The following is a 57,671-nucleotide window of genomic DNA, read 5'->3' as shown; positions in this document are numbered from 1 at the left end:
AAAGGCATGACGGCTCCGCAAGCAGCCCAGTCTCACGCCGGGCTTTGCGAAGTCGCAGCCTTCCTTTTTCAGCTCATGTTGACCAGTCCCGAGAGCGGGAAGTGTCGCATCCTTCGCATACTAAATGGTTTGCTACATATGGAGTGGCATGACGATTGTTCTAGAATTCAAATTGAATCGGCCCTTTGTACATAGTCTGCCTTCCTAGAATCAGACAAGTGGGCGGGGCGCTTCATAGACGCTGTAACCGAAACGTGATTCGCTCGGCCGGCGGCGGGCGAATCGAGGGACGGCGAATGTCGGGGCCACGCGAGAAGCGCGAGACGGGAGAGCAGGACCTGTTCCGCTCCAGGCTCGACCAGATCATCAGCATGAAGCACGAGCTGGTGCGGCTGGCGGATGCGATCGACTGCCCGATGCTGGAGGAGCGTTTTGGCGCGGTCTATTCGGACGGCCCCCGCATGCCGCCGCTGCCGACCCGGCTGATGGCGGGGCTGGCGATCCTCAAGCACACCTTCAACCTGTCCGACGAGGTGCTGTGCGAGCGCTGGGTGGAGAACCCCTATTTCCAGTATCTGACCGGGAGACGTTCTTTTGCCATACGCTGCCGTTCGACCGCTCGTTGATGACGCGTTGGCGCAGCCGCATGGGCGAGGAGCGGATCGTGGCGCTGTTGCAGGCGAGACTCAGCCTTGCGGTCAAGACCGGGGCGATGAAGCCGGCCGACACGCGCCAGGTGATCCCCGGATCAGTCCGAGGACCGACACCACCGTGCAGCCGAAGAACGTCATGTTCCCGACCGACGCCAAGCTCATCCACCGGGCGCGCGAGCGGCTGGTGCGGCTGGCCAAGAGGACGGGCCTCCATTTGCGCCAGAGCTATGTGCGGGTCGGCAAGCTGGCGCTGATCAGCCACCAGCGCTATGCCCACGCCAAGCAGTTCAAGCGGGCCAACAAGGCGCTGCGCAGGCTCAAGACTATGTCGGCCGGACCATTCGCGACATTGGTCGCCAGATCGCCGGCAATGCGGGGCTGGACGCGCTCTTCAAATGGCCGCTCTACCAGGCCGCCACCGTTCTCCAGCAACGTCAGCGCCAGCGCGTCCGCAAGATCTACTGCCTGCACGCGCACGAGGTGGAATGCATTGGCAAGGGAAGGCGCATATGCCCTACGAGTTCGGGGGGAAGGTGTCGGTGGCCACCACGCTGAAGCGTCCGGGCGGCCAGTTCGCCCTGCATGCAAAAAGCGCTGCCCGGCAATCCCTATGGCGGCCACACGCTCGCAAGCCCATAGAGCATCGGCCACATCAAGGCTGAGCACCGGATGAGCCGCAACTCCTCGCCGGCCAGCAGGGCGACGCCCTCAACGCCGCCGCCGGCTACAACTTCTCCCTCCTGCTCAACTGGTTCACAGGTTTTGTGGCTTCTCATCGCAGCCCAGTCAGCCGAGAGGACTCGAAGCCTGACTAATCTCGTTGTTCACGGACGACTGACAATTCTTGGTGTTCAGTGAGGCTCCTCTGTTGCGGTAAACACGGATTGTCCGTGGATCTGAATCTTATTACAGAGCCGCGCCAAGTCTGACAGATCGTGACTCGCTGTAAGACAGATGCGTATGCCCGCATGGCCCCGAGCGACCGTCGGAAAGAACGTGACGGAAGTGTAAAAGCCATCATCGAATAGGCGTGCTGCGAAATCAATAGCCGCAAATTCATCGCCCACATTAATCATGCGAATTGGCAGAGGAGCGCCTCGCTGATCTGTGTTGATGAGATCGTCGAACAGGGCGATGCGGTCGATCAATTGATCTCGGCGAACCCTGAGCTCGCTCGTGCGGTGGATTTTCGCCGAGGCCATAGCGGCACCGACAGCTGCAACGTTGGGCGAAGCCGAGAAGGCATGCGGAATGGAGTAGCAACGAAATAGCTCTTCTTGATATGCCGTTCCCAGCATGAGCATGCCGCCCGACGCGCCGAAGCCCTTGGCGAGGGACGCCGCGACGATCGTGCGCTCACCTAGCTCGTTGGGTAATTGCGAGCGCGCAAAACCTTCGCCACTTTCGCCAAATAGTGAAATTCCGTGTGCGTCGTCGATGTAAAGAAAAAGGCCATACTTTTCCTGCAACTCAAGAAGCCCTTCGATCGGCGCGAAGCCGCCCATCGAATAGACGCCATCGCAGACGTAAGCGACGATTGGATGCTTGCGGCAAAGCTGCTCCAAAGCATCGAGGTCATTGTGAGGAATTGTCTCGACTTGGGTCTCCTCGGCCACAACTGGCTTATGAAAGGCAAGCGAGGCATGTGCCAGACGGTCGAACACCATGACAGGTCTTTGACCTCCCGTTAAATGTCCGGAGGCGATGATTGGCAGTGCGCCCATGTTGGCAATCATAACCGTCGAGTAAGTAATAATCCGCGCCCCAAAGAGTTGGGAAAGCAATCCCTCAAGTTCACCAACGAGTCCGAAATTCAGGCGCGTGCGTGCACAAGACCAGTGGAGTGATCCGTATTCCTTTATCGCGGCAACCGCGCCTGCAACGATAGCTGGATGATTGTCCAAGCCGAGGTAGCAACAACGTACGTAGTCGGCCATGGTATCGCCTCGACGCTCGCCCTCCGTGATCATGACCGCCCTCCCCTCTAAAGACCGCCCGTAAACACCCATGAGACCACGTTGGTGAGCCCGTTCGAAATGCATTCGCGTCCGATCAATGACCGAAGCGGTGTTGCGGAAATGACTGGCGTTTGCAGCGCCCGCTGTGAATTCCACCGGAGACATTTGGACGTCCTTTCAAAAGTGCATATTTGCGGTAAATTGGCTCCCCAGTCTCACGTGATCCAAATTGCGAACCGCCGAATTCCGATGCGGCTGATGGCCGTCTGATATGATCCCGAAGACACCTTCAGTCTGTCGGATGAGGAGCTGGCGCGCCCTGGGTGGAGAGACCCGAATACCCAGTTCTGGGGTGAAGAGTTCTTCTGCCCTGAGTAGCCGGCGCATCCTGGCACAACGTGCCGCAAAGCCCAGGTTGGAGTTTTCAGCACTAGGTGGAACATGACACCGGAAATGAATCGCGAGACAAGGGAACCGCCACGCGGTCGAGCCCGTCATCGGCACAATCAAAGCTGAACACCGGAGGGGCGGCACCTGTATCGCCCACAATCAGGACGACGTCGGCGGCGCCTCCCTGGCCACCGCCGACTACTTCCCGCTCCTGCTAGACGGTTCAGGAGCTTTTGTGGCTTCTGTTCGCCGCGGCGCTCCCACTCAGGCCGATATGACCCGCGGTCGGGGACATCCACTCAGGTCCACCAGAGAACAAGATCTGGCCGCGCAAATCCGAAAAAGCAATTCAGCAGCACGCGACGCTTTCCGTTGCCTGATTGACCGGTAACCCCGTGAACGAAGCCGCCATCGATTAGGGCGATATCCCCAGTTTTGAGCTCGAACTCGCGGCAAGGGACGGCCTCCAGATAGGCTGCCGAATAGGGGTATCCAGTGGTCTCCACACCTTGCGATATCCGGTCCGCAACCGTCGGCTTGTGGCTCCAGAGCTTCAGATTGCCGCCTTCCTCAGGCATGCTGGGATAGAGGTTGAGCGCTGCGACCGTATTGTGCGCCACCGCAGAAAGCTCGTAATCATCGCCAGCACGTAAGACTTGAGCGACGTCGTCGTGGGGATCCAAGGAAAACGTGCCTGTGCCCGACCAACTGAGGCCGCGACAAACATTGGCCTGGCCGTGTTCGGAACGCGCTAGCCGCAATTCGATTCCCTGGTTGTGAAGCTCTCGCTTCAACGCCCCGAATACTGCTCGAACCGGGTCAACCAAATTCTTAAAAAGGGCATCGACGTACGGCCGCGCGTTTTCGGCGTCTGCGAAATAGGTGGCTGCATCCTTTCTGTAGTGAGATGCACCGACATATTGTCCGGGCACACCATCTTTACGCTCTCTGAGACCGGAGCTTCCAATAAAGTTCGTAGTGATCTCCTCTGCTACTTCGGTGCTGAAAGCTTGCTTGATGTGCAGAGCGGTGAGCTCACCTTTCAGGACCGAGATGATCTCCGCCGTGTTGATCGACCCGGTCCGTTCTTTGATCGAAACCGGCGAGATGGCTGGCACTTGAGATATCTGACTAGGCATTGTCTTGCTCCTGTAGTGCGTGTTCAAGGATGGTGATGCCACGATCGAGTTCGGCATCGGTGATGGTTATCGGCGGGAGGACTTTGATAACGTCGCGATTTGGCCCCGAGGATTCGATAAGAAGGCCATTTTCGAATGCGACATCGTGCACGCGGCCGACAACTGCCGGTGAACGGCATTTCAGGCCGGCCATCAGACCGCGGCCGCGCTTCTGTTCGATGTATCTTGGAAATTTCGCAACCAGGCGATCGAGGTGCGTTTGCAGCCTGACGGCTGTCCGCTCGACACCTGCAGTAAATTTCCTATCCGACCACATCTTGCACATGGCTCCTGCCGTCACGAAGGCGAAATTGTTTCCTCTGAAGGTCCCGCTATGTTCTCCGGGCTTCCATATATCCAAGTCGGGTCGAATCAGAACGATGGACAACGGACTACCTGAACCGCTAAGGGACTTAGAAAGACAAACAATATCCGGTTCGATTTTTGCAGACTCGAATGAGAAGAAGTCGCCAGTTCGGCCCGCACCTGCCTGGATGTCGTCGACGATAAAAACAATGCCATGCGTGCGGCAAATGCGCTGAATTTCCGTGAGCCACGCTGCGGATGCGGCGTTCATGCCGCCCTCTGCCTGGATGGTCTCCAGAATGATTGCGGCAGGCTTTTCTATGCCGCTCCCCGGGTCGCTCAAAACGCTGTCGATGTAACTGGCGGAATCGAAAGCTTGGCTCGGATAGCCGTCATAGGGAACACGGATCACATCGTGGCGAGCGACGCCTCCCAGTTCCCTGGTTGAGGCCGAGCCCGACACCGCTAGAGAGCCGAGCGACATGCCGTGGAACGCATTCGTAAAGGCCATGACGCTCGAGCGGCCGGTGTATTTTCGCGCCAGCGCCAGAGCCGCTTCGTTGGCGTTCGTGCCGGTCGGCCCAGGAAACTGAATCTTGTATGAAAGGCCTCTGGGTTTCAGGATCCAATCGACGAACCCTTCAATGAAGTCACGCTTTGCCGCCGTATGCATATCAAGCGACAGAAGAATGTTCTCACCGACGAGATATTCAATCGCCGGCGCCATAATATCCGGATTGTTGTGCCCGTAGTTGAGTGCGCCGGAACCCACCAGGAAATCGATAAAGGGCTTACCCGTCTCGTCCCAGATCGTCGCCCCAAGGGCCTTCGTAAAGACGGTGGGGAACGCCCGGCAATAACGACGAACGCTAGATTCATGAGCCGTGAAAGCGTCGGTGTCCATATTAAGTCCTCTGCACATAGTCGTCAAAGAAGAGAGCTGTTTAATGGCTAGTGGTTTGCGGCATATGTTCGTCGTTTAACATTGAAGCAGAATGCCGGAGGCAGCTTTGTTTGGTCTGGGTTTGGTCTGGTGGTGCCGGGATCCTCATTGAATATTGTTGGTTGCGTTGCCCTCCATTCGGATGTCTTCGGGGAATGTGCTGCAACAAGATGGCTTCTAAACCTTCCGCGAAAGCACCGATACTATGGCATCAGGTAGTTGACGTACCCACCCATCGCTGCCCATAGCGCCTCCGCACAAATGAATGGGTCCAAGGAGATCAGCAGGGTCGCGTCGCCAGAGGTTGTGTCGCTCGGCGGTAGCGAAGCCGCTCGCGAGCGCGCTCCTCGATGGCGCCGTAGCGAGCGAGCGGCTTCGCGGCGGTCATCAATATTCGCCGTTCAACCTCGGGCTGCGGACACCAACCTGATTCAAGAAACTATTTGATGACCGATGACACAGCGAAAGCCACGCTCTCTTTGAGAAGAATGCGGATTCCGATCTCTTGCGCGATAACTGGCCCGAGCCGCCGGATCAAAAGGGCGGGGCCGCCGTGGACCCCCTTGACGGAAAGCCCGTTCGTAGGCCAGGCGGAAGCAACCGGGAGACGCGCTGGCGAAGGGCCGCATCGGTTTCGAGAGCGTCAACTACCGCGACGGCAACCATCCCCGGCCGCAGCTGGGGCTGCTGCCTTCAGGCGAGTCGAACAGGAGATCGTCTGGGAGGCTGAAGGCGTTGACGAGGTGGGCCGTGAGTAAGTAATCAAGCGCTGATCGGGATCGACGAACGCTGTTTCCGTCCGACCGAGGTTGACCTGTGATCGGCGTTACCTCAAGGCAGGCAGGCCGACAAGCTCGGTTGGAAGCCGAAGACCCCTTTCGATGTGGTCGAGGCCCACTGCCGCGCCTCACGCGAAAACACGATGGCGTCGCGAGCAGGTGCATTTGTCGTGGGGCCATCCGCATTGCCAGGCACGCCCTCTCGGCCGGCATCCGCCCAGGTCCGGTCGTTTGGATCGGCGAATTCACACATTCTGCAAAGCAGAAAACCATCCGCTCCATTCATGCGGTCGACGATTTCGCGAAAAACTGGCTTTTCAAACAGATCGGAGTAACCCTCATATAGAAGGTTGCCCAATACGTGACTCCGTTCAAAATCCATGGAGCACAGGGTGACGTCGCCGTTTGGAAGAAGAACATTCCGATACTGTCGTTCGTCCACGCAGGTTAGGGCTCCGAGCACTGGCTGACGTGGTGCAACGATCTTAGGGTCGACGCTTCCACCCCTACTGCTCACCGGCCGCGCTTTTATCAGTGCTTCGGTAGGAATAATGTCGGCTATATCTGGGTGGGGCTCGCCCAAGGCCACGAATCGGATCAAGGGGATGTCCGCGTCGACGAGTTGACGAACCAGATCGCGATACTTGTCTCCGACCAGGCGGCTGTTCATGTAGGTGCCGTCATCGAAAACATGGACCACGAATACGCCCAAGCGCAAGGCTTGCAATCGCTGCAGGTCCTGCCCGTTCATTCCCACCAGCGTCGTAAAAATCCTGATGCCATGGCCTTTGGCGAAGGCGTGCTCCACCATTTCGGTGCAGTCCGGATTGAGCCAAGGTTCGGAGTATCCCGCAAAACCAATGTCGACGGAAGTCGGTACGCGGGCCAGACACCGCTTGAAATCTTCAAGACCCAGATGACTCGCATGAGACACTTTTCTTTGCCGGACCGCGAACTTGTCCTGGGGACAATATGAACATCCTACGACACATCCCGTGGTCGTCGTTATCTCCAAAACCCTGCCGGCTGTGTTTGCTGAGCGAAGTTCCGGTAAAATCACTGGTGATTACTCCCATCTACCTCCTGCGAAGCGCCACGATAGTGTACGTGTGCCTTTGGCTTTCTGACACCGCCTGTTGATCCACCGCGGCAACGCGGCCATCTACCCTTTTTCGCAGCCTAAGCCGACCGGTTCGCCGATTTGCCGGGCCGACTCTTCACAAACTTCCAGCGCGTCGGACCAGAGACAGCATTGCAATTTTCGAGGCATCACTCGCTCCGGAGATGTAGCCTCAATCGTCGATCGCTGGCCCGTCGCCGAGATGCGCGCGCAGCACCCTCGAACCCGCCGGAGAGAAGCTTTCTGGATGAGGTCGATCATCCCTTACGTCGAGCGAGTTCCGTGTTCTCATGCGGCTTAACCCTCACACTATATTGCCGCACCTCGACCAGCAAAGGCCGTGCCAGTGCCCTTGGCGCGCAGTTACTGCGTGATAGGCTTCGAAAAGCCCGACAGGCCCAAGACGCTCCGCTGTTTTGAACCCGACATGTTTTCTGACGGCTGTCAGATTTTGGACACACATCACTCATGCGTCAGTCGCTTAAGACAGAATGGCGTGCTGAGTTCTGCAAATTCGCTGAGAGCGGGCGGTCATGACAGGGTGGTGCTCAACGTCACCGATTCCCTGGAAGGAACGCCGCCATGATCAAGACGGAAAGTAAGACCGCCAGCGCTGCCGTCAAAGACATTCTGCTTTGAAACCCGGATAGATCGAACGAGGTGGGTGATGCAGGAGGTGCTCGAGGCCGAGATGGACGAGGCGCTGGGGCTTCGAAGAGCGAGCGCACGCCGGAGCTCTCGGCTATCACGCGCGCTACTACGGGCGGAGAACTAGCTGCGCACCTACGGCGGTTCGATAATCCCAAGTTTCAAAGCTTTTACAACAGCTACCGTTCTGCTGGTCGCATCCAACTTCCGCATTACATTTTTTAAATGGAAATCTATCGTATTTCGTGATCTGCCTAAAATAGTTCCTATTTCCCATGACGATTTTCCTTTCGACACCCAATCAATGCAATGTATTTCTCTCGGAGACAGGTTATGTACTCGTTCCGACGCAGTCGTAGTGTCGAACTTCGTAACCATCCGATGAAACCGCAGCGCGGCCATTTGCAGGTAGGTGATCGTTCTATTCTGCAATTCGCAGTCCGAGGATTGAGCAAAACTCACAAACCTAAAGCTGTCACCAGGGCCATGTAATGGGACGGTAACGCCTGACCTCAAGCCGAATGTTGCTGCTTCGTCCAAGACGCGGCGTCCATCTTCAGTTATGCTTTCATCGGTATACACCTCGCTCCATCGAAAGGGCCCCGCCTCCTTTCGACCTTTCTTGATGAGTGGGTCTATTTTGGCATAGCCCATTCTCGAGTAGCGCTCCTGCCATTCAGCAGGATAATTCCACATCACCACAGAACCCTCTCGGTTCGGCTTGAAAACCCCCTGTTTTGATGCGAGCGGGCCATAGGCAATCCACGGGCAATCGAACTTCAGCGCAAACGCAGACATCCGTTCGAACAACTGTTCGGATTGAGCGATATCATCAGTCATCTCGAGGAATAGGTCTAACTCCACCTGCGGGAGTTCCATGATGCCTCCTTCATTGCGTTCTCATCGGTGCAAAGTTTGCTCCAGCCCAGCCTCGCAACATCCGAAGTCAACGGGACTCGAGCCGGAGTTCCTTTCGCCACCTGGAGTACCCTCAAGAGTCGTGCCAGCTTGCGAGCGAAGCTTCTTCTTCAGGTCGTCAATCGACTGGGGGAGGTACCCAGGAGGCGAACCGAACAGCACTGTGTCGGGGAGCGCACAATCCGACAGTCGAGCATTCGATTGACGGAATATGGGCAGGAACGTATTCGCGGCGCGCTTTTGAAATCAGCACCTAAGTCCCGGGCCTGAGAAAGCTGCATGGCAACTGTACTTATTTGATCGAGGCAACGTGATGCACTCACTCCGCTTATCGGATGGAGAAAGAACAAGTTCACAATTCAATCGATACGTCGACCTTCTTTTCCAATCTCCCGAGCTGGGCAGCCGTAGCAAAAGTATTCGACTGGATCGCGGCTGACTTTCTCCAGGCTCGGTAACCTGCTGAATTTGTCCTTCGGATGTTCCCGCTCAGTTGGCACGACTTTTGAACATCACCGTCGTGAGGCGGCAGGAGCTGCCCGCCAAAATTGATGCTGTTATGGGGGAGGTCGAAAATTCTAGTTTTGTCTTTTAACGTCTTTGGGACCGAGCGTGTTGATGCGCCCGCTTGGAAACTATGAAACGTTTCCCCGTCCATGGACGCGGCGCCACTGGTCGCCACGTACTCGCCTTCACTGTCCGCCACTGGAGCCGGCAGCCGGTGCGGCTCGCGATCATCACGGCTGCGATGCTTGCCTCCACGCTGGCTGACGTGCTGATGCCGGTCTATTCAGGTCGTCTCATCGATGCTGTTGCAGGCGGCGCTGCTGTGGCAGCACCAGCCTGGCATTCGGCCCTTGCAGCCTTCTCTGTACCGATTGCGCTTGCGCTCGTTGCCATCGCCATGCGCCACATCGCCGTCATTGGCCTGAACGATCTTTTGCTGAAGATGATGTCCGATGTCGCGAACGAAGCGTTCTATCATGTCCAGCGCTTTTCGACAGACTGGCATGCGAACAGCTTCGCCGGCTCGACAGTGCGCAAGATAACGCGCGGCATGTGGGCGCTCGACCCTCTAAACAGCACAATATTGGTCGCGCTGTTCCCGTCCTTTATCATCTTGGTAGGTTCGACGGCGCTGCTCGGCTGGCACTGGCCGGTCATGGGCGTGATCTTTGCTTGCGGCTCTCTGATCTATCTAGCGTTTTCGATTTCGCTGTCGCTCAGCTATGTCGCGCCGGCGGCGAGCCTTGCCAACCAATGGGACACAAAGCTCGGCGGCGCGCTTGCGGACGCGGTCAGTTGCAACGCTGTGGTCAAAGGCTTCGGCGCCGAGGTTCGCGAAGACCAGCGGCTTGAAAATATCATGACCAAATGGCGGCACCGCGCGCGCCGGAGTTGGGTGCGCGGAACGATCGTCGACTCAACCCAAGGCGTCACTTTGGTTGCGCTCAGGGTGGCGGTGGTCGGATATGCCCTGCTTCTGTGGTCGCATGGACAGGCAACGCCGGGCGAGATAGCCTATGTTCTCACGTCCTTCATCGTCCTGAAGGGCTATCTGCGTGATGCCGGCATGCATGTCCGCACCGTGCAACGCTCGGTTAATGATATGGAAGAACTGGTGGCCATCCACAATCAGCAGCTGGATGTTGCGGATCGTCCAGAGGCCAAGCCGATCCGGATCACGACGGGCCGCATCGATTTCGAGAACGTCCACTTCCGTTACGCCAACCATCCCCTGCCGATCTATAGCCAATGTTCGCTGTCGATTGAGGCTGGCGAAAGGGTTGGGTTGGTTGGACCTTCCGGTTCCGGCAAGTCAACATTCGTGAAGCTCATCCAGAGACTCTACGACCTGAGCGGCGGCCGGATCCTGATAGACGGCCAGGACGTCTCCGAGGTGACCCAAGAGTCGCTCCGTTCGCAGATCGCGATCGTGCAGCAGGAGCCTATCCTGTTTCACAGGTCGCTTGCCGAGAACATCGCCTATGGCCGGCCTGGCGCGAGCCAGGCCGAAATCGAGCAAGCGGCACGGCTGGCCAGTGCGCATGACTTCATCGCGCCCCTGCCGAAGGGCTATGGGACATTGGTCGGCGAAAGAGGTTTGAAGCTCTCCGGCGGCGAGCGCCAGCGCGTGGCGATCGCGCGCGCCTTCCTGGCGAACGCGCCGATCCTTATTCTTGACGAGGCCACATCGAGCCTCGATTCGGAATCCGAGGTGCTCATTCAACAAGCGGTGGATCGGTTGATGGTGGGTCGAACCACACTCGTCATCGCACACCGGCTGTCGACGGTCCGCTCGCTCGATCGGCTGCTCGTCTTCGACCGTGGCCGCATCATGGAGGACGGCGATCATGCCGCGCTGATCGATCTCGATGGTGGCATTTACCGCCGCCTCTTCGAACGGCAGGCGTTGGAACTAGCGATGGGCCTGGCCTGAGCGCCAAGTATCAGGATCGAGTGCCCGACCGCGAGAGCGCCCATTCCCGGTACAAAATGTATCGCCGTCTCACGACATCCCAAATCTAGCCCGGTCGACGTATATTGGGAAGCACATGGAGGTGTCCGCTGAAACCGACTCCCATCCAAAAAAACATAAGGTACCGTCCATCATACTCCTGTTTCGCTTGCATTGCGCAGAACTTAAGCTCGTTAATTTTCGCTTAGAAAATTCTAGAACTATACTGCAAGAGATCCTCCGAAATCCTAGACCTCTTTCATACCGGGCACAACGCAAACGTTTCGCTCAGGTTGCAACCTAAGCTGTCAAACACCTTTTAAGAGAGCGGTGTCCAATGAAGTCCGGCTTGGCAAACCTGCGCAGGTTCTACTGTGGCAGACTGAGCTTCGCCATTCGGCCTCCATCGATCGTCCACACCTGACCGGTGATAAACGAGGATTCTGGCGAAGCCAGCCAGACTACGAGGTTCGCGACCTCCTCCGGCTTCCCCGTTCGCCCAATTGGATGGATATTACCGATCTGCTGGCGAAAGCGCTTGGGGTCCGGCATGCTCTCGATGAAATCCAAGTTCAGGTCGGTGTCGATCCAGCCAGGCGCGACAGCGTTGCAGCGCACACCTTCGGCGCCGTGGTCGATCGCAACCGCGCGGGTGAGACCGTGGAGACCAGCCTTGGAGGCGCAATAGGCCGCGTGTTTCGGGTTGGATCCCAGCCCCTCGATCGATCCGACATTCACGATCGCGCCGCCAGTGGACCGCAGGTGAGGCATCGCCGCCTTTATCAGCACGAATGGGGTGGTCAGATTTATGGCGATCGTCCTCTCCCAATCTGCTAGGCTCATATCTTCGACGAGCGCCTCCTGCATGACCCCGGCGTTGTTTACCAGGACATCGAGCCGTCCCGCCCGTTCGACAACCGCTTTGATAGCATGAGCCGCCTTGGTCGGAGCTGTGAAGTCGACCGAAATGGCCTCGAATTCCCGGTCCTCACCACGTTGAGCGGTGAACACGCGAGCGCCCTCGTCCCTTAGACGTCGCGCAGTCGCAAGACCGATGCCGCTACGCCCGCCCGTCACGAGAGCCACCTTACCTGCAAACCTTTTATCCAACTGCCTTTCCACCCTTCACTTCGACGAGCGACATGCATAGGCAGCGGGACATCGCGTGAGGCACGATGGTCTGGGCGATGCCACCGCCTCTGCGATCTGCCGAGCGGACTAGCTTGCCAAGCTCTGCCCCTATCCGCAGGATCGACGGGGAAGCGGTGAAGACGCTTCCCCGGTTCTGCTACCTCAAACCCAGATGCCATCCCGCTGATCGAGACCCGCGGCTTCCTTCCCCCCGCCGAAGTTCCCCCCGACGACTGGCTTCTGCAGCGGCGGAAGCGGAGTATTACATACTCAGGATCCGGCAAGCCGAGCCTTGCTTGTGTCATTCTAATCGTAAGCACCAGCAACTGCCCTGAGAATGCACAAAAGGTTTCGCTAGGGTTAAAACCAGTTTATGCCTCGCGCAGTCGTGCGCAAGCTGTTCGGACCTGCGACATCGCCTTATTTCGGAACCAGCTGGCGGTTTGGTGAGTACCGGCACACGGGCTCCTTGTCCGGGTGCAGCAGAACTCGTAGGCCTCCGTTGCCTTGCGCCAAGCTCCTGGAGTAATGCGGGCATGGCTGTTCTAAAACATCCCAGGACGTACCCCCGGGCCTCGTAGGCGTATGCGCGGTCTGCAATCAGGTCGATCGTTCGACGACCTTCGAACGATCGCAGCCCGTACGTCTCTATTTCGCGATAAGCCTCTGCTTGACAGCGCCTTGGCGGCAACCTCAGCTTTGAACGCGCTCTGTTGGGGTATGAATGCGGCCCACCGAGAGCGCTGGCTGGCGCTTGCCGAGTAAACTCTGCCATGCAGAATCTCAGTCTCCTGCGACTGGCAGCCAACCAGCTGGGCCGGTATTGATTCGGGCCTGGCCGAGCTCGACGCGGGTGAGATCGTTGAGCGGGCGATCTTGGCCGTGGAGCTGACGCTCGAGGAATTGCCGAACCCGCGCAAGACGACCTGGAGAGCGAGTATGCCAGGCTGGAAGTTAACAGGCTGCCCAGCAATTGAGGGGGACCCGACGGGTGCAACACCTGTTTTTTCTTCCAGGGGGAACTCGGCCCTGCTATGGCCGATCCTACCGCACGTCGCTGATCAGCGACCGGACTTTCGAGAAGCGGCAGTGCGCCTTTCGTCCGGTCAGCCTTTCTCCTGACGCAAACACATGCGGATCGCCGCGGACGGGGAAAGTCGTCCCGCGTCCCGTCCTGCGGCCTGCGCTTTGCTGACGCTCCTACGGCTGTCCCGTTCACCGCCCGAGGCAGGGGCGAATTTCCTCCGTCCTACGCACGACAACCGTCCGCTGTTGCGGACGCGCGCGGGACTGCCGGTTTCCCTGTTGGAGGGCCGACAGTCGCTGGCTCGGAGGTTAACCGGAAACGGGTGCGTCGAGGACCAGCGATCCTGTGCGCCATCCGCTGATCGTATGGCTCCCTGGCGGTTCTTCTTCGCTGCGCTAGCGCTTCAGCAGCTTCAACAATGATGCACGTCGGCTTCATCATCTTCAGCGGCTGGCGCTTGAACCCGGCAACACCACACGGTGGACACAAGCGCCGCTCCGCCAGGTAGCAAGGGAAATCGAACCTATGTAACCGACCACTCAATTAAGCCGACGGCCCGCTGAAGTATCGCCTCCGTCCGAGCGATGTCAGGCGAGCTGGCGGTCACATATCCGATTAAGTCTCGGTGATCGCCTCTCCTTTTGATCGTGGTGTTTGGTTCAAGGTAAAGCTTCACTTTGGCGACGCCAGGTACAGCAGCCGCCCGGCTGACGCCATCGATCCAATCGAGAACGCCGTCCCGTTCAGGAACTAGGAATTGCGCAGCAGCAGTTTCTGAACGGGTTCCGCGCAAATCGCCCTCATCGCCGATCACGAGTTTAATGTGCTCTCGGATAAGATTGATACCGCAAGCTAGCTCAACTAGCTCAACACCGGGCGAGCCCGACATACGCGGATTTACTTCAATGACGACCGGCCCATGTGCCGTCCACCTGAGTTCAACGTTGGTCGGACCCCAGTGAAGGTCGAGAGCCTGTAAACACCTCAGTGAAACATCGGCGATGCGCTCATCCTCTTCATTGGTAAGCAAGGCCGGATAGGCGCATCTATTATATACGAAATGCGGCGAGGGACCGAATTCGAGAGAGGCGATTCCAATGACGTCATCTCCCATCATCTCCACCCAATAATGAAAGCCTTTCACAAATTGTTCCACTAATATTCTTGCTGGGGACTGCCATGTACTCCACCTGCTTGATAGATAAGCAGTATGCTGGATTAGCTCCTCGCTACTGCCGCACAATCGGACCCCCTCGCTGCCGCCGGTGTCCGTGGCTGGTTTTACAATTACAGGAAAGCCGATTTTAGCGGCAGAGCTTACAACCTCGCTCGCATTCGTTGCCAACGCGTAGGCAGGAATTGGAATGTCGGCTTGCCCAAGCAGCTGACGTTGAGTGAATTTATCGCAGCATCGTTCAACCGATTCGGCGTTCGGACCTGGCAGATTGAAATGTCGACAGAGCATGCCGACTGTCGCATATGCAGCTTCCTCCGAGCTCGTAATCCCAGCAATATCATAGGTCGCATGCAGCCGAACACACTCGCAAATCAGCGCATCGAGATTGGATGTGTCCACACAGATTACCTCACTGTCTTCTGCGGCATGATAGTAGTGCCTAAGTGGATCAGCCGCCAGGGTAATCGAGTGCAGGCCAAGACTTCGGGCCGCTTGGACATATAGAGGACCATTGTTCCTTGTACCCTCGATCAGGATAAGCGCTCTTCTTTTCATGTTTGTCGACTCCGAATAGCTTGTCTGGTTTTTTTCCGCGCGTGAGTTCGTCCAACATACCACTGCTCGTGGTTTGCGATTGGTAAATTCTTGTGAAGTAGTTGTATTTATCTGTTGCAGGATGTGACGTCATGACCACCAAAAAGAGTGTCTTGGTTGCCGCAATATAGGCCTATTCTTCTCGCGCAAGTCGGCTGGGGAATGAGAGGCGCGATGATGGGATCCGTTACCGCCGCACCGATCCTGGTGAAGGACCAGAGATCCCATGGCAACGGGTGATGACCGGTGTCTACATCACTCAGCTGGCTGGGGAGCGTCTGGGAGAAGGTACGATGCACGAGCTTCTGCTCGTCGCGCGAACTGTCATTCAAACGAGCTTGGTGAACGGCCTTACACCTAACCTACAGCGGCCTCAAGAACGCACCGCCAAACTGCTGGATAGCTTCATCGATTCGGTTGACGTTCACCGTGCTTTTGACTACGAAACTATGGATCAAGTAGTGCGACGCACAGAAACTTCGATGGGTAGATCATCTTGCTTTGTCACCCCAGGCAGCAGGATGGCCCACCAGAATTAACCAATAGAAAATCTCACCAGCAAGTGTAGCCACCATCCACCAACAATACCGTTCCCGTGATATAGGTTGACGCGTCGCTAGCAAGAAATTGGACGGCAGATGCAATCTCATGAGGTTGGCCGAAGCGGCCCATTGGCGTCCGATCAGACCATGCCCTGACCACTTCTACAGGATACTGGTCGGTCATCTCTGACTGTACGAATCCAGGCGCCACTGCGTTCACCCGAACCCCAGATCTTGCCCATTCGCAAGCAAGGGTTTTGGTTACCATAGTTACCCCCGCCTTGCTCGCATTGTAAGCCGTGACTACGGATTCCTGTCGGGTGACAACATCTCCACATATCGAACTGATATTTACAATCACGCCGGAACCGCGCTCCGCCATGAGAGAGCCGAAGGTGCGACTGCAGTAGAACAGGCCGTCCAAGTTGACTGAAAGGACAGCTCGCCAATCCTCGTCGGTGGTATATTTCGTCGGCGCCGCGCGGGACACCCCGGCATTGTTAATAAGGATGTCAGGGCAAACGGCGATGCCATCGGCGAGATCGCGTACCGCCTGCGAGTCCCTAACATCGAGCTGATAGACTTTAGGCTTGACTGGAAACTGATCTGCCGCCGCGGCCACGCGAACCCGATCCCTTCCAGTGAGAATTATATCGGCGCCAGCTTCTTGTAATGTAAGCGCGACTTGCAATCCGATGCCGCGTGCTCCGCCGGTCACCAAAGCGGTCTTCCCACTCAGACCGAATCTGCCATCGATGAATGATTTACTCATGTATAAGCCCTATCCCTTCTGGAATGTTTCCCGCCTATCGTCTGATGGCCTGCCTTCTTTTTCTAAGCGCGTCTTATCACCTCCTACTGCGACGATAACGGCAGTTGCTGTGTTACTTCCATTCATGCGTTTTTTGGGAACTCAGAGTAACTGTCGTATGGCGCCAACAATGCTGTCCCGTGTTGGAAAAAAGTCCTTCTCAAGAGCCGGACTGAATGGGACATGAATATCTGGAGCACTCAGCCGCAAGATAGGTCGCTTCAAAAGATCGAAGGACTCTTCCGCCATCACCGCTGCGATTTCACTTCCGACGTTGCAGATACGGTGTCCGTTCTCGACAATAATCAGCCGTCCGGTCTTCTCGATTGACATCTTGATTGCCTCATAATCGAGCGGCTTCAATGTACGTGGATCGATCACTTCGACCGAAATGCCTTCCTCGATGAGGTAGTTGGCAGCTTCCATGGTCGGCCTGATAGCACCGGCGATGGCAACGACGGTAACGTGCTCCCCCTCGCGCTTCACGTCCGCTTTGCCAATTGGGATTAAATGGTCCGGATCCGTGGGGACGTCGCCTTTGAGAGGCCAGAGGCGGGTGTCCTCGAAGACGAGCACAGGATCGCCGTCGCGAATGGCGGATTTCATGAGGCCTTTGATATCGGCAGCGCTGGTCGGGCTGATAATCTTAAGGCCCGGCACGTTCATAAAAAGCGGGTAAGGCCGGTCGGCATGCTGTGCCGCTTCGGAGCCCGTCGAGAACATACAGCAGCGAAAGACGATTGGGATGTCTATCTGGCCCCCAGTCATATACCGCAATTTTGAGGCCTGGTTTACAATCTGGTCACAAGCGAGATAGATGAAACTGGCAGTTGAAATGTCTACAATCGGTCGCAAACCATTGATGGCAGCCCCGATGCCAAGTCCCGTAAAACTGCCTTCTGAAATTGGCATGTTCCAAACCCGGTTCTTGCCGAAGCATTCGATAAGCTTGCCGCCGCCATGAACTGAGACGTCCTCTCCCAACAATACAACGCGCTCATCCCGATGCATTTCCTCTAGCTGGGCCTGCACGATTGCCTCAAAATAGGTCATCTGAATATGGGGACCGGGCGTGGCTGCGTCTCTGTGGGTATCGTCTTTCACATCCATTAATCCCTCCAGCCCACCCTTAGCGGGCAATGGTCGACACGAACATATAGTCGGGCAACGTTTCGGGCCGGGGCATGGGGCTAGCCAAAGCAAACTGTACGGCCTGTGTGACGGCTTGGGCCACTTCATGCTCGATGGTTGCTAGAGTCTCTTCATTTACACCCTCTTCGAGCAGCACAGTGCGATATAGCAAAATTGGGTCCCGGTCGCGTTTGTGTGCCTCGACTTCTGCGACCTGTCGATAAGGCTCCCCAGAAACGGCCAAGCCTATATTGTGTTCATCGAACCGATAAGTGTTGGCCACTATGAGAGTGGGTCCCTGCCCCGCGCGTGCTCGCGTGACCGCATATGCCGCAGATTGATAGACGGCACTGACGTCCTGTCCGTCTACTATTTCTCCTGGAATTCCGTAACCTGCCGCTCGTAGGGCAATGTCCGGCTGTCCGTGGCTTGTTGCTACGGAGGTGGTCATTGCATAGCCATTGTTCTCGCAAAGATAAATGACGGGAAGCCTCCACAACGAGGCCATGTTGAGGCTCTCGTGAAAAGTGCCCTGGTTCACTGCTCCGTCGCCGAAAAAGCAAAGGGTAACCTGATCGACGCCGCGCACCTTGGCGCTAAATGCGCATCCTGTGGCAAGAGGAATGCCCCCTCCGACGATTCCCGATTCACTGATAATCCCCACTGAACTGTCCGCAAAATGCATCGAACCGCCACGCCCCTTACAAACGCCGCCCTCCTTACCCATCAGTTCTGCCATAAGCGCCTGCAAATGCGCGCCCTTCGCAATCGGATGGCCATGCGAACGGTGTGTTCCGGTCATGGCGTCATCGTCCCGGAGGGCGAGGCTTGCTCCGACGATAGCGCCTTCCTGACCCACGGTCGTGTGAAACCAACCAGGGATCTGACCACCGTTGAACAGGCGCCTACCTTCTTCTTCGAATCGGCGGATGCGAAGCATCCGTCGAAAAGCCTCTAGCCTACGATCGCCCTTCAACTGCATGACCCAACCCTGCCCGTCAGCAAGGGGCGATCGCCTGCATTCCAACAGCGCGCATCGGCTAAATCCTCGTGCTCGAGCTCCGAAGGTACGTGGCGGGTCTCTTCGGCATTCTCCTGGCGAGGCACGATCTCGGCAGGCACTTTCATCTGGTTCTCTGTCAGCATGGCCTTGTTCCTTCCGGCTCGCACAACCCTGTGCATGCGTCATGCCATTTGACCTGAAGGCTCGCATTACACTGTTCTTCATCGAAGAAAGGCGTCGTGAAAGAACTGCACAGACCTCCTTTGTTCGAAGTTCGCCAACAATGTCGGATCCTGAACTGGCCCCCATTTCGGCCGGACAGTCGGCCTAACGCGGGAGGCTTGGGGATATCCTCAAGCACAGGCTTATGGCTGACGACTGTCGACGGATTGAACTGATCACCGGGGAGGTACGGCGCCGACACTGGACGACGACCGAACAGAAGCTGCAGATTATCGAGGAGAGTTTCCTTCCGGGTGAGACCGTGTCCTCTGTCGCCGCACGATGAGGCGTGGCGCCAAATCTCTTGTATCGTTGGCGCCGTTTATTGAAGGAAGGCGGAACGGCTGCGGTGGGATCGGACGAATCTGTGGTCGGGAGTTCGGAAGTGCGGCGGCTTGAAGAGCGCCTTCGCGACCTCGAGCGGCTTCTCGGCCGCAAGACCATGGAAGTGGAGATCCTCAAAGACGCGCTGGCCAGGTCGGAGTCAAAAAACCGAACTTGCGGCTCTTGTCGCAGCCGAGGGACGGTTCCCGATGAAGGCCGTTGCCGAGACCCTCGGGGCGGCGCGTTCCCATCTCCATGAGTTGCATCGCCTGGTGAAGCCGCGCGGGCCTTATCGCAACCCCGATGACGATGGGCTCTTGGAGCTGGTCGCCGCCTGATCGACGAACGCCCGACCTATGGCGATCGTCGCATCACAGCCCTGACGAACAGGGAACGCGAAAGACGGCGAACCGGCCGTCAATCACAAGCGCGTCTTCCGTGTCATGCGCCAGCGAAACAGGCGCGACAGCACGCGCACGAGTAAAAAGAGCCCGGCCTGCACGAGATCCAGCGTGTGCCGTCGGGCGAGACACCACCACCCGGTACGATACAATCAGGCGGGATGGTAGATGAGAGCTATGCAGCGCCGCGATGAGGCCGATCTCAGCTCCCAAATGCCTGAGATTGGCTTCGCGCGCAGGCGTTTCGGCCGCGTATAAGGTGCCGCCTTGTGAAAGGGATCGCAGCAACCTCAGCCGGCAGCATGAACACTGCGTGATAGAGCACCGGCAGCAGTTCATTCTGGCGTGCGGCAAGCCAGTCCCGGCAGGCCTGACCCTGGCATTTGGGACTGTGCCGGCTGCGACAGGAATTGTAGGCCACGCGGATCGACCGCAGGAGCGGCAGCCGTAGACTGGCCGCCCAGTTCGGCGGTCCGGCAGAGCTCGATCGCGCTCATCACACGCCGCTCGATGCGAGCCTAGATAGCCGTCATGAACCTGTCTATATACTTCGCCATGGCGGCGGAAGATATCCGCCACCTTCAGTCTCGCCGACATGGCGGTACCACTCACCCTGGCGGCACCTCGATGTTCAGCCGGGCTTGTCGTGCGTCGGATGAGGCTGTTCGAGACCTTAGCGTAGCGCGCCGCCGGACAGATTGTTGTGGCCGAGTAGAACCTGGATGGTGCGGATGTCGGTGCGTTCTGAAGATGCGTGGCGAAGCTGTGCCTGAGCGTGTGGACCGTCACCCGCTTAGGCGGCCGCACGCGCCGAACGACAAGCCCAAATAACACCCGCGCGCGGGAAACAGCCAGTCCCGCGGCTTCGCCAAGCCGCCAGTAGACTCGCAGATGCGCAGAAGCTGCGCCGACAGCATCACGGTGCGGTCCTTGTCGCCCTTGCCGTGCTCAACACGGATCACCCCGCGACCGCTGTCGATGTCGCCGACCTTCAGCCCGACAGTCTCCAAGCACTGAGACCTGCTCTTAGGCCGTCGTCAGGGCCGTACGGCACTTCAGGCTCGGCACCGCCTCTAGGAAGGCCACGACTTCGTCGGCGCTCAATACCACCGGCAGCGTGCGTAGCGAGCGAGCATAGACGATCCGCTCCGGACTCTCGGCATGGCCCAGCGTCACGCCGTAGAGGAACCGCAGCGCGCACACCGTCTGGTTCAGCGCAGCCACGAGATTCCGGTCGACATCAAATGAACTTGGAAGGCGCGCACGTCCTCCAGACCGAGCCGGTCCGGCGAACGGCCAAGTAGCGCGAAAACTTCGCCGCGGCATGCACGTGGGGATCGCTGCGTGGCCGGCGGCAGATTACGGATCGTCATATCCTCGATCATGCGCCGGGGAACTGGGGTCAACTTGGCCATTTCTGTAGCTCCTGTTCTCAGATTGCGCTTCAACAGCCGCGATCCTTCAAAACAGAAGCGTTCCTGCAAACCGATCCGCCAAATGCCGCGTTAGCGGCTTCGTTCAATCCTCAAAATGCCCACATCGCCAAAAATCTGCCAAAGTAGCACTAGGCTGCGTCGCGACGGATCGCCTCTGGTGGACTCCGACAGGCAAGTCAGAGAAAGCTCGAAAAATCAACACTGGGGCGTTTCCGTCGGACGCTCAGCTTAGCTACATCCGTGGCAGACTTATTGGACTTGCTCAGCGCGGCGGCAGCACGATCGAAGAACTCTGGAGGAAGGCCCTCTCCGGGTTAGTAGAGTCAAAAAGATTTGTCCCCTGTGACGCAAATGCGAAAAGCAAGCCGACCAGGGGAGTCGTGATCAGTAGGGCGGAAATCGCACAGCATTTCTCTTCCAACAAACGCCCAGCCTCGGCATGTATATCTAGGGAATAGTGCATATTTATCCTCCGAGATAGCGTTCCGTCACGACAGGAGGGACTTCTCATAGTATCGCGCTGCCTCAGGTTTCTTGTCAAGCAGGTCCCGGCTGTGACGTAAGCAGATGAATTGACCGCCCCATGGAGCACCGAACACGCCGAACGATGACGACCGATCCGCGCTCCATACACCGAAGCTCCACATTGTTGTGTCCCCAGCCAAGATCGAGAGCATGCAAACCACTCAGCGAAATGTCTGCTACACGAAAATCGTCGTCACGAAGCGCCAACCCAGTGTGACCTGACACTGACCGGCTATTGCCTGCAATTCGACCAATATCCTTGGCGGAATGGCCACATGCGCCACCCCCAACAGAGACCGTGTGTTCGGAGGCTAACAGCGGACTTGCTGCAAATCTGACGCCACAGCTGCCACTGCCCGACTGCTGGTCAGAGTATCGACAGCACTCGCGGGTCAGGGCGTCGACCATGGACTTGGATGCCTCCACCCCCCTTTCTACGAATGTAGGCGGGCGAGTTGGACCAACGAAAAGCCAACTTCCGCAAAAGTGCTGAGCCAGATGCGCAACAAACAGCTTTTCCGCGGATCTCTCAAGAATTGGACAATTTGAAGAGACTCGGCCGAAATCCCTAGGCCACCAAAGCCTCATCAAACGGGCATCTCGTGAGATTTTCAACTCCGCTCTCGGTCACGAGCACCTGCTCTTCCAGTTTTACGCCTTCCCGCCCACCGACGGCACCGATATAAGCCTCGACGCACAGGGTCATTCCGGGCTCGAGAACATAGTCGAATGCTCCCGGGATGAAGTCTTCAGGATAGAGAATCGCGGGATATTCGTCGCAAAGACCAATGCCATGCATCATGACGCCATATCGCTGCTTGACGAAATCCGCGGGAAGCTTGTGGCTGCGCTGAGTGAGTTCGGTGAAAGAGACGCCCGGCTTTAGCATAGCCATGTTTGCAGCTACGTGCTCGTAGGCTATGTCGTGCAGCCTTCGCTGTGCTTCGGTGGGTCGGCCGTCACCGCAGTGCCAAGTGCGGGAGAAGTCGGCACACATGCCGTACGGGCCCACCATATCGGTGTCGAAGGCGACGAGGTCTCCTGAGACAATGCGACGGGGGCCGGCCTCCTGCATCCAGGGGTTCGTGCGCGGGCCGGAAGTTAAAATGCGCGTTTCGATCCACTCGCCACCACGTGCGATGTTTTCGGCATGAAGAACCGACCAAAGTTCCGTTTCGGCTATGCCGGGCTGCAAACGTTCTCGCATTTTGGCAACGGCAATCTCGCAGGTCGCGAGAGAGCAGCGCATGGCGTTGATCTCGTCGATTCCCTTAATGGCCCTGGCGTGCTCCATGAGCTGCATGCCGTTGCAAACCTCGATGCCAACTGCATCTAGCGCACGAAGGCCGGGGATTTCGATCTTGTCGACGGCAAGACGACGGTTTTTGCCACCAGAGCGGCGCAACAGTTCGTCAATTTGTCCGGCAAAGTCCTTGGCGACTGCTTCTTCTTGGTCGCCGGCAACGAAATAGTAAAAGCCGGCCCCGCCATCCCGGGTTTCGTTGATGAGCGGCAGATAGGTTGACAGGTGGCTGCAACGATGGAAATCCCAGAGAACGACATAGCCGTCGGCCGATACGAACACAGCTCGTGACGGATTGTGCATGATCCATATGTGCATGTTCGAGGAATCTGAAGCGTATCGTATGTTCAGCGGGTCGAAGCAGAGCACGCCCGCATAGTCTCTTTGGCGGAGTTGCAGAACAATCCGATCAAGACGGGTCTTGCGCATACGATCTAGGTTGGGCGTGGTCAGGCCCAAGGCTGCCCACTCCGCAAAGGCGACGTCCGTCGGCCCAATTTCAACCCGATCGTTGTCATCCATGCTCCCATCCGGCTTAAGTGCTTTTGCCACTCGCGTGGGATCAATTTTGTGGTTCACAATCGAAAACGAGGACATGTTAAGGCCGCCCTAGTGGCTCACTCTTACGTGGATCTAAGACCGGATTTCTTGGATGCTAAAGGCGGAAAAAATATTGCTCGATATAAAGTCAATTCATCTGCATTCGTGCTCTGGGGTGCCTGCGACCACAACTGGAACCAGGTAGCCTTCCAGCGCGCCGCAATGGGCAATCTGTCGATCCCAGAGCTTTGCCGGGAGCCCTGTCGTGCTAGTGGTTTACGCCTGACATAAGAGTTCGGCTGAGGATTCCCTTTTGTGAGTGCGCATGCGAGTCTGGTACATGCGCACAGGAATATACCTCACCGTTTCTTCGATTGATCGTCAGCCTCTCTCTGATCAGCGCGCCCATCGCAGTGCGCTGCAGAAGCACGTTTGGCGCGCAGAGATCATTCTGTTGAGCAGCGACGGCGTGGGCACCCTCGAGATCATGCGGCAATCTGGTAAGTTCAAGACTTGCGTGTGGCGCGCCAGTGCAAGCTCTGCAACGATCCGCAGTTCGTCGACAAACTGCGCAACGTCGTCGGCCATGCCACTAGTTGATCCACCGGCTCACGCTATCCTGTTGTCGGTCGACGAGAAGAGCCCAGATCCAGGCGCTCGACCGCACCCAGCCCGGCCTGCCCATGAAGGGTAGGCTCGGCACCACGACCACGACTACAAGTGCAACGGCACGACCACCCTGTTTGCCGCCCTTACCGTGCTCGATGGCACCGTTATCGGCAGGAACATGCAGCGCCATCGTCACCAGGAATTCATCCGCCTCACTCAACGCTGTCGATGCCGAGGTGGCGGCCAGCAGGGCCATCCACGTCGTTCTTGACAACTACGCCGCTCACAAGCACCCCAAGGCGCGTGCCTGCTCGGCCGCCATCAGCGCCTCACCTTCCGCTTCCACCTTAAGCGTCACGAGCACCGCACGGCTGTCCTTGGTTGACAGAGGCAGGGTCAGATGCGGGCCGCTTTGACTCGCTGCGGCATGGTACGAGCGGATGGCGACGACCGCCTTTGCAACGGCGGCGACGCCCGCGCCGTCGAGACGGGAGTTCACCCCCTTTGTGTCCCGGATTAGGACGGCGTCATCTGGGTCTACGGCGCCAATGATGACGACGGGATCTTCACCGATGAAGGCTTCGAGGAGGTCAAACTCCTCCTCGAAGAACATCATCGCGTCTCCCCATCGAAAGCTTGACCCCAGCACTCCGGTGCTCAGGTTCTCTGGCCACCAGATACGCACGTCTGCGGTCTTCACCGGATGCGTACCACGCAGGCTCAAGTTGGCGTTTGGAATTGGCAACGCTTCCGGAGCGAAACGTTATGACGAACTGAACGTCAAGGGACTCTCCATCGCTGACCTAATGAGCGTGGAAAGCTCTACGAGGAGATGCTGGACCTCATGGAAGAATCCGGGGAATTTCCGATTCCTGACCCACGGGGCCACTCCCGTCGTGTATCGCACAACGAAGGTGCAGGCGGCAATGCGCCCAGATGGAACCCCACTATATCTCGATTGCAAGCCAGTTTCGGGCTGAGCGACATCTGTGGCTTTCGTCCCAACAAGAAGCGTTCCAGGACCGCTATTCTAAGCCAGAACGATTCGGCGCTCGCGAAATACGTGTAGAGGAGCGCCGCCACTTCATAGGCGCTTACTACATAGCGGACACGGACACCGGTTGCCCGAGGTTATCGGTCCCTGGATGCCAGATTCAATCATTGAATTTGATGCGCAGCATGATGTTGATGCCCCATTCGTTATTAGCGCGCCGGCGGGAACAGTGGGCGCCTCCGCCTTACCCCCATAAGCCGTACCCTCATAGGGCGCGCGAACCGGGCACTGCTTGTGCGGCACAGCTGAACCATGGACGCCTGCCGAGGGTGCCCACCAACCGCAGTTCCCCAGTTGCGAAGCCCTCGAGGCCACCCCGTTTTTATGTTACGCCGTCGCAATCGCCGGGTTCGGCTGTTCGGCCGGAACACCCCAATTGCTCGCCATGGAATGCCAATGCATTACGCCAGACCCGCGGTCTGTTGCGCTGATGAAAGGCTTCGCGCCTGACAAATTGCCTAAGCCCAGCCAAGATTTTAAACAAATCGGCCCCCAGTTTCCGCGAGGGATGAACGTTCAGCAGGTCAACGATTTGGAGCTTAACGGGAAATGGCATCTAAAGCTGTGCTCCGGGTCCTGCAGGCTCACTGAGGATGGGGGAGCGACGCGGCCACAGATGCGATCTTGAGCGTAACGACACCGGGTGTGGAACTCGCAGCCGGATGGCCGGTACATCACGCTTGGCACTTCGCCCTTGAGCTCAATCCTGTTGAGCACTGCGTCTGGGTCCGGTTCGGGATTGGCCGCAAGCAGCGCTTCGGTATAGGGATGGCTTGGCTGATGGAAAATACTCTGCGTCGTGCCGACTTCAATGAAGCGGCCGAGATACATGATTGCCATGCGGTCAGTTATGTGGCGCACTACATTGAGGTTGTGCGTGATTATCAGGATCGCGATGCCTAGTTCGTCCTGCAGGCGAGTGAGAAGATTTAGCACCTCGCCTTGCACCGAGACATCCAAGCCCGCGGTCGGCTCATCGGCGATGATCAAGTCCGGATTGAGCGCTAGGGCGCGCGCCACGCTGACGCGCCTGGCTTGACCACCGGAGAGTTGATGAGGATAGCGGCCAACAAAATCGGCCGGCAAGCCCACCATCCGCAGGAGGCGCGTCGCTTCAGCTCCTAAATCGCGATCCTTCAGCCCATGGATGCGGAAAGGCTCGGTCAAGATCGATCGCACCGTCAGCCTGGGCGAAAGTGAACCGATCGGATCCTGAAACGTCATCGCCATGCGTCGCAAGTAGGGCTTGCGTTCTACCGCACTGAGGTCCGTGAGTTCCTGCCCATCGAAGCTGATGCTGCCGCTCACCGCCCGCTGCAGGCCAATCATCGTGCGAGCGACGGTGGATTTTCCGGAGCCGCTCTCGCCGACAAGGGCCAGCGTCTCACCCTTGTGAATTTCAAAAGAAACACTGCATACCGCGTCGATGAAAGGCGCATTTGTCCCGGTCGCGAGCGCTTTAAGCGGCCCCATCGTGCGGAAGCGGACGCAGAGGTCCCGAACACTGACAAGGGCACTCATGCCGAAACTAGTCGATTTTCTTCGAGCAGATGGCATCGTGCCGTCTGCCCTGGGCTGATCGGGCGATCGACTGGCTGTTCCTCGAGACAGCGATCATATGCCTGCGGGCATCGCGCGCTGAAGATGCACCCCTTCTTCAAGCCCAGGAGGCTGGGCACCTCGCCGGAAATGGTCGGCAATGTGCGTGTGGTTCGTTTAAGCCGCCCCGGGTCGCACTCAAGCAGGGCGCGGGTGTAGGGATGAGCGGGATTGCGGAATATGCTGCGCACATCGCCTTGTTCGACCACTTCGCCGGCATACATGACGACGACCCGGTCGCACAACTCAGCCACAGCTCCAAGATGATGGGATACGAAGAGGACGGAGCAACCGATCTCCCTTTGGAGATTTTTGAGCAGATGGATGATCTGGACTTCAAGTGTCGCATCGAGCGCAGTCGTCGGCTCGTCGGCGATGAGGAGCACGGGTTTTACAAGCAGCGCCATGGCTATACATATCCGCTGACGCATGCCGCCGGAAAAGTGGTGCGGATAGGCCCCGATCCGGTTTTGCGGATCCGGAATTCCGACCCGGTGTAGCATGTCGATGGCACGAGCACGCTTTTCACTCCGGCTTTTTTGCTGGTGGTGCTGGATGTCGATCATCTGGTTCTCAACGGTGCGCACAGGATTAAGCGCAGTCATTGGATCTTGAAAAACCATGGAAAGTCGATCGCCAAGCAGGCTACGCTGCGACTGAGCCGGCATCTTCAGCAGGTCTCGCCCTTCAAACAGGATCTCGCCACCTGTGACATCGGCATTTTCCGAAAGCAGACCCATCACCGTATACGCAAGCGTCGACTTTCCAGATCCGCTTTCGCCGACAACGCCGACCACCTCTGCGGCTGCGACATTAAGCGACACGTTTCGCAGTGCATGAATGCGCCCCTCTGGTGTCCCGAAATCAAGATGGAGGTGACGTATCTCCAGGAGGGGTGTGGTCGATTGCGATGACCGATCGTGTGGTATCATAGATCTTTCCGCAGCTTTGGATCGAACATGTCGCGTAGCGCCTCACCCAGGAATGTGAAGCCCAGCGTTGCGAGGACGATTGGAATACCACCGCCAACCACAAGCCACGGCGTCTGCTGGATGTAATTATAGCCGTCGTTGAGGATTGCTCCCCAATCGGGCGTGGGTGGACGTACGCCCAAACCAAGGAAGCTGAGACCGGCCTCCACCGCGATTACCGCGGGCACGTCCATGCTCACGAGGATGAGAAGCGGGCCGATAACATTAGGCAGTACGTGCACTGCCAGGATGCGCATCGTGCCAGCGCCCAGAGTGCGTTCTGCGGCGATGTATTCACTGTTGCGTAGCGCCTCTGTCTGGGTCCTCACGACCCGTGCATAAATGGGCATAGAGGTGATTGCGATAACAAAAATCATGCTGGCCAGGCTGGGTCCAAGTAAGCCGATAATCGCCAACGCGAAGATGATGCCCGGAAAGGAGCGGATCGTATCGAATAAAAGAAGGAGCAAATTGTCCAGCCACCTCGGTCCGAAGCCTGCGATCAGACCAAGCACGAGGCCGGCTGCCAGCGAACTGCCTAGCGAGGCGAAGGCGACAAGCAGCGGGACGCGGCCGCCCATCATGACGCGCGAGAATGTGTCGCGGCCCAGTTGATCGGTGCCCAGAAGAAAAAGTAGTGACGGGTCCGCCAAGCGCGGCCCCACCATGATGCGGGTCGGATCATGTGTAATGATGATCGGGGCGAAGATCGCGCTTGCGAAAACGATCGCGACCAGCGCGGCTCCAAGGACGCCAAGACGGTTCTTGCGCAGTTGCCGCACCGTCTTACGGAAGCTGCCGGGTGCTAGCTCTGGGCCAGTTTCGCCGCGGAGCGCTTCAAGGCTCGCCATGCTAAAGTTTCTCGCGGGTTCGAGGATCAAGAGAGGCAGCGATCAGATCGGACGCCGTCGTCGCCAAGACAGTAACAACAGTGGTGACTAGCACGGCCCCTATTACGACTGCATAGTTGCGCGTGTTGACCGCCTGTACAATCAAGGCACCGATACCTGGTCTTGCGAAAACGACCTCGATAAAGACAGCTGACGAAAGCAACCACGCTATGCCCACGCCGAGGATCGTCACTGTCGGCAGGATCGCAAGCGGCAGCGCGTAATGCAAAACAATGCGCCATTCGGAAATGCCGAAGGAACGGGCCATTCGCACATGGTTTTCACCCAGGATCTCCATCATGGATGCCCGTACCAGCCGGGAGATGTATCCAACCCAGCCGATCCCGACGGCGAAGGCTGGCAGAATGAGATGAACAAGGCCGTCCAAAAAACCCTGTCCGGCTCCGACTGCTGGTAACCAATGGAGCGTGACAGCGAAGATCAGGAGTGCGTAGACAGCCATGACGAACGAAGGAATCGCGATCGTGGCGACTGCCATGATCGCGACGATCTGGTCGATGACAGAATTACGCCTCATGGCCGAATAACAACCGAGCGGCACCGCAATCGCCACCGCCCACAAAATCGAGACGAAGATTAGTTCGATAGTATAAGGAAGTTGCTCGAATATTATGTCCGCAACCGGACGTTGGCTCAACACATCAAAACCAAGATTGCCTTGCAGCAGCCCTTCGAAGAAAATGACGATCTGCACGGCAAGCGGCTTATCCAGCCCCATCTCCCGATGAAGGTGCGCTATCATTTCAGGCGTGGCGCGGGGACCTAGCAGAGCAACGGCTGGGTCGCCAGGCACCGCATGGATCATCATGAACACAAGGGTCACCGCGATCACCGTAATGGCGACCGCGAGGAAAACGCGTTTCAGTAGATAGATCCACACAGTTCACGCTCAAGCTTAAGCCGGCTGGAAATCGATATATAATGGGGTTCCATCTGGGCGCATCGCCGCTTTCATTCGCGTCTTCCGATATAGGATTGGATTGGTCTCATTGGTCAGGAACCGAAATGCGCCAGAATCTTCCATCAAGTCCTGCATGTCCTCGTAAACCTTTGCCCGCTCGTTGGGATCGTTAATGGACAGTCCCTTAGCGTTTAGCTCGTCAAAGCGTTGGCTGCGGAAGCGTTGCCAGTTCCATATACCCACTTGATCTTGCACGAACCAAGTCACGTAGTCGTACGGATCCGGCAGTCCGGAGAAGGTCATAATAAAGAGCTGCACGTCCTTCCAGCTGTCTCCCTCAGACTCCACGCCGAGTGACCAGAATGTCCCGGGATCTCGGGCATTAACCACCAGAGAAATTCCGACTTGGGACAATTGTGCCTGCACCGTCTGAGCTATGGCTGAAGTCTGGCTGTCGTTTGTACAGTCGAGGCTCAATGTCAAACCATTTACCCCAGCCTTCTCGAGAAGCTCTTTGGCTTTTGAGAGATCACCTTCCGGCGGAACCAGAGTCTTTGCGCGATGCCCAACGATACCTGGAGGAATAATACCCGTGGCCGCAATTGACTGACCGTCATACGCGGTATCTAAAACCTGTGGTACATTGATCGCCCATTGGATCGCCCTGCGGACATTTATGTCCTTCAGTTTGGGATGATCCATGTTCATGCCGATCCATGTATAACGGGTCGATGCCCTTTCCGCGATCTCCGTGTTGGCGGGCGGATTGCTCTTGAACGCCGCGAGAGAGTCCAAACCGACTACGGTGAAATCGACGTCGCCCGCCTGATAAGCACGTTCCGCTGCCTTAGCGTCCGGAATAGGCAGGATACGGATTTCGTCGAAGCCCGGCTTGGGGCCTGACCAGTCCGGATTTCTCGTGAGAAGTGCGTACTGGTTGGGCTTCCAGTCAGCCAGCACGTAGGGACCTGAGAATGCTGGCGGCTTCACACCGAAATTACCGCCGTCCTTGGTGGCTTTCCTTACCGCAGCCTCAGAAACGATTTGGCCGACGGCATAAGGCAGCGGAACAAGCCAAACAGCCGCAAATGGCGCGTTGAACACGATAACACCACTGTAGTCGTCCTCCACCTCGACGTGATTTAACGAGCCCCATTGGGGCTTGATGGGTGAATTGAGCTTGATGACGCGCTCGAAAGAGAACTTAACATCCTTGGCCGTCAGCTCGCCGTAATCGCCACTAAATTTTATGCCTTTCTTGAGGCGAAATCGGATATGCGTGGGATCAACCTGCTCGATCTTGTCTGCAGCCTCTAACTCCCAGCCCCATTCGGTGCCGGGCTTATATCGCGTGAGCTTTGAATAGATACAGTTTGTTAGGTCTACTTCCGCCGCCTGCCCGAGGAAAGCGGGATCCAGCGTGACCAGGTCTCCACTGGAACGCACCTCGAGCACCTTGCCTTCGGCCGCCCAGATGACTTGAGACAAGGGCATGCCAGCAGAGATTATGCCACCGCTTAGCGCGGCTCCTGCCCTAAGAAAGGTGCGGCGGCTTACACTTTGCATCATGTCCTCCATGGCTGTTCCCCTTGCCGAGCGACTTGCCGAGGCGTCTTGCCGTGGCCGCGGCGCCCGCGTTCCTTGCTCGGGTGTGTTTCTCTTTGGAATATACTATGGGGCAGCCAAGCCGCAGGCGGAAAAGATACCGTCAGGCATAAATTCTGTTTATGTCATGAGCTCTCGGCCTAGTTGCCGACGCAGCACTCTTTCCTTCAGAAGTTGCGGAGATGGCGTGAACCTCACTGCTGGTTGGAACGCGTCAATACCTACTATCTCGTTGTAAAAAGCGACATTTGAACCCCGGCCGAGCGGGACCAGTACCGGTCAGTTTAAGTCCCGAGCGAACTCCTTGACGTCGTCTCGTTCAAGTAAAAGCTTGTCGCCTTCCTTCGCCACGATATGTGTCTCGATGCGCCATACGTCGCGCAGCGCGCGGACAGTGGCCGAGAGCGCAATATGCACGTTCCAGTTACCGCGGGCGTACGACTTTTCCCAGTTGGAGGTTCCGCGCGCCGAGCTCGGATCGTCGGGATGCATGGTAAGTGTGTCACTGTGCTTAGCCGAAATGACCATTCCGGTGTGCGGATGCACCACGGTCCCCGCGTCGCTCGCCATCCGGAAAGTTGTCTCGCCCGTGGCTTGGTTGGTGATTACCTCGCGACAGAAAGGTTTACCAGGCTTAATAGTCTCTGTTGCCATCGGCCGAGCACTCTCTGGCTTCAGAAACGGTACAAGTTTGGAGTCTACGGCATTCGCTTTGCGCACCGGCAAGATAAGCCTGCTGGCCGCACAATGTATTGATAGACTTGCCCTCTCTGGACTAGGAAAGACAATAGGCCAATGGCTGGTGGCGATGGCGAGCCTTATGCGTTGCCCTTTTTCAAAGCGTTGCCCGCAAGACCGCAGCTTCAGGCGTATTGCTTCAGCCTTACCGGGCGTCATTGGCTTCAAATCGAGGTCGTCGTGGCGATGGGTCAAATTCAGAATGCCATAGCTCACACGGGTGGCCGAGCCGTCCTTAAACACGAGCGAAAGCGTGGCCGATAGGATTGCCACTGCTTTGTCGGAAGAGAGGGTTACCTCAAGCTCGGGGAAGCCGAGAAGGTCTACCTCCTCCAGAAGAGGCTCGGTTTCGAATACCAAGGCGTTTCCGGCTTCCATGCGCTGGTCGATGGGCTGGTCCGGCACTGCGCCATACGCGCACCAAACACCGGATGATAGCCCCGAAGTGGACGGTGAACAGATCGTAAGAACAGCATCACTGCCATCTCCTTCGGCAAGAAGTCCCGGTGAGAGCGACAGCCGTCTTTCGACAATGCTCGCCGTCGGCCAGGAAGGCTCAGCGATCCAACGGCCTGGCCGCTCGTCGTAGATGGCGGCGGGGGGCAAAGGATCCTGAATCCACGCGCGCAACATCGGCTCGTCCTCAACGCCGGTGTGGATGGCTTTAAGATGCTGGTCCCACCAGCGCAAGCATTCCTGGAGAAAGCCGATGCGAGGCCCGGGCATGGCGATGTGAGGATACTTATGAGCCCAAGGGCCGATCAGGCCTTTGCGAGGTCCCGGCAGGTTCTCGAGCATGCGCAAGATGGCGTTGGGATAGGCGTCCGCCCAGCCACCCACCGCGTAGACAGGAATCTCGATGTTGGAATAGTCCTCGCAGATAGAACCATGCTTGTAGAAATCGTCCCGACGCTGGTGCGCGAACCAGTCTTGCAGCCAGATCCCGTTGCCGTTGAGCCGCTCTTCCCAAATCTCACGCCAGCGTTCTCCCACAAGAGCTGGATCGGGCGGGGTCATGGCAATCGCCCAAGCCGCTGCCCCCCACATCAAATTTTCGCACATAAGCGCGCCGCCGAAATAGTGACATTCATCCCGGTATCGATCGTCGGTCGAACACAGCGAGATTATCGCCTTGAGGGCTGGCGGACGGCGGGCAGCAACCTGAAGGCTGTTGAACCCGCCCCAGGAGATGCCAATCATACCGACACTGCCTGAGCACCATAATTGCTTCGCCAACCATTCGATCACGGCAAGACAGTCGTCCTGCTCTTGTTTGAGATATTCGCCCCTGCAGACCCCTTCGCTATCACCCGAACCGCGCATGTCCACGCGCACACCTGCATAGCCATGCCCGGCGAAGTATGGATGGGTGAGTTGGTCGCGCTCCACAGTCCCATCCCTCTTTCGATAGGGCAGGTATTCGAGGATGGCGGGGACCGGGTCCGCCTCGGCGTCCTCCGGCAACCAGAGGCGGGCAGCGAGCTTTACCCCGTCCGGCATCGGGATCCAGACATTCTCGATCTCGCGCACTTTGCGGGGGAAGTCGGTAACAACGCGGATGTCATCCATGGTCCAATCCTCATATGCGTTCGCGCTTGCCGAACTGCCCTTGAGGTTCAGCAAGAAGGCGGCGGGTAACCTGCTGGAACAAAAGCGGTGGCAGGGATACCCGTGTTCGTCGAAGGGGGACCGGCGACCAAGTTGCGAGCGCCGTCCTCGTCCTCACCTCGAATAGACGACGAGGCTGAAGAGTCGCAGACTGAAAAGCTCGCGACTGGCATAAAGCCGATTCATATCAAACGTTGCGCTCGCTAGCCTTAGTCCCGAGTGACAGGTTTCGCGCAGACTTAGGTCAACTTGGCTCTCGCATGGAGCGCGTCAAGGCTCGGCCCAACACCCGAGCGGCGGGATGTCATGGTGGCGTGAGACCGGTCGCCTCACCGAGCCTAGTTTGCCATCAACTTCCCATCAGCCTATCTGGGGCACCTCTCAGCCTTTAGTGATAGCCCGACAAATCTCGCAATGGAGATCCGTATTCCGCGGTTGCGCAGGATCGTCACGCATCGTCCGGCTATACGACTTTATTTGACTCCGGCCAGCCAGCGGATGTTCTTCCCGCAACCGCGACCGGCCGGCGGATGCAGGCGGATCAGCGGCGGTTAATGCGCCAAATAGCAGGCCATGGCCCGTTTTCCCCAACGAGATCTCTCTCTAAAACCCGAACGTCCAAGTTATCCTTCACGCCACGATTTTAAGCTCTTAGGTGGCTCCGCACCCGACGCACCTGCACCAACATTCCACTCCCCCAAATCGATACGCTTATATTGATTCTGAAGTGACATCTTACTGACGCGGCAGTTAGTCACTTCCAATGAATTATCCGTCGCTCACATACATGTATAGCCGCCATCAACGGACAGGATGGCTCCCGTGCAATAGCTTGATGCAGGGCTGGCAAGAAACAGCACCGCGGATGCAACTTCATGGGACTCGCCCATTCTTCCCAGCGGAGTCTGCTCTAACCATCGATCATACTGAAATGAGCTTTCATTCCTCGGGGAAATTGTCATCTCTGTTGTAACATATCCTGGAGCTACCGCATTTACTCGCACATTATGCTTTGCCCAGGCACAGGCCAGCGACTTCGTCATCATGTGAATGGCGCCCTTACTGGTAATATAGGCGGTGTTGTTCTGTGGCTGCGTCACTATCATGCCGCACATGGATCCGATGTTCACGATGTTGCCCCAGCGACGGGCGATCATGTGCCGGCCAAAGGCCCTCGCACACCAAAATGCAGCATCCGAATTGACCCGCATCGTTGCCAGCCAGTCCGCGTCGGAAGTGTCGAGGGCCTCGGTTATCCGGGCTATACCGGCATTGTTAATAAGGACGTCGATCGGCTGTTCGGCATTCAGTTCGTCGGCGAGCGCCGTAACCGCATCCGGCTTTGCCACATCGATGCCGCGATGACTTGCCGCGATACCGCATGATGCGAGTTTGGCCGCAGCGGCAGCAGCGCTATTCGCGTCCAAGTCCGCGATGACAATTGACGCGCCCGCTTGGCCGAGAGCGTGAGCGATTTCAAGCCCGATACCGCGCCCCCCTCCGGTTACAATTGCACGCTTGCCGGACAGGTCGAATTTCTTCAGATAATCCATGCTGCCTTTGATCCAAGTTTGTATGTTGGCCTCGCCCCAATAAATTGACCGGGATCATGATCCCGATACGGGTGGCGCCCGTTGTTGCTTTTGCGGGTCTGTGCCACTCTGCCGGCTATCATCACTAAAACGGCCCCGCGACACGGATACGGAATGACATTGTCCAGCACCGTCCGACAGGGATCAACATTCTGCCGCAGAAACAACCCGTATAGGCAGCCTGGCCAATTGGCTTGCAATGATAGGCGCCAGCAATTGTCCTGAGAATGCGCAAAAGGATTCGCTGGCCGTAAACCCAGCTTATGTCCAGCCGCTCATGCGCAAGATCGCGAATACGCTACCTTCGCCGGCCATAACGCAAGCGTCTAGTTGCCAAACTTGGACCTCATGCTCAGGCGACCATGCTCATAGGATTTTCAATATAGCTCTTAAATATCTGCAGCAACTTTGCTCCGAGCACGCCGTCCACACAGCGATGGTCGATGGAAAGGGTAACACTCATCACCGTTGCGATGGCCATTGAACCGCTCTTGACGACTACATGCTGTCTGCCCGCACCGACTGCCAGAATCGTAGCGTGGGGGGGATTGATCACGGCAGCGAACTCTTTGACCCCCATCATGCCCATGTTCGAGATCGATGTCGTGCCGCCTTCATATTCTTCAGGCTTTAGCTTGCGATCTCTCGCGCGTTTGCCGAGGTCCTTCATCTCGGCGGAAATGACTTGAAGTGTTTTCTGTTCAGCCTTGCGTATGATCGGCGTGATCAGACCGCCTGCGATCGAGACAGCTACCCCTATGTCGACGTGCTGGTGTTTAAGAATAGCGCCCTCGGTCCAGGAGACATTCGCGTCCGGAACGTCACGCAGCGCAAGCGCCAAGGCCCTTATCACCATGTCATTGACGGACAACTTGTAGACCGGCAGTCCGTCCGCGGCCCTAGGCGCCGCACCGTTGAGTCGGGAGCGCAGTCCTAGAAGCTGATCGATCTCGCAATCCACTGCGACATAGAAATGCGGAATGGTTTGCTTCGAGGTCAGCAGACGACGTGCAATCGTCCTTCGCATCCCGTCGTTAGGTATGCGTTCATATGATCCGCCCTCAAACAGCTTAAGAACAGCGTCGTCCTTGGCACCTTTGCTTCCAGACGACGCTGCAGGAGCAGGGCCTCCAGGCGCGTCGGACCGTTGTCCAGGGGCTGCGGCAACCGAACCAGCTTCAGTCTTTATGGCAAGAACGGCGACCAGGTCCCTGACTTTTAGACCGTTAGCGCCTTCCGGAACGACAATCCTTTCCAGAGTACCGCCGGCAGCGGCCTTGATCTCTCCTGTATCGCTACCGCTTGATACTTGAGCCAAAACATCTCCGGCCTTTATGTCGTCCCCCTCGTTGAACATCCATTTTACAATGGTGGCTGCTCCCATATCGGAAACGAAGGCCGGCATTCTGACGTTGATAGGCATCGGCTCTACTGTGGCTTTTGAGGTATCTAGCGGGCTAGCGGTTTGCGGGTTCGGGCTGCTCTGCTTGGGGTACGAAGCGGAAAAATCTTCGAGCTGAACGGATGTTGGGGCTAAGAAGGCTCAAATGCTCACAGCAACAGTCCTCCGTCGATCGCGATCTCCGCCCCGGTAATGTAGCGGCTCTCGTTCGAGAGCAGGAAGAGAACGAGGTCGGCCACCTCGTCGACCGTCCCGGCCCGCTTGAGCGGAATGAGCGCGTACTGGCGCTCTCTGTCGGACGGATCCTCGGCGAGCAGCATGTCGGTTTCCACCCACCCGGGGTGGATAGAATTGACGCGGATTCCTGCTGGCGCAAGCTCTAGGGCCGCGCATTTTGTCATGCCTCGAAGGGCCCATTTCGTCGCGGAGTAGGCCATACAAGTTCGACTTCCGCGCATCCCGGCGACAGACGAGATGTTTACTATTGCGCCACCGCCGGATGCCTCGATCAGAGGTGAGACTTCCCGCATACCGAGGAAGCAACCCAACTGATTCACACGGAAGTGCTTTTCGAAGAGCGCGACGCTCGAATCCCTCATTGGCACGGGTTCATAAATCGCCGCGTTGTTGACCAGACCATGAAGTCCCGTCCCCTCCCCCTCCAGACAGCGGATCAGGCTTCGCCAGTCTTGCTCGCTAGTGACGTCGAGATGCACGTATGACGCTTTTTCACCAATAGTCGCTGCAAGTTGTTCGCCCTGCTCGTCTAGGAGGTCGCCGATGACAACCCGCCCTCCCTCCGTTGCGATTTGGACGGCTTCCGCCGCACCTTGACCTCGAGCTCCACCAGTAATCAAAACCGTCTTGCCTTCGAAGCGTTTGTCCCGCGTCATGGTAGTCCTACAGCAACGAGCAGTTGACTCCGAATACTAACCAATGGGTATGCAGACGTAAGCAGCCAGGAGTGGCACTTAAATCGCCGGAGGTTCTGAAGTTTAGTCAGATAAGTAACGAACCGTGATTCTTTTCTACTGCCCGGTGTTGATGCGACAGATGACGATTCCGACTTCCGTCGCTGACCCTTCATCAACAAGGATTTCGGCAACCACGCCTGCGGTCTCCGCCTCTATCTCAATGTTAGTTTTTTCCGACTCCACTTCGGCTAGAATCTGACCCGGAACGACCGAGGTGCCGACCGAAACATACCACTTCGTAAGATCAACCTCGACCGTCGATGCACCCATCTTCGGGATACGAACTTCAAACATGAGCATAGCTCCTTACGGCTAAGATCGCGTCTTCCAGTTGCTGCGGCTTCGGCAGAACAGCAGCTTCGAGCGCAAGATTGAACGGCATAGGAACGTCAGCTCGCGTGACACGCTTGATCGGGGCCTTGAGAGATGAAAACGCCAGCTCCCCTATTATTGCGCTCAATTCGGCGGCGAACCCACAAGTACGGTTCGTGTCGTCGTAGATTACGACGCGGCCAGTTTTCTTGACGGACTTCAACAGCCCTTCCCTGTCAAGCGGCAAGAGAGACCGAGGATCCCACACTTCGACGCTGATGTTTTTCTCCTGGGCGAGGCGCTCAGCGACAGCTAGAGCCTCGGGCACTAAATGCCCGATAGCAATGACTGTGACATCGGATCCTTCACGCTTAACGTCACCGCAACCGAAAGGGACGGCATAGATTTCCTCCGGCACCGGACCCTTTTGCGGAAGCGACATGGCTGATGCTATGAAAACGACGGGGTCGTCTTCGCGGATCGCCTGGATCATGAGGCCCTTGGCGTCGTAGGCATTCGAAGGGCAAACAACCTTGAAGCCAGCGTGTAGGAGGTACGGATAGGGATTGTCTGAGTGCTGGCCCGCGTTTCCACCCCGCGATCCAGACACCATAAGCGTGTAAGTGATTGGAAGATTTGCTTGACCTCCTAACATCAATCGCATCTTCGCCGCTTGATTGACTAGCTGGTCGAATGCGACGTAAATCAGTGAGGGAACTTGAAACTGAACGATTGGGCGCAAACCGGCCAAAGCCGCCCCCGTAGCGAAGCCGGTGAACGCTGCCTCGGAAATGGGTGTGTCGAGTACGCGGAGATCGCCGAAAGCGCCATGGAGGCCTTTCGTCTCACCGCGAATTCCACCTCGAATGTCCTCCCCGATAATCATGACACTCTCATCTGCCCCCATGGCCTGATGGTAGGCTTCGTTCATGGCCTGAAGAAATCTCAGCTGTCTCACGGCTCTACTCCCCATGCCGGAGTGTTCGGATACGGCACGGCATACATGCAATCGAGAGCCTCGGCCGGGTTCGGCGGGGGGCTGCTCCTAGCGAACTCGACGCCCCGATCGATCTCAATGTTGACCTCGGCATCGATAGCTTCAATGTCTTCTTGAGCGCACAAGCCACTTTCCATCATACGCGCCGCCCAGATCTTGATAGGGTCCCGCAACTTCCAGCGATCGACTTCCTCTTGAGATCGATAGTTCATCTTCATGTGACGCTCGCCTGTATAATGCCCAAAGTAGCGATAGGTTTGACACTCAATGAACGTTGGGCCTTTGCCGGTCCGAGCGCGTTCCGTAGCAGTGAGAGCAGCGTGATAAACGGCCTCGACGTCCATGCCATCGACGCACACACCAGGCATTCCGTAGGATTGGGCGCGAACGTAAGGGTCTAGGATCGTGACTTCTTTGAGAGGCGTCGAGATCGCGTACTGATTGTTCTCGCAGACGAAAATGACAGGAAGATCCCAAATCGCCGCGAGGTTCATCGCCTCGTGGAGGACCCCTTGGTTGATTGCTCCGTCGCCGAAGAATGAAACAGCAACGCGGTTTTCGCGAGCAGCTTTGAATTTGTGAGCCGCACCACAGGCTATAGGGGCTCCAGCGCCGACGATACCATTCGCCCCAAATATTCCAATCCCGACGTCAGCAATGTGCATGGATCCGCCGCGACCCTTATTGTATCCGCCCGTTCGCGCGAGCAGCTCAGCAAACATTCTGCCAACGTCGCCGCCCTTCGCCAGTGTGTGGCCATGCCCTCGATGGGTACTTGTGACGATGTCTGAAGTCGTGAGTGCGCCGCAAATACCAACCGCAACCGCCTCTTGCCCGCTGTACTCGTGACATACGCCGGCGATCTCGTTGTCATCGACTAGGGTGACGACCCGGTTCTCAAACTGCCTGATACGCGCCATGTCGTAATACAAGCTTCTCGCGAATTGAGCAGGCATAATGTTAGACGTCGACGCCTCTATTTTGTGTTCCAAGTTGATCTACTCCGGTCAAACCCGTTGTCGATGTGGCTACTCGATACCTATCGCCGACCAAGATTGTCGCGGCACGCAAGCCCAGAATAACTCTTTTCGAATAAACCATATTCCGGGCGTCTCGTAGACTGAAAGGATGGCGTCGGGTATAGACCTGATTGATATCAAGCCTCACAATCTTCACCCGAGGTAATCGCTTCTCGCCGTGGACCGGTGGCCGCGCATGAAGTACGAGAACGCGGCCAGCGAACTCAACGTGACGCGTTAAGATCCGCACATGACAGAACCTGAAAGGCAACTGTAGCAGTGCCGCGAACCGGGTTCCTCCCTATGCAGCAGCGGCGTGAACTGACCGCCCAGTTCTGTCCACCCAACTTTTACTGCCCGGATCGGCTGACGCGCCGGCGGTTGGCTTCGCGATAGGCCTGCTTAAAAGGCTTCCAATTGAGAGGCCGTCTCTCTCAAAGGGAGCTGTAGAGAGGATTTAACGTTTTCCAGTGTGTAAGCAAATGCAGTGGGCCTATCGAAGCGCCAATCCTTGTTGGCATACCCTCCAGAGCCCTCTTTAGGTTGTCCGCGGTGATCACCGAGCCTGCGTAAAGCCAGTTGGCCAAGTCAAGCATGGCGTCATATGCATCAGTTCAGTCGCGGTGCCGCAGGCATCCTTGAAAATCCTGATGCGGTAGTCGCGCGAAATCGCGTCTCACACTGTCGTTTCCAAACAAACCTCGCTTAAGCTCCGAACATTATAAGATGGTCCGCATTCAATCGGCGCAGCAAAATCTCCAAATTCGTGTTGTAGAACGCGCTGGGACGCTGCTTTCGTACAAGGCTAGCTTCCGGTTTCAGGTCCACGATGAATCTCGGCAGCCTGCCCGACGCTATGTGATGGGCGTCCGCCGTTCAAAGCCTCGTGACGTAGCGCGTCTACTCCTCTTGGATCATACCAATTCTGTGTATAGACAATAGGCAGCCCCGCTGCACGGCATGCATCGGAGAGCTGTCTTGGCACTCCGCAGCAGCTCTTCTCGATTGTAGATCGACCATGCCCCATCCGCTTCGATGCAGTCATGTAAATCCACCGCAATGACTACAGTGCGCTTGAACTGATCGGGCAACGTCATGTCGAGAACCTTTCCCCTTGTTCATAATTTACCCAAGGACATCTTCAAACAGCCGCGAGTCGTGATAGAAACGCTCCGAGGTCGATCGTGCCGATGCATGGGCGCACCTTCAATTGTCCGTCCAAACGGCTATTTGCCAATGAGGGCACGGAATGCGCAAGCAACCACGCCGCAATCGCGATTTGAATGCCACTTCCTGGTCAGATGGTTCAATTCTCAGGCCTGTTCGAAGAACTCTACTGCAATCAGCCGCTCTTTATTCCAGACGCTAGTGCTTTGACAGGCGAAAGATTGCTGCCCGACATAGACCATCTTCATGACAAGCTTAAAGCCGCTCGTAGGAGCATTCAATTTTTGCGCTGACACGATGCCCGCAGCGAGGGATCGCGAAAGTCCATCCCATACGCGCCTGGAAAGGGGGAGCCTAACGACCGTACGCGGCCGGCCCGGGCAGCATTAGTCCGAACGGCACGAGAGGAATAGCGGAACGACGTCCACAGGTTCTGCAGTCCTAGAGCAGTTCGCATTTAGGTTGACTTATAGCCTGCGCTTTCCATGTAGTTGTTGCATTCGTTTGGGCTGACCTGGGGTGTGGGCGATGGCGTTGTGATCGTTTGGCGGCACGGTCGGATGCAGTGCTTGAGCTTAGCAAACAGCTTCTCGATTGGATTGAGATCTGGACTGTAGGGCGGCAGGAAGAAGAGCCGCGCCCCAGCAGCTCTGACGATATCGCGGACGGCTTGGCCTTTGTGGGAACCGAGATTGTCGAGAATGACGATGTCCCCCGGCTTCAGGGCTTTGATGAGCTCGGTTGCGACATAGGCACGGAGGGCCTGCGCATTGATAGGGCCGTCAATGACCCAAGGCGCCTCCAACCCGATCATGGCGTAGCGCGGCGATGAAGGTCATGGTCTTCCAATGGCCATATGGTGCGTGGGCCATCAGCCGCTTGCCGCGCACACCCCAGCCGCGCAATGGCGCCATGTTTGTCTTGACCCATGGTTCATCCAGGAAGACCAAGCGCGTAGGGTCAATGCGGGTCTGGTAGCGCATCCATTGCGCTCGCCGGCGCATCAGCTTGGGCTTGAACTGCTCGGCCGGCAGAATGGGTTTTTTAAAACTCTTGCCCTCGCGATGCAGGAAGTGACCGACGCTCGCAGGGTGGATGATGAGACCACGTTCAGCCAGTGCCGCCGTCAACTGATGAAGCGTCACGTTGGCATCTCGCTCGACCTAGCCCAGGACGAAAGCACGATGCTCCCATCGATCAGATAGGGCCGGTGACCGCCCATCTTGCCAGGTGCCGCACTGCCAAGGCGACGCTTGCGCGCCGCCCACTTGATCACGCTCGACACCGCCACCCTCAGAGCCGCAGCTACCTCACGGCTCGTCTCGCCCTCTTCAAGTCGGGCCAGTGCTCGCTCCCGAAGATCCATCGAATAAGCCTTCGTCAGTCCCGACCTCCAACGGTCAGAACATCAAATCTGATTTGCTCATCCTTGGGAATCCCGAATCAGATAAAACGCGAACTGCTCTAGTGGTGTGATGGGATCGCAAAAAGCTTTCGCCCGAGGGACTTGGACATAAAGTGGGTTTAAGACTAGCGAAACCTTTTGCGCATTCTCAAGGCTATTGCCCGCGCCTATCATCAGCAAGATACAAATCCGGCACGCCTTCTTAGACGGCGGGGCCACGAGTGTTTTAATGCGGGACGCCGGTCGTTCCGCTATCGCGGGCGAGGCTCTGAATGGACACTGACGTTCCCGCAAACCGACGCCGCGGAGGCCGGTCTTCGGTGGTTGCGGCACGGGAGGCTGAAAGAAGGCCGCGTGTCTCGACTATCAAGTACGGAATTCGACCTGTGGAGGCCGTCAACGCCGAACAGCTTGAGCGCATTCATCAGGCTTCGCTGGCGATCCTACGCGAGATCGGGATCGAATTCAGAGATGAGACAGCGATCAGGCAGTGGAAAGAGGCGGGGGCGGATGTCCGTGAACACCGCGTTCGCCTCGAGGCCGACATGGTCATGGATCTCATCTCCAAGGCCCCTTCCCGTTTTGAAATGACGTCTCGCGATCCGTCACAGCGTTTCGAGATCGCGCCAGATACAATGACTTTCGGCGTCATGCAGGGTGCGCCAAACATCCGCGATCTTCAGGGCGTGCGGCGCGCATCCACGATCGAGGATCTCCGGAACATGAACCGGCTGACCCAGATGCTGCCCGGTTTCCATATCGCGGGCGGGTTCACCTGCGAGCCGACCGACATCGCCGTGCCATGGCGCCATCTGCACATCAATCATTCGAGCCTGGTGGAAACCAACATGCCTTTCTTCGGTCTGACGACCGGAAAGCAACGTGCCGACGACTCGATCGCGATGGGCCAGATCGTGCATGGCAAGGCATTCATGGATCAGAACGCGGTGATGATCGGTCACGTGTCGGGCAACTCGCCGCTTGTCTGGGATTCGACCATGCTGGAAGGGCTTCGCGCCTTCGCCGACGCGAACCAGGTCGTGCTGCTGTCTCCATTCGTGCTCGGCGCCGCCAACACTCCCGCCGACATCCCCGCCACGATCGCCCAGTTGAATGCGGAGGCGCTCGCCGCGCTGGCCTATACTCAGCTTGCCGCGCCAGGCGCCAAGATGATCTACGGTCAATATTCCGTCTCGGTGTCGATGCGCAGCGGCGCCCCCATGTCCGGCATGCCGGAAGTTACTCTGATCAACGCCGTCATCGGACAACTGGCAAGGCGCTATAACGTGCCGTGGCGAACCACTGCGTCTCAATCCTCCGCCAAAACCTTCGATGCCCAGTCCGGTTATGAATCAGCCATCGCCTACATGTCCGGCGCCAGCGCCTGCTCCAACCTTATGATGCATGCCGGCGGCTGGGATGAAGCCGGTCTGGTGTGCTGCATGGCGAAGTTCATCGCCGATGCTGAACAGAACCTGCTCATCGAGAAATACGCGCGGGGCATATCATTCGAATATTTCGAGGATGCGCTCGAAGCCGTCCGCCGCATCGGACCCGGCGGCCACTATCTCGGAGATTCCTTCACGCTCAAGCGCTTCAAGGACGCGTTCATCGCGCCGGAGATCCTCGACTACCTAAGCTACGAGCAGTGGAAGGTCAAAGGTTCCAAGGACATGGCACAGCGCTGCAGGGAGAAGGCGACAGCAATCATCGCGAGCTACGAGCAGCCGCCGATGGACCCTGCCGTCCGCGAGGAACTCGATGCGTTTGTGGCGAAACGCCAGGAGGATATTTCCCCGAGCCTCGCCTAAGTCCAGCCAGGCGCCCATGAATAAATGGACCGGGAACAATAAAATTAGGGAGAAGAAACATGGCGTTTTTCAGAAGCAATGGGGATCGCGTTCCAGCTTCCATCGATAAGATGGCGAGCGAGGTCAAAGCAGGCACGATGGACCGGCGTGAGTTCCTTGCGCTTGCAAGTACATTCGGCGCCTCGGGTGCGATGGCCTATAGCCTGATCGGCGTGGCATTTCCCCAATCGGTGCGCGCCGCTGAACAGAAGAAGGGCGGAATTCTGCGCGTCTCAATGCCCGTCAAGGCGCAGAAAGACCCGCGTACCTATGACTGGGTGGAACTTGCCAACATCTCTCGTTGCTGGCTGGAGCCGCTCGTCCGTTACACACATGAGTTCACGTTCGAACCTGTTCTGCTGGAAAGCTGGGAGATCAATGAGGACGCGACGGAGTATGTCTTCCACGTCCGGAAGAGCGTCACCTGGAACAACGGCGATACATTCGACGCCGATGACGTAATCTTCAACATAACCCGGTGGTGCGAGAAGGGCGTCTCGGGCAACTCGATGGCCGCTCGTGTCGGGGGGCTTATCGATGCCAAGAACGGCAAGGCGAGAGATGGAGCGATCGTCAAGGTCGATGATTATACCGTCAAACTCGAGCTAAGCGACCCCGACATCGCCATAATCGCGAATTTCACCGACTATCCCGGGCTGATCGTCCACCCCAGTTTCGATGCCGGCGGCGCCGACCCAGTCACGAAGCCGATTGGGACGGGTCCATTTGAACTGGTATCCTACTTGGTCGGCAGCAAGGCTGAAGTCAAACGCCGGCAGGATGGCAAGTGGTGGGGCGGCGAGGCGTTGCTCGATGGCGTGCAGTTCGTCGATTATGGGACCGACTTCCAGGCGACGGTGGCTGCTTTCGAGTCCGGGGAGGTCGATCTCAATCTGGAGACTCCGGCTGACTTCATCGACATTCTGGACAAGATGGACCTGGTAAAATCGGAAGTCGCAACGGCAACGACGCTCGTGTGCCGCACCAACACCGCCCACAAACCATATGACGACAAGAAGGTCCGAAACGCGCTGCAGATGGCGGTCGATAACAACGCTGTCCTTCAACTCGGCTATGCAGGGCGGGGAACGGTCGGCGAAAACCATCACGTCAGCCCAATTCATCCGGAATATTATGCTCTGCCCAAAAAGAGCCGGAACGTAGAGGGCGCGAGGAAACTCATTGCTCAATCCGGACATACAGACTTCGAGCATGAGTTGATCTCGATCGACGAGGATTGGCAGAAAAACACCGGGGACGCCATCGCGGCCCAGCTGCGCGAGGCCGGTTTCAAGGTCAAACGTACTGTGCTTCCGGGTTCGACATTCTGGAATGACTGGTCAAAGTACCCATATTCGCTGACCGTCTGGTACATGCGCCCCCTCGGCGTTCAGGTTCTTGCATTGGCCTATCGCACTGGCGAAGCCTGGAATGAGACCGCTTATTCAAACCCCGAGTTTGACGCCAAGCTCAAGAAGGCCTTCTCCGTGAGTGACGCTGCCGAGCGCAAAGAGTTTATGAAGAACATCGAGGACGTGTTGCAGGACTCCGGAGTGATCATCCAGCCGTTCTGGCAAAGCCTCTTCGGTCACATGAACAAAAAGGTCCAGAACTACGTAATTCACCCGACGTTTCAAATGGATCTGCAGAACGTCTGGCTCGCCGCCTGAAGGCTCCAGTCGAGCACGCCGACTGGAGGGCAGGCCTGGTCCGGAGCGTGGTGTCCAGATGGACGTCGTCGGGTGAACAGGACGGTGAAGTCTGGACGATGGCACCATGAAGCAGGGAGAACTGCGCATCTGTCGGTAACGGTGCGACCTGCTCAGGAATAGAAGAGTAGCTCTACCTGCCGTAGGGCCTTGCGGAATCCGGAGCACCTATTGCACACAACTAACTTTAGCGCGACGCCGCGATATTCCCCTGGACCCTGGTGGCGTAGCAAGTTTTCGAGCGAGAAAGCTTCTGGAGAACAGCAACATGGGTAAGTGCGGAATACTAGATCCTTTTGAGTGCGGGGTAATCCCTCTCGCTGATTGGATGACTATCGGGCTGCGCTGGGTTGTTGATCACTACAGGCCGTTCTTTCAATCGGTCAAGGCGCCCTTCGACCTTCTACTGCAGTGGTTCGGCATAGCGCTCCATTCGGTTCCTCCGGTCGTGATGATCATCGTTGCGGGCCTGGCGGCTTGGCAGTTCGGCGGACGGAAGGTCGCCGGGGTTATCGTCGGCGCTCTCATCTTTATGGGTCTCATCGGCGTCTGGCAGGACGCCATGACGACGCTTTCAATTGTGCTGACTTCGCTCGTCGTAGCGGTGATGCTTGGCATTCCGCTCGGTATCTGGGCGGCGCGGAGCGAGCGAGTATTTGTGGTGATGCGTCCGATCCTTGACGGGATGCAGACCATTCCAGCGTTCGTCTACCTGGTTCCCATTGTGATGCTCTTCGGTATCGGCAACGTGCCGGGCGTGATCGTTACGGTAATTTTTGCGGTTGCGCCGCTGATCCGCCTTACGAACCTCGGCATACGGCAGGTACCGGAAGAGGTGATCGAAGCCATGCGCGCCTTCGGCGCTACGGAGCGTCAGCTTCTGTGGAAGGCTCAGCTGCCGCTTGCGCTACCCACCGTCATGGCCGGCATCAACCAGACGCTGATGATGTCGCTATCGATGGTGGTCATCGGTTCGATGATCGCTGTTGGTGGACTGGGCCAGACGGTGCTGCGCGGCATAGGCCGTCTTGATGTGGGTTTGGCGACAGTCGGGGGCCTGGGCATCGTCGCGCTGGCCATCGTGCTGGATCGCTTCACGCATTCGCTGTCGACACAGAAGCGAAGGCCGGGCGAGCTCTGGCATCAAGGTCCGGTGGGACTTTTCAGGGCCGTCACCTTAACAACTAGTCACAGAAGCTGAGCAATTTGCTCACACAGGGAGGAAACGATGAAGATAAAATGTGTGGCGCTGGCCATGGCCGTGATGGCTGGCTATGCGGTGCCGGCAATGGCAGATCAGGTCATGCCGGCCTGGAGCGGAGCGACAGAAGAGCTGTTCCAGACATTTGTCGTGGATGAGGGTCTCAAGGAGCTCGGCTATAACATAGCTGACCTGACCCAGGTTCAAGTTCAGCTGGCGCATACCGCTGTAGCTAACGGCGATCTCACCTTTTATGCGGTGCACTGGGTTCCGCTTCACGACACTTTCTGGAAAGCATCAGGCGGCGATGAAAAGCTGATGAGCGTCGGCACCCTAATCAAGAACAGCCTGCAGGGCTATCTGATCGATAAGAAAACGGCCGACGCCACTGGCATCAAGTATCTTGAGGACCTCAAGGATCCCGAGAAGGCCAAGCTTTTCGACATCGACGGGAATGGAAAGGCAGACCTCTACGGTTGCGAACCGGGGTGGGGCTGCGAACGCGTGATCGAGCATCAGCTCGACGCCTATGGCCTGCGTGATACCGTCGAGGAAAAGCAAGGCGGCTATTTCGCCATCATTCCTGACGCGATCGAACGCATCAAGGCTGGCAAGCCGACACTGTACTACACTTGGACGCCGCTGTGGGTATCTGCCATTCTCCGCCCAGGCAAGGAGGTTGTCTGGCTCAACGTCAAGAACACCTCTCTTCCTGACGCGGAGACCGGCAACACAGTTGTTGAAGGCCTCGGGAATCTTGGCTTCGCCGTGAACGACCAGAAGATCATCGCCAATACGACTTGGCTGAAAGCCAACCCGAAAGCCAAGAAATTCTTTGAGCTCGTGCAGATCCCGATTGCGGACGTCAACGCGGAAAATCAAAAGGTTGCCAATGGTGAAAAGAGCAACGAGCAGATCATGAAACACGCAACCGACTGGATCGCCGCTCACCACGCTGATTGGGAAAAGTGGATCGCTGAAGCCAAGGCCGCCAAGTGAGGCTCTGAGGTTTAAATCGGCCGGCGGCATCCGCCGGCCGATTACGGTCTGAAGATAGGCACAACACACTATCGAGAGTTCCGCACATGACTATACCCGCCATCGTCTGTTCCGGCTTGTGGAAAATTTTCGGGACGCGCAAAGGGAAAGCCCTCGCGGCGGCCCGCGATCGCGGGTTCAGCAAGAGGCAAGTCCTTGAAGAATTCGATTGCGTTCTGGGTGTGGCCGATGTGTCCTTCTCGGTCGAGCCCGGCGAGATCTTTTGCATCATGGGGCTGTCCGGCTCAGGGAAATCGACGCTTGTCCGCCATCTCAATCGGCTGATCGAACCAACCGCAGGCGAGGTTCGGATCGGCGGAAATGCCATCAACAAACTTTCGCCGTCTGAACTCCGGACCCTTCGCTCAGAGACGGTCGGCATGGTCTTCCAGCACATGGCGCTGCTGCCGCACCGCACCGTCTACGACAATGTTTCCCTCAGTCTCGAACTCCGAGGCAAATCACGCAAGGAGTGCCGCCGCGTGGCGGAAGAAAACCTCAAGCTCGTTGACTTGAGCGGTTGGGGCGAGCGTTACCCGGACGAGCTCTCGGGCGGGATGAAGCAGCGGGTGGGGCTTGCCCGTGCCATGGCGGCAGACCCGCAGATCCTGTTACTGGACGAGCCGTTCTCAGCGCTCGACCCGTTGATCCGCCGCCAACTCCAACAGCAGTTCCTAGACCTCGCGAAGGTCGTCCAGAAAACAACGGTGTTTATCACACACGACCTCGACGAAGCCATTCGCCTGGGCGATCGTATTGCGATCATGAAGGATGGTAAGTTCGTTCAAGTGGGAACGCCGGAAGACATCGTAACCGCGCCCAAGGACCGCTATGTCGCTGATTTCGTCTCAGGCATTTCGCTGCTCAATCTCGTCACTGCCAGGAAGATCATGCAGCCGCGGGACAGCATAGCGACGCTTTCTGAAAAGAAATTCCAAGCGCTCCCCCGCGTGCAAACCACTGACAAGCTCTCCGCTGTGATCAGCACCGCTGCGGATGGCGGCGATCTGATCGCAGTCTATGACGGCAGCGAGCCGGCGGGCGTCGTCACCCGGCGCGCCCTGTTTTCAGGAATTCAAGGCGTGATATCGAGCCCCAAGGCCGTGAGTGGTTTGAAATCGGGAAAAATTTGCCAGTACGGGGGCAGCTCTGCCCCCTCAATCCGCCCAACAAGCTCTGGAAGATCAATCGATATGGACACAGCTGCGCTCTCTGCTCACAGCGACGAAGGCAAGAAATGAGCGAACCGACCTTGTCCCGTGCTTAGTAGAAGTGCTCGCGCAGTGCCCCGGCGCCCTGCATGCTGAACAGTCTGAAACTACTTTCGTGAAGGACCCCGCCGTCGCCCTTTCGCGGCGATGACTTACGTTCCGCCCGGGCGATCCACGCGCGGTGGACGCAACGGGCTTTAAATCCGCACGCCCATTTTACCACCGCCGATCTGACACATTTAAATTGGTCCTATTGAAGACTTGCCACCCACCCACGGCTGTGGTCGATCGTAGGGACCGGTACTGAGGACGTCTGCCTACAAGGCCTTGAGCCGCTCCACCGCGGTTAGGGCTGATATCTCTCGGGCCTTGGCCAGCATCACTACTTTCAAGGTCTCCCAACAAGAGACGGCATTGGGGATACGGACACCTAGACGCTTGACGTATAATTGCTCGCGTTACGTATCGAAGCTGCATCCCTTGCGAAGACGCGTTGCGCAGCTATCCACTCATTCCTATAGGTGTTTGTAACTCAGGCCCGCACTTTTTCAGCCTTCGGATCGTACATCGGCTTCAACGATGCTTCCGCCGCGAAGCGTTCGCCGGCGATTTCGATCTCGTAGGATGAAGCCAGCACATCGGCCTCGCTCTCGCCCCGGCATGGCACATAACCCAGCCCTACCGCGCCGCCGAGGTGATGGCCGTAATTGCCTGATGTGATCGGACCGACGATCTTGCCGTCGCGCAGGATCGCCTCGTTATGGAAGAGCAGGGGCTCTGGATCCTTAAGCCGGAACTGGACGAGCCGGCGTGACAGGCCGGCTTCCTTTTTGCGCAGCACGGCATCGCGGCCGATGAAGTCGCCCTTGGCGGTCTTCACCGCGAAGCCGAGGCCGGCCTCCAGCACATTGTCCTCGTCGGTGATGTCGTGGCCGAAATGCCGGAAAGCCTTTTCGATGCGGCAGGAATCCAGCGTGTGCAGGCCGCAGAGTTTCAGGCCGACATCGGCACCGGCCTCGTCGATCGCTTCGAAAACGTGTGCTGCCTGGTCGGTCGAGACATAGAGTTCCCAGCCGAGCTCGCCGACATAGGTGACGCGGTGGGCGCGGGCCAGGCCCATGCCGATCTCGATCTCCTGGAATGTGCCGAACGGATTTTTCTCATTGGAGAAATCGTTCGGGCTGACCTTCTGGATCAGCTTTCGCGCATCCGGACCCATGAGACAGAGCACGCTTTCGGCCGCCGTTACGTCGGTGACGACAACGAACTGCCCGCCGACATGGCGGCGCAGCCAGGCGAGGTCACGCTGCAGCGTGGCGCCTGGGACGACGAGGAAGAACGCCGTCTCCGACAGGCGCGAGACCGTCAGGTCGCTCTCGATGCCGCCGCGTTGGTTGAGCATCTGGGTGTAGACGATCTTGCCCGGCGCGACGTCCATGTCGTTGGCGCAGAGCTTCTGGAGGAAGGCACAGGCGTCGCGGCCTTCGACACGGATCTTGCCGAACGAGGTCATGTCGAACAGGCCGACCTTGTTTCGGACCGCGAGGTGTTCCTCGCGCTGGTTGTCGAACCAGTTCTGCCGCTTCCAGGAATAGCGGTATTCGCGCTCCTGGCCCTCGCGTGCGAACCAGTTGGCGCGCTCCCAGCCGGCGACTTCGCCGAACACCGCGCCGCGCGCCTTCAGATGCTCATGCAGGGGCGAGCGGCGGACATTCCTCGAGGTCGCCATCTGCCGATAGGGGAAATGGTCGGCATAGAGCAGGCCGAGCGTCTCGGAGACGCGCTCCTTGAGATAGCGTCGGTTCTTCTGGAATGGCTGGGCGCGGCGGATGTCGACCTCCCACAGGTCGAAGGGCGCTTCGCCGTCATTGATCCACTGCGCCAGCGCCATGCCGGCGCCGCCGGAGGAGACGATGCCGATCGAATTGTAGCCGGTCGCCATCCAGTAGCCGGACAGCTCCGGCGCCTCACCGAGATAGTAGCGGTCATCGGGCGTAAAACTCTCCGGACCGTTGAAGAAGGTGTGGATGCCGGCGGTCGCCAGCATCGGCATGCGGTTGACGCCCATTTCGAGGATCGGCTCGAAATGCTCCATGTCCTCAGGCAGTTGGTCGAAGCAGAAATCCTCGCTTATGCCGTCCATGCCCCACGGCTTGGCCACCGGCTCGAAGGCGCCCAGCATCATCTTGCCGGCGTCTTCCTTGTAGTAGGCGCACTCGTCCGGCACCCGCAGCACCGGCAGACGGGTGAGGCCGGGGATCGGCTCGGTGACGAGATAAAAATGCTCGCAGGCGTGTAGCGGGATGGTGACGCCGTTCTGCGCTCCCAGTTCGCGCGCCCACATGCCGGCGCAATTGACGACGATGTCGGCCTCGATCGTGCCTTGCTCTTCGCCTTGCGCCCAGGACACGCCGGTGACGCGGCCGGCCCTGGTATGGACCTTGGTGACCTTTACGTTCTCGACGATGGTGGCGCCGCGCTGGCGCGCGCCCTTGGCCAGCGCCATGGCGATGTTTGCGGGGTCGCACTGGCCGTCGAGCGGCAGATGCACGGCGCCGACGACGTCCGAGACATTCAGATGCGGATACATCTGCTTGACTTCATTGGGAGAAATCTCGCGGACATCGACATCGAAGGCACGCGCCAGCGATGCTTGCCTGTAGATCTCGTGCTTGCGCTCCTCGGTCAGCGCCACGGTGATCGAACCGACCTGGCGCATGCCGGTGCCGACCTCGGTCTCGGCTTCCAGCTTGACGTAGAGGTCGGCGGAATATTTCGCCAGCCGGGTCATGTTCTGCGAGCCGCGCAACTGGCCGATCAGGCCGGCGGCATGCCATGTCGTGCCTGACGTCAGCTGCTTGCGCTCCAGAAGCACGATGTCGGTCCAGCCGAGTTTGGCCAGGTGATAGGCGACGGAGCAGCCGGAAACGCCGCCACCGATGATGACCGCTCTTGCTTTGGCGGGAATGGCTTTGGCGGTCATGCGGCCTCGCGGCGGTAGCTGGAAGCGAAACGGCGCAGCCGGAGCGCTGCTTCTTGCAGCATAGGTTCGGGCTGGCAGAGGCTGATGCGGATATGGCCTTCTGGCACGGGGGTGAAGTGGCGCCCTGCGTCACATTCACCTGTCGCCTGCAACGACGATAGTGCGCCTTGATGGGCATTTTCTAAGCCGACCACCCGCTGCCTATTCATGGAGCGACATCCACAAGTTGATGCCCCCTCCGCAGAACGATGCGCAGGGTTTGTCACATCGAAATTGGGCCGCTCTACCACCGAGTTCCCACCTACCTCCGATGCAGAGTTGCCTGGGCATGCTTGTCCTCCGTTAGCGCGACGTTCATTGTTGGTCAGATTAGGCGTCTCTGACCCAACCCATGCGATAAACTCGACCCGTTTGACTGCCCTCTGCGCTCTTGACGTAGCCGAGCGCCACCTCGCTCGCCGGCACCGCCGCGGTGCCAGGAAAGAAGTCGCCGTAGAGCTGAACCGACTCCTGTACGAGAGTCGGACTGACCAGATTGATCCGCAGCCCCCGCCCAAGCTCGATTGCCGCGCTGCGTACAAAACCGTCTAACGCGCCATTGACCAGGGCGGACGAGCTTCCCTGCCGGATGGGATCTTCGTTGGTTAGACCCGAGGTCAAGGTAAATGATCCGTGGTCGCGGATACGCTTGAGACCCTTCGCTACGAGATTGACCTGCCCCATCAACTTACTGCGCAGCCCGATTTCGAACTGTTCATTCGTGAATTGGTTCAGCGGGGCGTAGTGCACGGCCCCTGCTGTGCAGATCAACGCGTCAAATGCACCGATCTTGTCGAATAATTGGTCGATAGAGTTCGGCTCGGCGATGTCGACGTTGAATAAGCCGCTAGTTCGCCCGACTCCTATAATGTTGTGCCGCTTGCCAAGTTCGGCCGCTACGGCCGACCCGACAATCCCAGTCGAACCAACCAGGACAATTCGCATAGGGACTCCCCTGGATATCCTGACGGCTAGGAGGCGACCTCAAACAGCGGGGCAAGTGCGGCGCGAAGCGCCATGTCCTGGTCCGCCGAGAGTTTTGCCAATGGCTTGCGGACATTCCCGGTTCCGAGGCCGCGCAGTTGCGCGGCTCTCAGAACAGAAGGCGTATATGGTGCCCGCCAGATAAAAAGCAACGAGGGCAGCATCCGCTGCCAAAGTGCCAGAGCCCTCTCCAAATCCTTCGCTGCCACAAGGTTGTACAATTCGACAGCCTCAAGAGGCATGTAGTTTGCTGCGCCCCAGATAACACCGCGCGCGCCTGCCATCAGCGCATAGAGGGTTGTTGTATCGCAACCATTTAGCACCTTGCCTCCCGTCTGCAGATACTCCTGATGCACGGTGAAGTCGCCGGCACTATCTTTGATGTAATTGAAATGCTTGAGACCGCTCAGTCGATCAAAAAGGCGTGGCGAAACCGCGATCCCGGTAGCCTGCGGGATGTTGTAGCCCACAATATCCACGCCAACCGCCGCGTCGATTTCCCTGTAGAAATTGAAAATTCCATCCTCGTCTGACGGACCTTCGAGATACGGCGGCAAAATCATCAGCGCGTCCGCGCCGACCGATTCAGCTTGCTGTGACCGCCGTATGACTTCGTCCATATTCAGGGCCGAGGTCTGGCAGACAACGTTGCAGCGTCCTGCGATGCGCTTCGCCCCGAGCTCGTAGAGCCGATTGCATTCGGACTCGGTCAGGTAAGGGTGCTGGCCTGTACCTGCCCCAAGAACCAAGCCGTGAACTCCCGCCGATACGTATTTTTCGATCAACTCTTCGAAGAGGCCGTAATCGATCGCACCGGTAGGTTCGAACGGTGTCTGCATTGCAAGATTGATGCCCTTCAGGTCCGCCATTGCCGTTCCTCTTATTGCTAGACTTCCGCGCCTGCCTGCCTGAAACGAAGAGCGGTCACGAACCGGACGCCCATTGATGTGACAAGTCTCGGATAAGTCCTGCTCGGAGCGGCCCGCGTCTTCAGGATATCGATCACAGCCGAAGATTGCCCCGTGGCCAGTTCGGCGACAGCCTTGCCAAAGGCAGCCCCTCGAGCGACGCCGGTTCCATTACAGAAGGCGGCACCATAGACGTCGTGCGCCAACTCGCCGAAGACCATGCCGCCATTTTGCGCGAGCGTAAGCAGACCACCCCAGCTGGCCTCAAAGCCGATTGACGAAAGCCCGGGCCATCGGCGGTCAAATGCTACCTGCTGCTGGGTCCGCGCCCTAAGGACATCTTGTTTGGTTGTTTTGAAATTAGTCGCATACGAGTAAACGTTTCTAAGGAAAAGACGGTTGTCTATAGTACGTCGCACCGTCGTCCCAAAGCTATCGGCCGGAATAAGCCCATATGTTCGCTTGTTGCCCACGTTGGAAAGCTCGCTCTCAGTGAGCTGTCTGGTCATGCTCGCGAACGTGTAGAGTGGTATGGCTCGGTTTTCGAAGAAGCCAAATCTCGTCAGATAACCCGATGCGCAGATGATGACCTTCGAAGCCCTGATTGTTCCAGCAGGCGTCTCGCAGATGTGCTTCGGCGCACCGAACTGGACCGCCACAATGGCGGTGTTTTCATGGATGGTAACGTTCTCGGGGAGGCTGTTTACGGCGTTCTTGAGATACTTCGCAGGCTGGACCAGAATCGTGCCAGGGTGATGCAAAGCTTTGACGTAGTGCTTACTGCCGGTGATCGACTGAATTTCAGGGGCTTCAACCCAGCTGTACTTCTGTCCAAGCTTATCGAGCGCCTCCGAAAAGCGGTGTAGATCGGCAACGCCGTGAGACGTGGCCGCGCTGTGGTATTTCCCCTGCGGGTCCCAATCACAGTCTACCCCATGCTCCTCGACGGCGGTTCGAATGTAGGCGATGCCCTCAAGGTTGACGTACAGCTCTTCCTTGTTTCCCCTAATGTCTTCAACGAAGTCGCGTTTTCGGGGATTGTGCGCGAGATCGATGACGAAGCCCATGCACCGCCCCGATGCATTGTCCCCGATACGTCCGGCGTCGACGAGGATTACCGAAGACTGGGGGTTGAGTTCGGCAAATCGGCGGGCCGCGTGAAGCCCCATCCAGCCGCCGCCAATGACCAGGCAATCGCATGTGACATCGCCTTGCTGCGGCACTAAGGGTAGCTCCGGTCCCGACGTGCGGTACCACCCTGAGACTGTTGGCTCCGGATGCGGTGCTTGGACGACAATACGCTCTCTTGTCTTTGTTTGATTCAAAGAGTTCACTGCCAACTCGCTCGGTGAAGGCGGCCGGTGGGTAGTGCACCGCTCGCTCTGGCTTGTTCCTGTTTCGAATAAACGATGTGTCGTTCGTCTCGTAGACGGAAAATATGCGGTCTGATATAGACCTGCTTCATGTCCAAGCTTCGCAATCTTGTCCCATCGACGCATTCGCTTTTCGTCTTCGAAGCGGCGGCCCGAACGCTGAGTTTCAAGAACGCGGCCAGCGAACTCAACGTGACGCAGCCAAGTATCTCGCATTCGATCAAAATGTTCGAAAAGCATTGCGGGACGGCACTCTTTGTCCGAGACAATCGGGGAGTGCAGCTGACCGAGCCCGGCAGGCAGCTCTACGATGAGGTGCGCAACAGCTTCCGCCGTCTGGAACAGCGGCTTGAGACCATCACTGATCGCGGAACGAAGTACATAACTTTCGCAGCTTCGACATCTCTGGCGGCACATTGGCTCGCGCCTCAACTCTATCATTTCCAGGAAGAGCATCCGGACGTCAGGATCAAGGTGGTCGCCACCGACCGCGATGTCGAGCCAGATCATGAGATCGACGTGACGGTTTGGGTGCGGCCCCGGAATTTTGAAAGGGCCAACAGCTGGTTCGTTTGCGACGAGATCATCTTTCCCGTCTGCTCACCGGCATATCTTCTGTCGCACCCCGCTCCCCAAGCCGTCGAAGATCTGATCCACCATCAACTGATTCATTCGTCCGATGCTTTTCGCAAGCGCCTGGATTGGCCCGAATGGGTCGAGTTGGCAGGCGGCGATGCCAGCGACATCAAGCCCAATATCGTGTTCAATGACTACCAGCTAACGCTTCAAGCGGCTCTGGCTGGTGAAGGAATAGCATTGGGGTGGTCCCTTACCGCCCAGCAGTTGCTCGACAACCGCCTCCTGGTCAAGCCATTGCCAACCCAAATCCAGACCGACAGGGCCTTCTTTCTGTTGGCCAGCGAGGATGCCAGCAAGAACAAGAGATGCAAGATTTTGGTTGACTGGTTTCTCGTCCAGTCTGAAGAACTCCGCCCGTGACCTGAATTGCCCCTCACCCTATCCGCCTCTGGATATAAACTGGATTTAAGACAAGCGAAAGCTTTTGCGCATTCTCAGGACAATTGCCGGCGCCTATCATCAGCGCGAGATTAAGCTAGGGTCCGCCCCTATTGGACGGCCGGGCCACTGATGTTTGACGCGGGATGCGGGTCATTCCGCTGAGGGTGACGCGATGATGGACACTGATATTCCCGCAATCCGGCGCCGCACAGGCCAGTCTTCCGGTTCCCAGATTCACCTGCGGGAATAGTGGCTGGCAGCCTGAAAATCAACTCCCAAGGCTTCGAACCGGAAGCCTGATCGGTGCCCCATCGAGATGGGGCGCCGACCTCCTTTGAATTGAGCATCAGGTGAACCAACATGGCTGACGAAGAGATCATCCTTTCCGAGCTGTCCGACGAGGAACTCGTGCAGCAGATGCACGACGACCTTTATGACGGGCTGAAGGAAGAAATTGAGGAAGGCACGGCCATCCTGCTGGAGCGCGGATGGGCGCCCTACAAGGTGCTCACCGAGGCGCTGGTCGAAGGCATGCGCATCGTCGGCGAGGATTTTCGCGACGGTATCCTGTTTGTTCCGGAAGTGCTGCTGTCGGCCAATGCGATGAAGGCCGGCATGTTCATCCTGCGCCCGCTGCTTATCGCCACCGGCGCGCCAAAGCAGGGCAAGATGGTGATCGGCACCGTCAAGGGCGACATCCACGACATTGGCAAGAACCTCGTCGGCATGATGATGGAAGGCGCCGGCTTCGACGTCATCGACCTCGGCATCAACAATGCGGTCGAGAAGTATATGGCGGCGATTGAAGAGCATAAACCTGATATTGTCGGCATGTCGGCGCTGCTGACCACCACCATGCCCTACATGAAGGTCGTCATCGACACGATGAAGGAAAAGGGCATTCGCGACGACTATGTCGTGCTGGTCGGCGGTGCGCCGCTGAACGAGGAATTCGGCAAGGCCGTCGGCGCCG

General features: G+C 57.6%; 39 protein-coding genes and 4 pseudogenes. 11 read left to right on the top strand and 32 right to left on the bottom strand.

Going from position 1 to position 57,671, the window contains the following annotated elements:
* Positions 1-296: 296 nt before the first annotated feature.
* Positions 297-1,468 (top strand): annotated as a pseudogene (locus EOA38_RS01260) (IS5 family transposase).
* A 36-nt stretch (positions 1,469-1,504) separates the two neighbouring features.
* On the opposite strand, the gene EOA38_RS01255 reads toward EOA38_RS01260, so the two are convergent.
* From EOA38_RS01255 to EOA38_RS01235, 5 genes are all read right to left on the bottom strand, one after another.
* On the bottom strand, positions 1,505-2,776 hold the full coding sequence (locus EOA38_RS01255) for an aminotransferase class I/II-fold pyridoxal phosphate-dependent enzyme (RefSeq protein WP_126080648.1): 1,272 nt from the start codon (positions 2,774-2,776) through the stop codon (positions 1,505-1,507).
* Positions 2,777-3,300: 524 nt separating this feature from the next.
* Positions 3,301-4,140, bottom strand: a complete 840-nt coding sequence (locus EOA38_RS01250; RefSeq protein WP_126080647.1) for a hypothetical protein — start codon at positions 4,138-4,140, stop codon at positions 3,301-3,303.
* Positions 4,133-5,389 (bottom strand): diaminobutyrate--2-oxoglutarate transaminase, encoded by a 1,257-nt coding sequence (gene ectB / locus EOA38_RS01245; protein ID WP_126080646.1) that lies wholly within the window; start codon positions 5,387-5,389, stop codon positions 4,133-4,135. The genes EOA38_RS01250 and ectB overlap by 8 nt, the downstream gene beginning before the upstream one ends.
* An 870-nt stretch (positions 5,390-6,259) precedes the next feature.
* A complete protein-coding gene (locus EOA38_RS01240; protein WP_245466457.1) occupies positions 6,260-7,141 on the bottom strand; it encodes an SPASM domain-containing protein in 882 nt (293 codons plus the stop codon).
* A gap of 969 nt (positions 7,142-8,110) precedes the next feature.
* A complete protein-coding gene (locus EOA38_RS01235; RefSeq protein ID WP_126080645.1) occupies positions 8,111-8,854 on the bottom strand; it encodes a LuxR family transcriptional regulator in 744 nt (247 codons plus the stop codon).
* 676 nt (positions 8,855-9,530) lie between these two features.
* On the opposite strand from EOA38_RS01235, the gene EOA38_RS01230 reads away from it, so the two are divergent.
* Positions 9,531-11,333, top strand: a complete 1,803-nt coding sequence (locus EOA38_RS01230) for an ABC transporter ATP-binding protein (RefSeq protein WP_126080644.1) — start codon at positions 9,531-9,533, stop codon at positions 11,331-11,333.
* A gap of 387 nt (positions 11,334-11,720) precedes the next feature.
* Here the strand turns inward: EOA38_RS01230 and EOA38_RS01225 are convergent, their stop codons facing one another.
* The 5 genes from EOA38_RS01225 to EOA38_RS01205 form a co-directional block, all read right to left on the bottom strand.
* On the bottom strand, positions 11,721-12,428 hold the full coding sequence (locus EOA38_RS01225; protein ID WP_245468328.1) for an SDR family oxidoreductase: 708 nt from the start codon (positions 12,426-12,428) through the stop codon (positions 11,721-11,723).
* 1,604 nt (positions 12,429-14,032) lie between these two features.
* Positions 14,033-15,241 (bottom strand): acetyl-CoA carboxylase biotin carboxylase subunit family protein, encoded by a 1,209-nt coding sequence (locus tag EOA38_RS01220; RefSeq protein ID WP_126080642.1) that lies wholly within the window; start codon positions 15,239-15,241, stop codon positions 14,033-14,035.
* A 591-nt stretch (positions 15,242-15,832) separates the two neighbouring features.
* Positions 15,833-16,594 (bottom strand): SDR family oxidoreductase, encoded by a 762-nt coding sequence (locus EOA38_RS01215; protein WP_245466459.1) that lies wholly within the window; start codon positions 16,592-16,594, stop codon positions 15,833-15,835.
* A 141-nt stretch (positions 16,595-16,735) separates the two neighbouring features.
* Positions 16,736-17,743 carry a pyruvate dehydrogenase complex E1 component subunit beta gene (locus EOA38_RS01210; RefSeq protein WP_126080641.1) on the bottom strand — a complete coding sequence of 336 codons (1,008 nt, stop codon included), beginning with the start codon at positions 17,741-17,743 and terminating at the stop codon, positions 16,736-16,738.
* Positions 17,744-17,762: 19 nt separating this feature from the next.
* Positions 17,763-18,704, bottom strand: coding sequence for a thiamine pyrophosphate-dependent dehydrogenase E1 component subunit alpha (locus tag EOA38_RS01205; protein WP_245480723.1), 942 nt, complete (start codon positions 18,702-18,704; stop codon positions 17,763-17,765).
* A 430-nt stretch (positions 18,705-19,134) separates the two neighbouring features.
* Here EOA38_RS01205 and EOA38_RS40100 point away from each other — a divergent pair.
* Positions 19,135-19,762: pseudogene (locus EOA38_RS40100) on the top strand (transposase); the annotation flags it as partial.
* Between the two features lie 154 nt (positions 19,763-19,916).
* On the opposite strand, the gene EOA38_RS01195 reads toward EOA38_RS40100, so the two are convergent.
* The 5 genes from EOA38_RS01195 to dddP all read right to left on the bottom strand — a co-directional run bounded on the left by EOA38_RS01195 (position 19,917) and on the right by dddP (position 23,575).
* A complete protein-coding gene (locus EOA38_RS01195) occupies positions 19,917-20,135 on the bottom strand; it encodes a transposase zinc-binding domain-containing protein (protein WP_245466460.1) in 219 nt (72 codons plus the stop codon).
* 364 nt (positions 20,136-20,499) lie between these two features.
* The gene (locus EOA38_RS40095) at positions 20,500-20,724 is read right to left on the bottom strand and encodes a tyrosine-type recombinase/integrase (RefSeq protein WP_245466461.1); all 225 of its coding nucleotides are present in this window, start codon (positions 20,722-20,724) and stop codon (positions 20,500-20,502) included.
* Positions 20,725-20,740: 16 nt separating this feature from the next.
* Positions 20,741-20,938 (bottom strand): hypothetical protein, encoded by a 198-nt coding sequence (locus tag EOA38_RS40090; RefSeq protein ID WP_245466462.1) that lies wholly within the window; start codon positions 20,936-20,938, stop codon positions 20,741-20,743.
* Positions 20,926-21,129 (bottom strand): hypothetical protein, encoded by a 204-nt coding sequence (locus EOA38_RS40085; protein WP_245466463.1) that lies wholly within the window; start codon positions 21,127-21,129, stop codon positions 20,926-20,928. The genes EOA38_RS40090 and EOA38_RS40085 overlap by 13 nt, the downstream gene beginning before the upstream one ends.
* Before the next feature lie 1,114 nt (positions 21,130-22,243).
* The gene (gene dddP, locus EOA38_RS01185) at positions 22,244-23,575 is read right to left on the bottom strand and encodes a dimethylsulfonioproprionate lyase DddP (protein WP_126080638.1); all 1,332 of its coding nucleotides are present in this window, start codon (positions 23,573-23,575) and stop codon (positions 22,244-22,246) included.
* Positions 23,576-23,858: 283 nt separating this feature from the next.
* Here dddP and EOA38_RS01180 point away from each other — a divergent pair.
* Positions 23,859-24,470 (top strand): annotated as a pseudogene (locus EOA38_RS01180) (hypothetical protein); the annotation flags it as partial.
* Between the two features lie 1,227 nt (positions 24,471-25,697).
* On the opposite strand, the gene EOA38_RS01175 reads toward EOA38_RS01180, so the two are convergent.
* The 13 genes and pseudogenes from EOA38_RS01175 to EOA38_RS01110 all read right to left on the bottom strand — a co-directional run bounded on the left by EOA38_RS01175 (position 25,698) and on the right by EOA38_RS01110 (position 42,361).
* Entirely contained in the window at positions 25,698-26,702 is a 1,005-nt protein-coding gene (locus tag EOA38_RS01175; RefSeq protein WP_126080637.1) for an ABC transporter ATP-binding protein, read from the bottom strand.
* Complete coding sequence (locus EOA38_RS01170) at positions 26,699-27,712, bottom strand: ABC transporter ATP-binding protein (RefSeq protein WP_126080636.1); 1,014 nt, start codon at positions 27,710-27,712, stop codon at positions 26,699-26,701. Before EOA38_RS01170 ends, EOA38_RS01175 begins: the two co-directional genes overlap by 4 nt.
* The gene (locus EOA38_RS01165; protein ID WP_126080635.1) at positions 27,709-28,602 is read right to left on the bottom strand and encodes an ABC transporter permease; all 894 of its coding nucleotides are present in this window, start codon (positions 28,600-28,602) and stop codon (positions 27,709-27,711) included. Before EOA38_RS01165 ends, EOA38_RS01170 begins: the two co-directional genes overlap by 4 nt.
* 1 nt (position 28,603) lies before the next feature.
* Positions 28,604-29,542, bottom strand: a complete 939-nt coding sequence (locus EOA38_RS01160; protein WP_126080634.1) for an ABC transporter permease — start codon at positions 29,540-29,542, stop codon at positions 28,604-28,606.
* Positions 29,543-29,557: 15 nt separating this feature from the next.
* Positions 29,558-31,141: an ABC transporter substrate-binding protein gene (locus tag EOA38_RS01155; protein ID WP_126080633.1), complete on the bottom strand. Its 1,584-nt coding sequence runs from the start codon at positions 31,139-31,141 to the stop codon at positions 29,558-29,560.
* 306 nt (positions 31,142-31,447) lie between these two features.
* Complete coding sequence (locus EOA38_RS01150; protein WP_126080632.1) at positions 31,448-33,475, bottom strand: CocE/NonD family hydrolase; 2,028 nt, start codon at positions 33,473-33,475, stop codon at positions 31,448-31,450.
* An 818-nt stretch (positions 33,476-34,293) separates the two neighbouring features.
* Positions 34,294-35,067 carry an SDR family oxidoreductase gene (locus EOA38_RS01145; protein ID WP_126080631.1) on the bottom strand — a complete coding sequence of 258 codons (774 nt, stop codon included), beginning with the start codon at positions 35,065-35,067 and terminating at the stop codon, positions 34,294-34,296.
* A gap of 391 nt (positions 35,068-35,458) precedes the next feature.
* Positions 35,459-36,529, bottom strand: coding sequence for a 2-oxo acid dehydrogenase subunit E2 (locus EOA38_RS01140; RefSeq protein ID WP_126080630.1), 1,071 nt, complete (start codon positions 36,527-36,529; stop codon positions 35,459-35,461).
* Between the two features lie 128 nt (positions 36,530-36,657).
* Positions 36,658-37,401: an SDR family oxidoreductase gene (locus tag EOA38_RS01135; RefSeq protein ID WP_126080629.1), complete on the bottom strand. Its 744-nt coding sequence runs from the start codon at positions 37,399-37,401 to the stop codon at positions 36,658-36,660.
* A 135-nt stretch (positions 37,402-37,536) separates the two neighbouring features.
* The gene (locus EOA38_RS01130) at positions 37,537-37,776 is read right to left on the bottom strand and encodes a biotin/lipoyl-containing protein (protein ID WP_164762741.1); all 240 of its coding nucleotides are present in this window, start codon (positions 37,774-37,776) and stop codon (positions 37,537-37,539) included.
* Positions 37,769-38,725, bottom strand: a complete 957-nt coding sequence (locus EOA38_RS01125) for a transketolase C-terminal domain-containing protein (RefSeq protein WP_206516850.1) — start codon at positions 38,723-38,725, stop codon at positions 37,769-37,771. The genes EOA38_RS01130 and EOA38_RS01125 overlap by 8 nt, the downstream gene beginning before the upstream one ends.
* Before the next feature lie 23 nt (positions 38,726-38,748).
* On the bottom strand, positions 38,749-39,783 hold the full coding sequence (locus tag EOA38_RS01120) for a thiamine pyrophosphate-dependent dehydrogenase E1 component subunit alpha (protein WP_206516851.1): 1,035 nt from the start codon (positions 39,781-39,783) through the stop codon (positions 38,749-38,751).
* A 1,651-nt stretch (positions 39,784-41,434) separates the two neighbouring features.
* A pseudogene (locus EOA38_RS01110) lies at positions 41,435-42,361 on the bottom strand (IS630 family transposase).
* Between the two features lie 293 nt (positions 42,362-42,654).
* On the opposite strand from EOA38_RS01110, the gene EOA38_RS01105 reads away from it, so the two are divergent.
* The 5 genes from EOA38_RS01105 to EOA38_RS01085 all read left to right on the top strand — a co-directional run bounded on the left by EOA38_RS01105 (position 42,655) and on the right by EOA38_RS01085 (position 49,421).
* On the top strand, positions 42,655-44,193 hold the full coding sequence (locus EOA38_RS01105) for a trimethylamine methyltransferase family protein (protein WP_126080626.1): 1,539 nt from the start codon (positions 42,655-42,657) through the stop codon (positions 44,191-44,193).
* Positions 44,194-44,252: 59 nt separating this feature from the next.
* Positions 44,253-45,902 carry an ABC transporter substrate-binding protein gene (locus EOA38_RS01100; RefSeq protein WP_126080625.1) on the top strand — a complete coding sequence of 550 codons (1,650 nt, stop codon included), beginning with the start codon at positions 44,253-44,255 and terminating at the stop codon, positions 45,900-45,902.
* A gap of 367 nt (positions 45,903-46,269) precedes the next feature.
* Positions 46,270-47,142 (top strand): ABC transporter permease subunit, encoded by an 873-nt coding sequence (locus EOA38_RS01095; protein WP_245466464.1) that lies wholly within the window; start codon positions 46,270-46,272, stop codon positions 47,140-47,142.
* Between the two features lie 27 nt (positions 47,143-47,169).
* A complete protein-coding gene (gene proX, locus EOA38_RS01090; RefSeq protein WP_126080623.1) occupies positions 47,170-48,141 on the top strand; it encodes a glycine betaine/L-proline ABC transporter substrate-binding protein ProX in 972 nt (323 codons plus the stop codon).
* Positions 48,142-48,227: 86 nt separating this feature from the next.
* On the top strand, positions 48,228-49,421 hold the full coding sequence (locus EOA38_RS01085; RefSeq protein ID WP_126080622.1) for a betaine/proline/choline family ABC transporter ATP-binding protein: 1,194 nt from the start codon (positions 48,228-48,230) through the stop codon (positions 49,419-49,421).
* A 502-nt stretch (positions 49,422-49,923) separates the two neighbouring features.
* Here the strand turns inward: EOA38_RS01085 and EOA38_RS01080 are convergent.
* The 4 genes from EOA38_RS01080 to EOA38_RS01060 all read right to left on the bottom strand — a co-directional run bounded on the left by EOA38_RS01080 (position 49,924) and on the right by EOA38_RS01060 (position 55,528).
* Positions 49,924-52,374 carry an FAD-dependent oxidoreductase gene (locus tag EOA38_RS01080; protein ID WP_126080621.1) on the bottom strand — a complete coding sequence of 817 codons (2,451 nt, stop codon included), beginning with the start codon at positions 52,372-52,374 and terminating at the stop codon, positions 49,924-49,926.
* A 369-nt stretch (positions 52,375-52,743) separates the two neighbouring features.
* Entirely contained in the window at positions 52,744-53,358 is a 615-nt protein-coding gene (locus EOA38_RS01070; RefSeq protein ID WP_126080619.1) for a short chain dehydrogenase, read from the bottom strand.
* A 26-nt stretch (positions 53,359-53,384) separates the two neighbouring features.
* Positions 53,385-54,266, bottom strand: coding sequence for a dihydrodipicolinate synthase family protein (locus EOA38_RS01065; RefSeq protein WP_126080618.1), 882 nt, complete (start codon positions 54,264-54,266; stop codon positions 53,385-53,387).
* A gap of 17 nt (positions 54,267-54,283) precedes the next feature.
* Positions 54,284-55,528, bottom strand: coding sequence for an FAD-binding oxidoreductase (locus EOA38_RS01060; protein WP_245459658.1), 1,245 nt, complete (start codon positions 55,526-55,528; stop codon positions 54,284-54,286).
* A gap of 240 nt (positions 55,529-55,768) precedes the next feature.
* Between EOA38_RS01060 and EOA38_RS01055 the strand changes: the two genes are divergently transcribed.
* Positions 55,769-56,677: a LysR substrate-binding domain-containing protein gene (locus EOA38_RS01055; RefSeq protein ID WP_126080616.1), complete on the top strand. Its 909-nt coding sequence runs from the start codon at positions 55,769-55,771 to the stop codon at positions 56,675-56,677.
* A 381-nt stretch (positions 56,678-57,058) separates the two neighbouring features.
* The coding region (locus tag EOA38_RS01050; RefSeq protein ID WP_127298279.1) for a B12-binding domain-containing protein at positions 57,059-57,671 on the top strand (613 nt) is incomplete at its 3' end.

The sequence above is a fragment of the Mesorhizobium sp. M1E.F.Ca.ET.041.01.1.1 genome (genome assembly GCF_003997355.1).
In the GTDB taxonomy this organism is placed as follows: Bacteria; Pseudomonadota; Alphaproteobacteria; order Rhizobiales; family Rhizobiaceae; genus Mesorhizobium.
Note: the sequence above shows the minus strand (reverse complement) of the source record. Positions and strands in the feature narration are given on the sequence as shown.

What these genes read in the sequence shown, in the direction of transcription:
- EOA38_RS01255 (WP_126080648.1), bottom strand. Translation starts at nt 2,776, where the DNA reads ATGTCTCCGGTGGAATTCACAGCGGGCGCTGCAAACGCCAGTCATTTC.
- EOA38_RS01250 (WP_126080647.1), bottom strand. Translation starts at nt 4,140, where the DNA reads ATGCCTAGTCAGATATCTCAAGTGCCAGCCATCTCGCCGGTTTCGATC.
- ectB (WP_126080646.1), bottom strand. Translation starts at nt 5,389, where the DNA reads ATGGACACCGACGCTTTCACGGCTCATGAATCTAGCGTTCGTCGTTAT.
- EOA38_RS01235 (WP_126080645.1), bottom strand. Translation starts at nt 8,854, where the DNA reads ATGGAACTCCCGCAGGTGGAGTTAGACCTATTCCTCGAGATGACTGAT.
- EOA38_RS01230 (WP_126080644.1), top strand. Translation starts at nt 9,531, where the DNA reads ATGAAACGTTTCCCCGTCCATGGACGCGGCGCCACTGGTCGCCACGTA.
- EOA38_RS01220 (WP_126080642.1), bottom strand. Translation starts at nt 15,241, where the DNA reads ATGAAAAGAAGAGCGCTTATCCTGATCGAGGGTACAAGGAACAATGGT.
- EOA38_RS01215 (WP_245466459.1), bottom strand. Translation starts at nt 16,594, where the DNA reads ATGAGTAAATCATTCATCGATGGCAGATTCGGTCTGAGTGGGAAGACC.
- EOA38_RS01210 (WP_126080641.1), bottom strand. Translation starts at nt 17,743, where the DNA reads ATGGATGTGAAAGACGATACCCACAGAGACGCAGCCACGCCCGGTCCC.
- EOA38_RS01205 (WP_245480723.1), bottom strand. Translation starts at nt 18,704, where the DNA reads ATGCTTCGCATCCGCCGATTCGAAGAAGAAGGTAGGCGCCTGTTCAAC.
- EOA38_RS40085 (WP_245466463.1), bottom strand. Translation starts at nt 21,129, where the DNA reads ATGGCCAAGTTGACCCCAGTTCCCCGGCGCATGATCGAGGATATGACG.
- dddP (WP_126080638.1), bottom strand. Translation starts at nt 23,575, where the DNA reads ATGTCCTCGTTTTCGATTGTGAACCACAAAATTGATCCCACGCGAGTG.
- EOA38_RS01175 (WP_126080637.1), bottom strand. Translation starts at nt 26,702, where the DNA reads ATGAGTGCCCTTGTCAGTGTTCGGGACCTCTGCGTCCGCTTCCGCACG.
- EOA38_RS01170 (WP_126080636.1), bottom strand. Translation starts at nt 27,712, where the DNA reads ATGATACCACACGATCGGTCATCGCAATCGACCACACCCCTCCTGGAG.
- EOA38_RS01165 (WP_126080635.1), bottom strand. Translation starts at nt 28,602, where the DNA reads ATGGCGAGCCTTGAAGCGCTCCGCGGCGAAACTGGCCCAGAGCTAGCA.
- EOA38_RS01155 (WP_126080633.1), bottom strand. Translation starts at nt 31,141, where the DNA reads ATGGAGGACATGATGCAAAGTGTAAGCCGCCGCACCTTTCTTAGGGCA.
- EOA38_RS01150 (WP_126080632.1), bottom strand. Translation starts at nt 33,475, where the DNA reads ATGGATGACATCCGCGTTGTTACCGACTTCCCCCGCAAAGTGCGCGAG.
- EOA38_RS01145 (WP_126080631.1), bottom strand. Translation starts at nt 35,067, where the DNA reads ATGGATTATCTGAAGAAATTCGACCTGTCCGGCAAGCGTGCAATTGTA.
- EOA38_RS01140 (WP_126080630.1), bottom strand. Translation starts at nt 36,529, where the DNA reads ATGCCTATCAACGTCAGAATGCCGGCCTTCGTTTCCGATATGGGAGCA.
- EOA38_RS01135 (WP_126080629.1), bottom strand. Translation starts at nt 37,401, where the DNA reads ATGACGCGGGACAAACGCTTCGAAGGCAAGACGGTTTTGATTACTGGT.
- EOA38_RS01130 (WP_164762741.1), bottom strand. Translation starts at nt 37,776, where the DNA reads ATGTTTGAAGTTCGTATCCCGAAGATGGGTGCATCGACGGTCGAGGTT.
- EOA38_RS01125 (WP_206516850.1), bottom strand. Translation starts at nt 38,725, where the DNA reads ATGAACGAAGCCTACCATCAGGCCATGGGGGCAGATGAGAGTGTCATG.
- EOA38_RS01105 (WP_126080626.1), top strand. Translation starts at nt 42,655, where the DNA reads ATGGACACTGACGTTCCCGCAAACCGACGCCGCGGAGGCCGGTCTTCG.
- EOA38_RS01100 (WP_126080625.1), top strand. Translation starts at nt 44,253, where the DNA reads ATGGCGTTTTTCAGAAGCAATGGGGATCGCGTTCCAGCTTCCATCGAT.
- EOA38_RS01095 (WP_245466464.1), top strand. Translation starts at nt 46,270, where the DNA reads ATGACTATCGGGCTGCGCTGGGTTGTTGATCACTACAGGCCGTTCTTT.
- proX (WP_126080623.1), top strand. Translation starts at nt 47,170, where the DNA reads ATGAAGATAAAATGTGTGGCGCTGGCCATGGCCGTGATGGCTGGCTAT.
- EOA38_RS01085 (WP_126080622.1), top strand. Translation starts at nt 48,228, where the DNA reads ATGACTATACCCGCCATCGTCTGTTCCGGCTTGTGGAAAATTTTCGGG.
- EOA38_RS01080 (WP_126080621.1), bottom strand. Translation starts at nt 52,374, where the DNA reads ATGACCGCCAAAGCCATTCCCGCCAAAGCAAGAGCGGTCATCATCGGT.
- EOA38_RS01070 (WP_126080619.1), bottom strand. Translation starts at nt 53,358, where the DNA reads ATGCGAATTGTCCTGGTTGGTTCGACTGGGATTGTCGGGTCGGCCGTA.
- EOA38_RS01065 (WP_126080618.1), bottom strand. Translation starts at nt 54,266, where the DNA reads ATGGCGGACCTGAAGGGCATCAATCTTGCAATGCAGACACCGTTCGAA.
- EOA38_RS01055 (WP_126080616.1), top strand. Translation starts at nt 55,769, where the DNA reads ATGTCCAAGCTTCGCAATCTTGTCCCATCGACGCATTCGCTTTTCGTC.